Genomic DNA, 57,671 nt, shown 5'->3' with positions numbered 1-57,671 from the left:
TGGGCCGTAATCATGGGCCCGTCATTGGCCACATTGCCGTCGGCATCCAGGGCTTCAATCCTGAAGGTGTACTTGGTACCTATGGACAGATTTCTTACCGTGAACGTCAAATCGTTAACCTCGCCCACCACTGCTCCATCCTGCACAATCCGGTACGTAATCTCACCCGTATCGACAGCCGGAGTCCAGGCCAAAGTGATCTCGGTTTCGCCTGCATCCGTCATCTCAACGCTGCTTCCCATACTCCACACAGGGGCGGCCGGATTCACCCGATCCTTGGAGATCAGCAAATACGGATAATTGACCGCATGTTCTCTGCTTTTATAGGTGGTTGCCCTGCCGGGCGGCGTCACCAACTGCGCAATCCCAAAGCTGGCTGTCTGGTCCTTGGCAATCTGCTGCCGGACAAAGGAGGTCACATCCACAGACTTCCATTCCATGGTCTTGTTCATGTGGAGGGTTCCCAGATAACTGTCCATTCCGGGCTTGTTGTTCCAGAACAGCGATTCCTCCGTCCAGTTGTCATCCTCCACTCCGAACAGGGTGTTGTTAATCTCTGTTCCGTTGGCATCGGTATGGGCTCCATACAAGTAGAGAGTGGCGGAACCGATCTCGCCGTCCAGACCGCTTAAATCAAATTGAAGGAATGTCTCCCGGGTCATATCCGGTGTATCCGTCTTGACAATCAGATCAACAGCTGTTCCATATCTTTCACTGCCATACGTTCCTCCCCGGGCAAAGGTATCCGCCGAAGAAGCCAGCTTTCCCTCGGAAAAGCGGGTGCGGAATTGTGCTTCCGGTCCGTCCGCGGTGATATTTCCCGCCGGGTCCAGCGCCTCTACCTTGACGGTATAGGACGTATTGGGATTTAGACTGGTCAAAGCGCTCTGATACACGCTTCCATGCACAGTATCGATGCCACTGCTGTAAACCGCATTGACCACACTGCCGTTCAGATATACCTTATAACCCGCCACTCCATTCTCATCGGCGGCCAGTGTCCAGGTGACAGCGGCGGAATCCCTCGTGATTTCCGAGGCCCACATGCTGCTTTCTTGCGGCCAGGTTGGCGCCTGGGTGTCGTTCTCCCCGGCAGGAGGAGTAAAACCGATGGCGATTAAATCGGAGGCACTGTAGGCGGCATTCCCGCTGCGAAGCTCATCCCAGGTGTATGTACTCCGTATCGCCGCCTTGACATTCTCCCCCAGGGAGGCAATGTCCAGCCTCACATCCGTCATAAAGCTTTTGTTGAGATAAAAAGCCGGACGGACAAGGGGGCCGCTGCTGCCGCCTTTGGGATCAGAGACCTGGGTTTGCCCTTGATTGGCTGCATCCGTAGCCGTTACCAACACTCTATTGGCGGCGCCGTTGATGCCCCGTCCCGTACGCAGCCACCAGGGGTAGGAGATGCTGTCCTTCACCCCGAATTTTCCGGTGTATTGCAGCCACTCTGTCTGCGACAAAACGACAATTCCTGCCGTAACGCTATAATCCTCCGGACAGTTGCCTGCAGCATGTCCTCCTTCGGTGGGCCATACATGCTGATGATTAATGTGGGCCAGGATACCCGGAGGCAGCTGCTTCCCCGCTCCATTTCCGTTGGCGATAAAGTCATGGTTCAGCCAATAGGCGATATTATTGGCATCCGTCACATCGAATTTTTGGGTGGAATCCGGATCATAGGCGCGGAGCCCGTAATCCTCCTTGGCCAGCACCAAAAACCTCGAATCGTCATCGGAGGCGGCATCCAGCAGAATAAATTCCTTGTCCGAGCCTTGCACCTTGAACACATTCTCAGGAGGCGTGTTCAACTGCCAGCCTTCCGGCGGAGTATTCACTCTGTCAACCGCCCCCAGAGCCGCACCGTTAAAGCCGAGCATCGGGAATATGATGAGGAAAAGCAGCATAAGCCCCTTTGTAAGCCTGCTTCTTTGCAAGGTTATACCCTCCTTTTAACCTTTTATAATAGTAAGCGCTGTCATTTTTAGCTCAAGGGCAGCGCCCAAGACCTTGCCAACGTCTTGGGCACTCGCCGCTTGCATCGCCAAAGCCGTGAAGCTTACTTCTTCAGCTTGGCATATTCCGCATTGTACTCTTCCATCACTTTCTCCCCGCCGGCCTTCATCCACTTGTCCACTTCCTTTTTCCAGCCGGCATCATCAATTTCACCAAGAATATATTTCAATCTGGCGTCATTTCTGATCTTATCCAGCTCGCCGCTCTTCTCGGTCCAGGTGGGGGACTGAATGGATAACACCGGATTGGACACGGCAATGGAAATGTTGTCGGCAAACATCTGCTTAACCTTGCCTGCCAAAGGAGCTTCCTTCGCCTTCAGAGTGGGTATCTCATCGCTTACGGCGGACAGCTGCACAATGGGCAGTCTGTCTGTGGTCCGCAGGGTAAGCTCCTGCTCTGTGGCGGCTACCATCCCGTCCTCCAGATGATAATGTGTTCCTTCAATACCCCATGCCAGCAAATTGGCCGCATCCTTCTCGAACATCTTGTCGAAGAAGCCCAGAATCTGTCTCATCTGGCTCTCGGTTTTGACAGAGCTCTTGGGGAACATGAAGATGCCGTTATAGCCGGGAGAGGCCTGAATCCGCTCGCCCTTGGGACCCTGAATCCGGGAAATAACATCAATTTCCCCGTTGGGATTGGTTTTCTTGACGGCAACGTCAATGCTTGGCGCGTCATCAAGAGCGGTGGAAATCATAACTCCCGCCTTTCCACTCTCCAGCATCGTTCTGGACTGGCTTCCCTCCGTTACCGCAAAGTCCGGATTCACCAGCTTCTCGTCGTACAGCTTCTTGAAGAATTTCAAGGCATTCAGCTGTTCCTCCGTGGTCAAGCTGGCAATCAGCTTGCCGTCCCGCTCCTCATAATCATTGCCCGCTCCGAAGAAACCCGCCAGCATGTGGAAGTCATTGAAGCCCTTGCGGGATACAAGACCATAAGTGTCGTTCTTGCCGTTCTTGTCCGGATCGTTCACGGTAAAGGCCTTCAAGACCTCATACAGCTCATCCAGGGTTTTGGGTTCCTTCAGCCCCAGGTTGTCCAGCCAGTCCTTCCGGTAGATGATCCCGCCGCGGGCCAGCACCCGGGGACGGTACAGGGCATAATTTTTGCCGTCATGGGAGGCGTTGCGCAGCACATCCTTGTTGAGCTTGGTGCTCAGATTGGGGAAATCCTTCAGCATCGGACCAATTTCCCAGAAGGCCCCGGAGCGGACACCGCTTACAACAGCGGGGGCATATTGGCCGCCATCCAGATGGGAAATGACCGTCACCTGCGGCAGATCGCCGGAGGCCAGACTGACAGACAGCTTATCCTTGTACGCCGCATCCGGCACCCAGGTGATGTTCAGCTTGGTGTTGGTCATTTCCTCCAGCTTCTGGATAATGGGATTGTTCTTGGGCGCTTCCGTGGAATAATACGGCATCATCATGGAGATGGTGAGCGGCCCTTTGGCAGGCTCCGAAGCTGCTGCAGTTGCAGAAGCGGCAGCGGAGGGACTGCCCGGCGGCTCGCTTCCCGCTCCTTCGTCCTTCCCGCATCCGGCCAGCATACTTGCAGACATTGCCGCCACACCGATGACAGGCAGAATCTTCTTCCATGTTTTCATACTGACAACCTCTCCCCTTGTTTAAAATAGTGATCTATGTGAAAAGCCGGCAGCCTGGCGGCGGTCAGCCTTTTACCGAACCCAGCAGCACACCCTTGGCGAAGTGCTTCTGCAGAAACGGGTAAACCAGCAGAATCGGCAGGTTGGCGAAGACGATCACCGCCGATTTCAGGGTCTGCTCCGGTGGCAATATGAAGTCCGCTCCCATGTCCGCCGCATCGCCTACGCCTCCTTGGGACAGAATGACAATTTGCCGCATCAGCACCTGCACCGGCCATCGGTCCGGATTGTTCAGATACAGAATCGGAGTCAAAAACGCGTTCCAGTGGCCCACCGCATAAAACAGCGAGAAGGTCGCAATAGCGGGCATGGACAGCGGAATGACGATGCGGGCCAGAATATACAGATCGTTGGCCCCGTCCATCTTGGCCGATTCCTCCAACCCGTCAGGCAGCTGCTGGAAGAAGTTCTTGATGACGATAAGATTAAAGGCGTTGATGGCTCCCGGGATGATCACTGCCCAGTATGTGTTCAGCATGCCCAATTGTTTGACCAAAATAAAAGAGGGGATCATGCCGCCGTTAAACATCATGGTGAACAGCACCAGGAGCATAATGCGATCCCGGCCGATCAGAGTCTTATGAGCCAGGGGATAGGCCATGAGGGTGGTCATGGCAATATTCACGAGGGTTCCCGCCACGGTAATGAGAATTGTCACCCCCATGCTGCGGATGATGGTATTGGTGCTGAGAATGTACGCATAGGAATCCCAGGAAATCACCGTGGGAAACAGAATGAACGATTTCTCCCGAAGCTCCTCCGCCGTGGTCAGGGAAGCGGCGATCAGATGGATAAAGGGGGTAATGGTCACCAGGGCAAATACAGCGATGGCGAGGTAGATGAGCGCGGTAAACATTTTGCCGACCACGTTATGCTCGCGGATCATGGCCATGCTCCTTTCTGCAATGCGGGAAGGACTAATACACGCCTTCTTCGCCGAATTTTTTGGCAAGGGTATTGGAGACGACGATCAGCACAAGCCCCACCAGTGAGTTGAACAGACCGACGGCTGTGGTGTAACTGAACAGGCCGCGCTGAATGCCGTTGGTGTAGATATAAGTGTCGAAGATTTCACCCACATTCCGGTTCATGCCGTTCAGCATTAGATAGATCTGCTCGAAGCCAATGTGGAGAAAATTCCCCAGCCGCAAAATCAGCATAATAATAATGGTGCTGCGGATGGCTGGAAGCGTAATGTGAATGAGCTGCCGGAACCGGCTGGCCCCGTCCATCCGCGCCGCCTCGTACAGGGAAGGGTCCACCCCGGCCAGAGCCGCCAGGAAAATGATTGTGCCCCAGCCTGTTTCCTTCCAGATCACCTGAGTGGTGATCATGGTGCGGAACCATTTTTCACTAAGGAGGAAGTTGATCTTCTCCCCGCCGAAAAACTCAATCACCTGATTGACGATGCCGCCTTCCGTGGTCAGCATGATGTAGGTAATGCCCGAGATGACCACCCAGGAGAAAAAGTGGGGCACATAGATGAAAGTCTGGGCCAGGCGTTTGAACACCTCGTTCTTGATCTCGTTGAGCAGCAGGGCCACAATGATGGGCAGCGGAAAATAAAAAACCAGGTTATAGAAGGCGATAATAAACGTATTGCGGAACAGAAGCCAGAAGGAAGGATCGGTGAAAAACCGTTCAAAATGCTTCAGGCCCACCCAGGGGCTGCCCCAAAAGCCGCTGAAGGGCTGGTAATCCTTAAAGGCCAGCATGATTCCCCACATGGGGATATACTTGAATACCAGAAAATACAATAGTCCCGGTATCAGCATCAGGTAGAGCCAATAGTCCATCCTGACCTGGCGGATGCGATGCCTCCACAGCTCCCGCCTGCCTGTGAGGGGCGCGGGTTTTTCTATGGAAGACGCCATTAAATCCGGTTGCTTCATCTCGTATGCCTCCATTTCGTTTCGCCGTCTCATGAGCAGCTTCAGCATACGGGACAGCCGGCGGTTCCGGCAATAATCCGCTTCGGCTCAAGCTCCGGCTGCGCCGAATAATCCGCCACGGCTCTGTTATGATCAAAAGCGGCTTTGGCCGCCACCGCCAAAAAACGCGGCCGCCGTTATCGGCGGTCCGCGTCATATTGGGCATTGCGGTATTGTCCCGGCGTCATCCCCTCCATTTTGCGGAAGTAGCGGATGAAATTCTGCGGGTTGGTGTATTGCAGCCTCTCGGCAATCTCGGATATTTTCATGGGTGTTTCCGCCAGCCAGGTCTTGGCTACGCCCAGCCTGTGCAGGGCCAGATATTCACCGAAGGGCATGCCGGTTTCGCGGCGGAAAACATGCCGGACATAATCGGGATGGTAATGGATGCGGGCTGCGCACTCCTCCAGGGTCAGGTCCGTATCATATTCCTCCTGAATCATGCGAAGCAGCTCATTGGAGATGCTGCGGTGCTGGGAGTCCTTCATTTCCTCCAGCAGCCCGATGGCGGGGATAATCAGCCGTTCATGAAACCATTGAATCATTTCATCCGGCGTCCGCAGCTCGAATACCTGGTCGAACAGAGATTTCTCCTCTCCGAACAGGGCCTGCGGCAGCTCGCCGAATTCCCGCAGCAGCTTCAACAGATCGGCCAGGAGCACGATCATCATCATCCGGTACTCCCGGTGGGACAGAGGGTTGCTGAAGATTTCCCCGGCGAATTGCCGGAGCAGCCCGCAGGCCCGCTCCCGGTCATACAGCTTGATGGCGTCCATCAGCTCATTCTTCAGCTTTTCCGGATATTCCGGAACCATATGCCGGTTGGGCGACACATCCTCCATGTACAGAACCGATTCATACCCCAGCTTAATCCGGTAATCCAGAGCGTTCAGCGCCTCTTTGTAAGCTCTGCCGGCGCCGGACAGGCTGCGGAACATGCGGCTGATGCCAATGCTGGTCTGCAGGTTCAGGTATGTTTTGATCATCTGCTGAATACTCCCGGTGAGAGTGTCCAGCAGTTGCCCATGCTCTTCCCGGGAGGAGAATGGGCTGCCCACAAGAAGCGCAATGGATTGGTCCGTTACAATGGGCGCAAGCAGCCGATATTCGGGTGCGACCAACTCGGATACAATATTATTGGCGGCAAACAGCAGCAGATTCCGGTCGTTTTCCCCGTAACGGGTCCCCTCCCACGTGTCGATTGCAACCACAACCACATTCATGCCGCTCCACTTCGCCGCATGGGCCTCCAGCTTGTTTTGCGTCTCCTTGGGCCGGTCTTCCCCCAGAAAAAGCTTCAGCATCAGGAAATCGTCCAACTGCCTGCGCTGATTCTCCAATTCGCTGGTCATCCGCTTCTCGCTTAGCAGCACATGCCGGACCTTCTCGCCGATCTCCTCGAATTCGTCCTTGCCTCTGGCTGATTTGCTCCGGGCGTGGGGCGATATCACCTGATCGTACAAGCGTTTCACCGGCGTATAGATGCTCCTGGTGCCCAGAAGGGAGATGGCGACTCCGGCCGCCGCCACCACCAGACAAACCGCCACAGTGAACCACTTGATAGCTTCCGCCTCCTGGGTCATTTCCCGGACAGAGATGAAGGAAGCATAGGTCCAGCCATTGTAATCCGATTTGGTAAAAATAATATTGTAGCTCTCCCCCGCCACCTGAACCGGAATGAAGCCCTGCTTCAGGCCGGTGTCCTCGATTTGTCCGGCGAACCGGGACAGACCGGACAGCTCCTCCGCCGTCAAAGGCAGGCGGTCATAAACGGCATGAAAATCCCGGTCATAAATAAACGGCATCCCCATCTCCTGCCTGGGAGCCAGATAGCGGCTGATGTCCTCATACGGGATTTTTAGAATGACCGCCGCGGCGGGGTCCAGGGAAACCACAGGGAGCAGCTTGATGTAATCGATCGTATTCTCGCCGATGCTCCAGTGGGCGCCCCGCTTGACATCGATCACATTCCGCCAATCCTGCTCCGCTTGATCATACTTGGCAAAGCCGTGATTAGTGGATAAGCTCCAGGAATACCGCAATTGCAGAAATTGCACATCCCCCGGCCCAAGATCATAGATTTTGATCCGGCCCAGTCCCTCCCGCAATTCATTGATCAGTTGAATATTTTCGCTCCGGTTCAATTCCGACACATCATTGGTTAGCACCTTGGAGAGGATGGTGGTGGAAGCGAATTGGGTCAGGGCATTGTCCGCCGTCACCAGGGATTGCTCCACCTGCTGCCGGGTAAGCATCAGCAGCTGCAAGGAGCTGCCGTTCACCTTCTCCTGAATGGTGTCGGAGGACCGGTAATAGGAGAAGCCGCCCACCACTGCAACAGGCAGCGTAATCAGGCATACGGCAAACAGGATCAGCTTGTGGTAGTATCGTGACCGCAACAGTCTCATCTCAAGTCCTCCCGGATTTTCGCCTACTGAGGCGTCCGCCACCAGCTTAGTCGAAAGCGGAGGTTCCGTCAATAATCATGGGCGGCTGTGCCACTTCCCGGGTAGCTTTTTATAATGTTTTTTGGCCAATTAAGAAGACCGGGACGAATATCCCGATCAATCCAATCCCGCCTCCAGCAGTTTATCCAGCAATTGCTCCGCGTGCTCCGGACGGCGAGCATCTGTCCGGATTCCGGCAATAACGTCCCCGACCAATCCTATTCCTTGCAGCAGAGGACTGTCCGTTACGTTAACGCCGAAGGTATGGGAGGTCGGATCTTTGCTTCCTTCGATGTGTCGGATCACCGCTTTTTCCAGCAGCTTGTCAGGAGATGCTGTTTTCCCCTCCAATCCCATGAATAACTCCATGTTCACATAACGGTTGAATTGGGTTTCATCCATCAGATACAAATCCGGGGGTGTCTCGAAAGCTGTTGTCAAAAATTGCTTTTGCTGTACGGCTACATCGTACTCATCCCGGACCTGTGTTTTGGTGTGCATGGACTTGATCCTGATATTTGCCCATTGGGGGAATAAAGCGCCGAGAGACTGCCTGAGCTTTTCTGTCTTGATATTGCCGAATTCACCCATGATTGAAATAATGACATCCGGGTTTCCATAACCCGGCGGTTTAGGCTCCTTAGTGATTTGATCAAATAGGATGTACCCCATCAGTCCGAGAAGCAGCATTACGCCTGCTATATGATACCGGTAATATTCCCATATATAACTTACTTTCTCGCTCAACAGCAATTCCCGGAACATGATGCGATTGGGCTTCGTATCGGCATATCCCATCAGCTGTTTATAAGCTTGATTGATCCGGTGGAATTCCATATTCTGGTGTGCCCAATCCCGTTCCTGATCTCCATCTTGTGTCCATATCCGTTTGGAATTGGCCTTAGCCTTCTTGACCAGAATCAAATACCGCGACTCAATCTGATCCTTCGACGCATCAGAGGGCAAGCCCATGACCTCATATGGATTCTGATTCATCGACTCCGGTCTCCTTTCAGGTCTTCCTGACCTGGCCATCCCATAAATATACGATTCGATCCGCCTGATCCAGAATTGAACGATCATGGGACACAATGAGTACCCCTGACTCCTTGCTTCTCTTTTTTAAAATTTTCATGACTTCATTCGCAGTATCATGGTCCAAGGATGCAGTTGGCTCGTCAGCCATTATATAACGGGGATTGTTGACAAGAGCACGGGCGATTGCTACCCGCTGGCGTTGCCCGCCGGATAAATTCGGAGGCCTTCGATCCCGCAGCGCTCCCATGCCGAGTTCCTCAAGAAGCTCCAGCGCCTGTTCGACTGAGTCATGATCCGAGCGGTTCAGAGGAACAAGAACATTTTCCAGAACCGTCATGTAGTCAATGAGAAAATGTCTCTGGAAAGCAAACCCGGAGCTCTCCAGTCTGCGTTTGGCCAGATCCTTCCTGGGAAATGATTCCAAATCCTGGTTTTCCAGAAACACCGTTCCCGATGTCGGCTTGACCAGGCCAGCCAAAACATACAGGAGGGAGCTCTTCCCACTGCCGGAGGGACCCATAACACCGACCATTTCCCCCGGCTTCAAGGTGAAATCGACGTCCCTCAGAGCATAGGTATGCTCTTCCAGCTTCAAGTCGTACATCAGAGTCAGACCCCGTCCTTCCAGCATTCTAGATCACCCTTTCAATAATGGCTATCGGATCCAATCGCTTCAGCATCCGCCAGATGGGAACCATTCCGGTCACAGCCACGAATAAAGGAATGCAAGCAGCAGACAGCCCGTATTCCACCTGCCATAGGATCAGCGGTTCACCTCTTGGTACGAACAAAACGATGTTCAGAAGAATCCCGCTTAATACCCCGCCGGCCAAGCCCGCCCCGTACCCAATCAGCGCAAGCCCCCCAATTTCAATGAAGGCACGAACCGTAATCTGATGCCGCGAGTAACCGATGGCAGCCAGCAGACCAAATTCGCTTCGCCGTTGGAAAAAGTAGATGTAGCAAAGAAAACCCGCGCTGATCGTCACGATTAGGATGACAATGAAACTGATGGCCGTTAGCAGCAGGGTGATTCCTTCCATTCCTTCCTCGTACTTGAGCTTGGTGGTGTTATAGGTTGTGATGTCATAATTTCCCGGCGGCAACGATGCGAGACAGCGATTCATCTCCGCCAGACGTTCCGGCTGCGGCAGCATAAACGCATAATTGCGGTATTCACTTGAGGGATTAATGCCGTACTGCTTGATTAATGTTTCGAAGGAGGCGTAGGATACCACCGCTTTTCCTTCCAGTAGACCCGATATCACATATCGTCCGGACAGCCGCTCCCGTTTATCAACGAGACTTCCCATCTCCGACCCGAGCTTCAGCTTCTTGTTATGGGCAATGGCCTGATGGACAACAATTTCGTTGGACCCCGGAGCCGGAAGCCTGCCCTCCGCAAGCTTGGTCCCCATCCGCTCCATCATGAGGCTCATATCTGTTTCCTTCAGAAAGTACACCTTCGTATCCGATGCATCTCCCAGCAGTCCTCGAAAATTTGAATATCCATAGGCTCCCGGTAGTACCTGCTGCGTGCCCGGACAAGCATTCAGCTTCTCAATTAACGCCGGTGTCAGGGGACTTTCTCTGGCAAGAACACTGGAATAAAACTTTTTGGGCTCCACGTTGGATACATACGAAAACCGGAAAGCGGACTGAATCAGCATTTGCAGAGTAAATAAAAGAAACACACTTAAGATGATGATGCTCAGCATGGACCAAACTCTTCTGGGATTGTTCCGGTAGTAAGTCCAGTTGGACAAAGGCTTAACCGTTTTCTTCATCCTTCAAGCCTCCTGAAAGTTTTGAGTTGGACACCGTACAGCGCCGATCGCGAAAAGCTGGCATCGGAAGCATAAGCTCATGAACTAAGCATATTCCAATCCAGGCAACTCTTAAAGATCACAACTGTCATCCGGCCGTCATCTTCTCTTATGACACTTGTCATTCCCTCCTTACACGGGCAGGCTTCCAGCAAAACATAAAGAAAGAACCGGTCAAAGACCCAGTTCTTTCAGTCGGAGGATTGCTTTTGAGCGGTCATACACGCCAAGTTTGGCATATATGGCACTGATGTAATTTCGGGATGTTCCCTCACTTAAGAATAACGCCGAAGCAATTTGTTTGGTCGTAAAGCCTTGGGCCAGCATCGCGGCGATTTCCCGTTCCCTGGCCGACAGCGCCTGAAGCTCAGGAGGCGCCGGAGGACGCTGCTGTTTTATGGCTTCCGAAGCTTTCGCCAAACTTTTGGACAACCTCCCGGCGATTGCAGGGGGGAGTGCCATCTTGCCGGAAGCGGCGTCCCGAACCGCTTCCACCAGCTCCTCCATCTCCATATCCTTGAGAAGATAACCGCTGGCTCCGTTAGCCAGAGCATCCAGCAGATAGATGTCGTCATCAAATGTGGTTAGAATCAACACCTTACAGTCCGGCATGAGCTCCTTAATCCGCCTGGTACACTCCACCCCGTCCATCCGGGGCATCCGGATATCGAGAACGGCAACATCCGGATGCAAGCATTGCGCCAGCTCGACCGCCTCCTCGCCATTCTGTGCAGTTCCGGCTACGGTTATATCCGGCTCCAACTCCAGGACCATGCGCAAACCATCCCGGATGAGCGACTGATCATCGGCCAGCAGTACGCGGATTGCCTTATTCAAAGCGAAGCCTCCATTCCTATCGGTAGAATGATGCGAAGCAAGAACCCTTCATTCTTGGACGATTCCATAACCATCCTTCCGCCCAGAAGCCTCACCCGTTCTTCCATGGAGGATAGCCCGAAGCCGGGGAGCAAGGTTGTCATATCTGTACCCGTTCCATTATCCTGCACAAGCAGATCCACTTCTTCTTTCCGGGCGAAGAGATGTACCAGAAACGCTGTGCTGCCGCCGTGCCGGATGCCGTTGGTCAACCCCTCCTGAACCGCCCGGTAGAGCACCTGCTCTTTTATGGCCCCGAGGTAAGGCAACGGACCAATGTCCATTCGCACAGTTACCCCTGCCTGGCGCTCCGTTTCCTGGCCTAACAGTTCCAAAGAAGGAATGAAGCCCATCCGTTCGGTATTGCTCCGCAGCATCCTTACGGAAACCCGAACATCATTCAGACCATTCCGTATTTGCCGTTTGGCCAGGCGAATCTTCTCCACTGCCTCCGCAGAGTCTATTGGGATTAACCGCTCTCCCGCCTCCAAGCCCATGAGCACTGTCGTTAACGTGTGACCGACGGTATCATGAATTTCCCGGGCCATGCGATTGCGTTCCTCCAGTACAGTCAGTTCCTGTATTTGCTCCGAAGCTTCCTTCAATCGGTTGTTCGCGTCCTCCAATTGTTTGGATGTGACCTTAAGATCGAACAATGCCCGCATCAATGATTCCCTTTGGCTGAATTGAATGCGCAGAATGTATAGAAAGGCCAATCTCAATGAGAATGCTAAAGCGCCAAAGGCCAGGTCGGCCAATATCGTGTTGGCCGGTGCGGACTCTCTGAACCAATAAAGATCAGCAGCATACAGCAGAAATGAAACGATACCCACTGCCTTGCTGTAACGCGGCGGGCATGCGATTGCCGTTTCGCCTATCAAGATAAAGTAAAATAATTGTGCCGCGCCGCTCCGGTCCAGAACATTCAGCAGTCCAATGACCGGCAAATCCAGCAAGATCAAAGCATAGCCAATCGGACGGTAATGCTCCGACTCGTATAAAACAGCTTTCCGTACGGTTATCGTAATAAGCAAGACTGCTGAGCATACGGAAACCCCCCACGGGTCGGAGATATTGCCGAGGACTACCGCAACGAGGGCAGCGACCAATACAACATAAAGAATTGATACTGACACACTCTCCGTGTGATCATCCATTGTTATCTCCTCTTGGAAAATGGCGGTAAACAATAGAACTTGCCAGTTCAAGCCGTATAATCATTTCAGTTATTGAATGATCTTATAATAACATATCAATTATGACCAGCGAAGATCATCGCAGGAGTTCGCCAATCATCATCAGCGGCTATGCGGTTTCCATTGATTCACATCGGATTCTTGGGTAGTATATGACATAAAATGAGAAAACTAACTTGGGTGCTGGAGGGATCGGAAATGGCTTCGTGGTTGATTTATGCACTTCTGTCCGCCGTCATGGCGGCGTTGGTGGCGATATTCGGCAAGCTTGGCCTGGCCGGAGTGGATGCCAATACGGCAACGGCCATGCGTTCGGTAATCATGGCTCTTTTTTTGGTAGGCGTTTTGGTCTATGAGGGGAAGCTGGGGCAGATCGCAACTGTTGCCGCCAACAAAAAAGCCATGAGCTTCATTTTGTTAAGCGGTGTGGCCGGGGCGTTGTCATGGCTGTTTTATTTTGTGGCGCTGAAGTACGGCAATGTCTCCCAGGTAGGCCCGGTGGACAAGCTGAGTGTGGTGATTGCAGTCATTCTTTCTGTTATTTTTCTGGGGGAAAAACTATCTCTCTTGAACGCCGCCGGTGTAGTAATGATTGCCGCTGGGGCGCTTCTGGTCGCCATCAAATAGTATACTCATTTCCGCGCAGTCCCTACGGAACTCAGCGACCCTTACAGTGGCAAAACCGGCAATGTGGGGGTTTAGCGGAACTCAGCGACTCTTGCGGAGGCGAAAACGACGAAAATGGGGCGATGTGAGACCGCGGCGGGCTATAAGGGCTCCTCAGTTCCGCTAAAGTACAAATTTACTCTAAAAACCGATTTAAGAGTCGCTGAGTTCCCCAAGGGCTTTCCGAGGGAAAGCCAGCAGCATAAGCATCCGCTTAGCCCATCTGCTACGGAGCTCAGCGACTCTTGTGCCGTCAAGCCCGCAGGGGTTTAACGGCTTTTTTCTCATGTGACAGCCTTTTTACCGATATTCTTTCTCGTCCCCTGGAGCGAGAGCGGAATTAGCCTTGATGTAAGCCACCAATTCGTCCAGTTGGGCATACGCAACAGCCACATAGGAATCCGCCGCGCCATAATAGATGGCGATCCGCCCGGTTGCCGCATCCTGCAGGGTTGCACACGGGAAGACGACATTCGGCACGAAGCCAACTGCTTCATATTGGGTTTCCGGCGTCAGCAAATAATCGCGGGTCCGGTACAGCACCTTGGACGGACACTCCAGATCGAGAAGCGCGGCTCCCATGCTGTAGACCAGGCCGTTGCATGTCCCGACAACCCCGTGATAGAAGATAAGCCAGCCTTCATCCGTCTCAATCGGCACCGGCCCGCCGCCAATCTTCACATCCTGCCACCAACCGGCGGCCGCTTTGGTCATCACCTTCCGGTGTTTGCCCCAATAGACAAGATCCGGGCTTTGGCTTAGGAAAATATCTCCGAAGGGCGTATGACCGCTGTCGCTGGGGCGGCTTAACAGAATATAGTTGCCCCCGACCTTTCTCGGGAAAAGCACACCGTTCCGGTTAAAGGGGATATACGGATTCTCCAGGCGGATGAATTCCTTGAAATCCTTGGTTTTTCCCAATCCCAAAGCCGCTCCGCCAAAATCCGTACACCACACAATGTAATAGGTATCCTCGATTTTGACCAGGCGGGGGTCATAGGCGTAATTCGGCTGGTAATCAGCGCCCGTCTCATCCTTCCAGACGATGGGCTCCTCCTCAATGTCCCAGCTTAAGCCGTCCTTGGAGCGTCCCAGATGGATACAGGGCATTCCCATCTTGTGATCCGCGCGGAAAATACCCACATATCCATCCTCATAAGGAATCACCGCACTGTTGAAAATCCGGGATGCCGCTTTGATCGGGTTCCAGCCGATAATGGGGTTGCGGGTATCTCTCCAGACGACTCCGTTATAGTCCGCCGGCTTATCCTGCCAGGGCATGTTGGGCAAGGCGTTTCCGATAATCGCTGCCATTTTGCCAGGTCTCCTTTACCTTATGAGATTTAATACTTTGTTAGGTTTGTTAGCCAAACCCTGCCTTTTTTCGCCCCCACTCTACCCCCTGCGTCCATCAAAGTCAATGGTTTTTTCTGCCGCGAAAAATTGTCCCGAAGATTGCACATTCCCTTGCGCCGTGCAGCCTGCCGAACTATAATTTCGTTAGGTCCGTTAGGATAATCAGATTTTTCCGGGAGGAGAATCCCCTTGGCCAAAAAAATATCGATGCAGACAATCGCCGACAGGCTTTCCATCTCCAAATATTCAGTGTCACAAGCGTTGGCAGGCAAATCGGGCATCAGTGAGGACACCCGGCGGCGGGTGCTTGAGATGGCGGAACTGCTCGGCTACAAGGTTGGGATGTCTCATGAGGCCAACACCGGGGCCACTGTTCTTCTGTGGATCAGCAAGGAATTTCAGGAGGACCGGGATTATTGGTCAAGAGTCATCGAGGGGGTACATGCTGCCTGCAGAGCGGTGGGCTGGAGCTGCCGGCTGCTGGGAGAATCGGCAGGACATCCGGAGAACCCGGAGCTGCCGGAGGATGCCGCCGGAATCATTGTGCTGGGCATCACTCCGCGCAGCAGGCTTCTGGCCCTGCGGGCCATCGGCCTGCCCATGGTGCTTGTGGATCATGAGGACCCGCTGCTGCCTGCCGATGTTGTCCTGAACGCCAACATGGAGGCGTCACGGCTGGCCTGCGGACATCTGATTTCCAAAGGAAGCCGCCTGCTCGCTTTTGTCGGCCGGGACAAAAACGCTGTCAGCTTCAGAGAAAGATGGTGGGGCTGCAAGCTGATGGCCGATGAATGGCGGAAGGCCCATCCCCAAGCCTCGCTGACACTGGGCAAATGGACGGTTCCGGCCGTCCCCACCGCTTGGGAGGCCTATTTTGAGCGGCGGATTAACGAGCTTTTGCCCGACCGGCTGCCGGATGGTTTCGTATGCGCCAATGACCGGATCGCAATGGCCCTCCTTGATTCGCTCCAGGCAAGAGGAATTCAGGCGCCGGCCGGCTGCCGGGTGATCGGCATCGACGATATTGCCGCCTCCGCCTCCTGCCAGCCTCCGCTGACCACGGTCTGCCTGGCCAAGGAAGAGCTGGGAGCGCGGGCCGTGGAAGCGCTGCGAAGGCGAATCGCCAACAGCCACGCGGCTCCCGAGAAGATCATTCTGTCCGCCCGGCTGGTGATCCGCCAAACGGTATGAGGAATACGCCAAAAGAAGGAAGGAGCATTCCCCAGTTTTTCGCTGGGGACATGCTTCTTCCTTTTGTTTCTCATACGGATCAATGAGGCAGCCACCCCACGCATAAGAATCGGAGCGCAGCACAAAAAATGAAAGCGCATCCCCACAACAAATGAAGGTGTCCACAAAAGAAGCGGATATTTCTTCCGCCATGCGGATGATAAGGTTAGGGGGTGCAATGCCATTTATAACCACAAGGAGGAAAAGTAATGGCAAGAAAAATCACTGTCTGGCTGCTGTCCCTGCTTTTGGTCATTTCCCTGGCGCCGCCCGGCTGGAGGGGGCCGGGACAAGCCCAGGCTTCACCTGGCCTGGATGGAGCAGACCGGATCATCCCTCTATGGAATTTAACCTACTCCGGGCTGCCCGATGTGGACTATGAGGTGGATGCAGCGGAGGCTCATGAGGGAGGCCGCTCGCTGAAAATTGTCTACCGGTCGGCCAGAGCGTCCAATGTGTTTTTGAACCTGTCCCAAACCGTTCAGGCCGAGCCAAGCACCAAGTACGAGCTCAGCATGTGGGTAAAGGGCAACAATGTGAAGGGGGTCAGCTTTGGGGAAAACTGGAACGCCAGAACCTCAACAGGAACGGGAACCTTCGGCTGGAAGCGAGTAACCCGCACCTATACTACCGGAAGCAACGAAAAAAGCTTTATTTTCCGCATTCTCGTAGAGGATGTGACCCAGGCGGTATGGCTGGACGACATATCCATCAAGAAGCAAGGCACCGATACAAACCTGTTGCGGAATGCGGGATTTGACGGTGTGGATGAGGCAATCACGCTGAACGGCTTTGAGGATTTGTCGGGATGGACAACGTCTGACGCCGGCGGAAACACCGTTGCGGAAGCAGTGTACAACACCCGCACGGAAGGCGGGCGCGCTCTGAAGCTCACCTTTGCCCCGGATAGCCTGGAGCAGGATTTCAATCTTGCCTACACATGGAACCCAGCGACATATTTAGATTTGACGAAAATGACAACGGTTACAATGGATGTATATGCCTTGGAGCAAACAGTCTCCGGCAGCGAGGTGATGACTCTGCGGCTGACAGATGCCGCCGGAAAAATTCTTGAGCAGCAGCTTCCCCGCATAATGGCGGGCAAGTGGAGTACCGTCAAGCTTGAACTGGATTCGGCCTCATCTCTGGACAAAAGCCGGATTGCCGCAGTCACCCTCTATGCCAAACGGGGAGACTCTACAGCCAATTGGGGGACGCGGACAGCCGCCAGCTATCTGGTGGATAGGCTCTCCGGCGTAAAGCTGAAGCAAGTCCAGCCCATTACCGCTTCGCCGGAGCCGGGCGGAGTACCGCCGGGAACAACGGTTGCCCTGTCCACCTCCACAGCGGGGGCGCAAGTCTGGTATACCCTTGACGGCAGCGATCCGCTGTCCTCCGCCGCCCGCATCCTGTACGCGGAGCCGATTCCGGTTCAGAGCGGCACCGCCATCAAGGCTTGCGGTGTACTGGCCGGATACGATCCCAGCCCCGTTGCCCTTCTGGCCTACACCTGGGGAACGGGAGTACCGGGAGAAAGCCTGGCGGAATGGTCCAGTTTCCAGGAGAATCTGGGCGCCGGCACACAGCTTCCGGTTTTCTATGCCGCTGGAATTACGGTAGACGGCAGCCTTGACGACTGGGACGGATATGCGGGACTGGCGCTGCCTAACGCCGGAACCACCCAGAACCAGGTTAACGGCTGGACCGGGCCTGAGGATGTGTCGGTGGAAGCCCGGTTCGCTTATGATGCGGAAGCCTTCTATCTGGCGGCCAAGGTGACGGACGATCAGCACGTTGCCATTGCCGATGCGGATATGTGGACGGGAGACAGCCTCCAGTTCGCTTTTGGAGAGAATGGGGTATACGGGGCGGAATACGGCCTTAACCTCAAGGATGGGGAAACCCAGGTGTGGCGCTGGAAGAATGGAACGGCGCTGCTGGATAAAAGCACAGTAACAGCTAAAGTCGCCCAGCAGGGCAACCAGGTTCTGTATGAGGCGCGCATTCCGTGGGAGGCTGCATTTTCCCAAGCCCCCGGCGATGGTCCCGTATCCTTCTCCATGCTTGTCAATGACAATGACGGCAGCGGACGCAAGGGCTGGCTGGAGTGGACCAGCGGCATCGGACGGGTGAAGGACGGCAAGCAGCTGGGCAGCCTGTTCCGCGTCCCCCAAGGCGATTCCTGGAGCTTCTGGGTGAATGTCCCCAAAGAGGCTGTTGCCGGCGCGGACATTCCCTATACCCTGAACCTGGCCAATTACTCCTCCGAACCCAGGCAGTGGACCATTCAGTCGGAATTGCTGGGCATCAATCGGGAAGTGACTGTGCCGGCAGGTATAGTGCTGACCAAGGAAGGCAGCTTCACATTGGCTGAAAAGGGGGAATATACCGCAGCTGTGACCGTATTGGAGCAGGCCACGGGGGCTGTCCGGTCCTTCAGCCAGCAGTTGGAGGTTATTATCGGACAGGCAACGATCGATCAAATGCTGGATGCCGTAGCGGCAAAATTGCCGGCTCTGGAGCAGCTTCTGCTGCAAGCGGAAGGACAGGGACTGGCTACGGATTATGAGCGGGTTGCCTATACGACCATCAAGGACTTTATCGGATACGGACGGGAGGATGCGAAACGGGGGCGCCTGACCCGCTCCTATTATGTAGCGGAAACGCTGGAGCAGCTCTATGGAGAAGCCTTCGCCAGCCTGCAGGCCTATCTGGGCGGCACAGCCGTGCCGCAGGCGGTGCCGCGGTATGTCAGCGGCCCCTTAACCGCTTCGGGAAATGCCTTTACCGGCCTGACCCGGGTCCGCAGCACAGGGGAGGAAGAGGTGCGCCCGGTATTCCTCACCGGGTACGGCCATTTCGGACAAGCGCGGCAGGATATTCCCAAGTTTCAGGACTACGGAGCCAATACCATTCAAATTGAGGTTGGACCCAACAAGATGATTATCGCCAAGGAGGGCTACATTCCCGAATACAGCACAGGGGGAAGCGCCAAGGGTTCCGTCAGCGTGGACACCGAAGTGAAGCGCAGCGGCAATGCCTCTGTGAAAATCGTCAACACCTCGGCCAAGCTGCCCAATGTATACAAGCAGATTTCCCAATCCATCAAGGTCAAGCCCAATACCGCCTATGTGTTCAAGGCCTGGGTGAAGGGCGAGAATGTCAAGAATGCCTGGATGCCCGGCGGGCCCAGCATGACCCTGCGCAAAGCGCTGCCTGCCGGCACATACGACTGGCAGGAGATCACCTACAACTATACCACCGGCGCGGGGGAGACCAGCTTCAGCTTTACCGTTCTGTCGGAGAATGAGCAAATTATATGGGTTGATGATCTTAGCGCCGTCGAGGCGGGCACGGATGTGAACCTGATGCTGAATCCCGGCTTTGAGGAGACAGTGGATCTGGGAGATGACCCGGACAAGGATTATTTCATCTCTACCAAAACGCTGGAAAATGTGTTTGCAAGTGCGTTAGCCAATGCTGAGGAACATGATATCGCCGTCAGCCTGCTGATGTCGCCTCATTATTTTCCCGACTGGATGTTAAGCAAGTACCCGGAATTAAGGAGCAGCAGCACAGGCTTCATCAAGTTCAATATCAATCATCCCAAGGCCAGGGAGGTCATAGAGGACTATCTGCGGGCCATTATTCCCGTGGTCAAAAGCTACGCCTCCCTGCACAACATCACCCTGAGCAATGAGCCTACTTATCAGACCAACCGGGACCCGGCTTTTTATCTGCCGCTGTGGCAGAGCTATCTGGAGGAGATTTACGGCAGCATCGGGGAATTGAACACTGTTTACGGCACTGCGTATGCTTCCTTCGGGCAAGTGCCGATGCCGTCGACGGTTACGGCAACCCCTGCCGCATACGACTGGGTTGCCTTCAATAATGAGCAATTTGGCCAATGGCATGAGTGGATGGCCGACATTATCCACGATGTCGCTCCCGATATCCCTGTGATGTCCAAGGTGATGGTCAACTTCAAAAACAGTCTGACCTGGGGTGTGGATTATGAACGGTTCTCCGAGTTCAGCCAGATTAACGGCAATGATGCGTACAATGTGATCGCATACGGGCCCAACGGCTTTATTTCGGAATTGGGCTTCTACGATCTGCAGCGCTCCATCAATCCGGCTCCGATCTTCAACTCGGAGCATCACGTTATCAAGGACGGAGATGACCAATATACCCCCGAGCAGGCCGAACGGTTCCGGGCAGTGCTGTGGCAGGGGGCCGTTCACGGCAAAAGCGGCTCCACCATCTGGGTATGGGAACGGACCTATGACGTCACCAGCGATTTTGAAGGAAGCGTGCTCCACAGGCCGGATGTGGTGAATGCCATCGGCCGGACCAATCTGGATTTAAACCGCCTGTCGTATGAAATAACCGCCTTGCAGAATAAGAAGCCGCTGGCGGCCATCCTTTATTCGTCAGGCTCGGGCCTTTATAATGATGTCCATTATGATGCCCTGCAAAAAAGCTATGCCGCCCTGGCCTACAGCGGGCAGCGGATCGGCTTCGTCACCGAGAAGCAAATTGCCGCCGGCAAGCTGGCCGATTACAAGCTGCTTGTGGTTCCCGCCGCAGCCCATGTCAATGCGGATGCGCTGCCGGGCATTGAGCAATTTGCCGCCTCAGGCGGGAAAGTGGTGCTCATCGGGGAGGATTCCCTGACCAAGGACGGGCATAACCAGCCGCAAAACGCCGCAGCCTATCAGGCTGTTGCCGGGCAGGCCCTGACCCTTCCCGCCCAATACGGGGCAGGTGTGCTGCAGTCGCCCACCGCCACGGAAATCCGGGCGCAGCTGCTGCCCCTGCTGGAAGAGCTGAACGCGCTGGAGGTTATGGTGACGGATACTGCCACCCAGGCTCCCGCCGTGGAGCTGGGCTGGCAAACCGGAGTCTATAACGGCCGGCTGCTGTTGAATGTGGTGAACTATACCGGCGAAACCCGGCAGCTCCAGATCACCCGGCAGGGCGAGCCTGTTGCGGCGATGAAGGATCTGATCTCGGGCCGTTCGCTTAGCGGAGCGGCATTGGAGCTTCCGCCCTACGCTCCGTATCTGCTGGACCTGGGGGCGGCTGAACCCGGTCCGGGTCCGGGAGGGAATGATCCGGGAGAAACCGGTGGNCCGGGAGGGAATGATCCGGGAGAAACCGGTGGCGGCGAGGACAACGGAGGCTCCACGGAGAGTCCGGAAGGCAACCAGGACCCGGTGAATAATCCGAACAACGGAACGGTTCCTCCGCCGGCAAGCCAGCCGGAACCAGGACCGGGAGCCGGCTCCGGGAACAACGGCCAGCAACAGCCCGGCCCGGGCCAAGGCTCGACGCCGGAGCAGTCGATCCAGCCGGAAGCGCCCCGGGATATTGCCGGGCATTGGGCGGAAGCAACCATCCTGAAGGCGATCCGCCTGGGACTGGCGGAGGGCTACGAGGATGGAACCTTCCGGGCGGAGCGGCCCGTTACCCGGGAGGAGCTGGCGGTGCTGGCGGCCAGATGGCTGAAATCCCAGGGACAGTGGGCAAGTCTGCCGGTTCCCGGCCAAGGGCTGCCGTTCCGGGATGGAGAGGCCATCAGCAGTTGGGCTGAAGAAGCCATCGCCGCCGCGGTGCAGGCCGGATGGCTGGAGGGCTACGAGGACGGCTCCTTCCGGCCGCAGCAGGCGGTGACAAGGGCTGAGTTGGCCGTCTTTTTGCAGCGGATGATGAAGCTTCGGAGCAGCGCGGAGACGGCTCCCGGCTTCGCCGACCAAGGGGACATTCCGGGATGGGCCGCAGATGCAGTGTCAGCCGCCGCCACTGCGGGACTGTTCCAGGGCGATGAGCAGGGCAGATTTCTCCCGGCAGATGCTGCCAGCCGGGCCCAGACCATATCGGTGTTGGTAAGACTTTTGCAGATGCAGCCATAACAGCTGAGCTTTTACGCGGAAAAGACGCCTTCTTCCTTGGCGGAGAAGCGTCTTTTTCCTGTTTCGGCCCTATTTCCGCAGCAAAGCCACAAGAAAGGAAGACTCCCACAAAAGATGAAGCGCCTCCTTGCGGAAAGAATGCGTAGCACCTCAATAAATGAATCTTTTCCATATATATACTCGATGATAGTGTAGGCCTTGCCGGATGAAAGGAGGGGCGCAACAACTGCAGGAAATTGAAAGCGCATACTTAAGCGCTCAAAAATCCACTTTCAAGGAGGTCTATCTATGAAAGCAAGGGCATTAACAGGCCGCATTGCCGTTTTGATTATGGCACTGTCTTTGGCGCTGGGGAATATCGCTGTTATTCCCCGGGCCTTCGCTGCATCCCAGCCCATAACCGATATTCCGCAATGGACTGCCAGCTACAACAATAATGGGGCGGACGGTGAAGCCTACATTGACCATGAACAAACCTACGCCGGATCGGCAGGGTCGCTGAAGCTTGTAAACCGGACGCCCAAAACCAACAATGTCTTTTTGGCCATCCGCCAGCATGTGACGGTAAAGCCAAACACGGTGTACCAGGTATCCCTGCAGGTGAAGGCTGTGGAAGCGAACCGGGTCAATGTGATGCTGAATCCCGAGTGGACAGTCCGCAAGCTGCTTCCCGAAGGCACCTATGACTGGCAGCCTGTGAGCTTCACCATTACCACCAATGCATCCACCACCTCTTTTCCCTTCGTAATTTTGTCCGATGGATTGGCTGAAGCAGTATGGATTGACGATATTGTCATGGCAGAAAAGGGCACTACGCAAAATCTCCTCAAAAACGGCGATTTTGAAACCCTTGCGCCGGTTGCAGGTGTCACCGCGGATGTTCCGCCGGGAGCGGTGGAACCGGGAACGCTGGTTTCTCTATCCACTGCAACTGTATCCGCCTCTGTTTACTACACCCTGGATCTTACAGACCCGACAACCTCCCCCACCCGGCAATGGTATACGGGGCCGATTGCCATTGACCGCCCCCTTGCCATCAAGGCATATGCCGAGAAGCGGGGACTGGCGTCCAGCCCGGTCTCCACCTTCCAGTACACATTAGCTTTGGCAGCCGGAGTTACCCATACAGATGCGGAGCTGTTCCTCGCCAATCTTGCCTACGGCAAAGCGGTTCCCGTCTATTATAAGGATGGCTTCACCATTGACGGCAGCCTGGAGGAATGGAGCGGGGAAAGCTATATCACCCTCCCGCTTGCAAGCGGCAGTCTTCCGGCCAATCTGGCCAGCTGGGAAGGACCCCAGGATCTTTCGGCCAAGGTTAGGTTTGCCTACGATGAGGACAATCTGTATCTGGGAGTGCAAGTGACGGATAACGTCCATTATGCTTTGTCGGGCGCTTCCATGTGGTCTGGGGACAGCATCCAGCTTGCCGCGGGAACGGATGCCATGTTTGGTCCCGAATACGGCTTTGCCCATGTGAACGGCCAAGCCCAGGTCTGGTCCTGGAGTGCGGGAACCGCCGTTCTTGGCAAAGACGCCATTCAGCTGCAAACCAGCCGCACCGGAGAGACAACCACCTATGAAGCGGCGATACCCTGGAAGGCGCTGCGTCAGGAGAAGCCGGAGCAGGCGCTCCCCTTCAATATTCTGTTCAATGACAACGACGGTACCGGACGGAAAAATTGGGTGGAATGGACGCCGGGCATCGGCAAATATAAGGACCAAAACATCTTCGGAAATCTGTTCCTGATTCCGCAGAATGCCGGCTGGGGCGCTTGGCTGGACCGGGATTATGCCACTGCGGAGGAGAACCGGATCACTGCGGAGAAGGGCCAACTGGTGGATTACTCCCTTTATGTGCTGAACCCGTCTTCGGAAGAAAAGGAGTACCAGATCACCGTTCCTGCCATCAATCAAACCTGGGATTCGGCAAAGGTACCGGCTCATACGGTTTGGCGCAAGCAATTCCAGGCTTCCTTCTCCCAGGTTGGGCCGCAGAAGCTGATTGCAGAGGTAAGGGATGCTTCTTCGGAGGGCGCAGGCCGGTCCCTGGAATGGAATGTTCTTGTGTTGGCCAATGGCAATGAAATAGCGGAGGAATTGGATCGGTTGGCAGCGGCTCTTCCGGAGCTGAAGGCGCTGCGGGATGCGGCCTCCGCGCAAGGGCTGCCCATGGATTACGATGATGTGGATATTGCCGTTATCGAGAGATTCATTCCCTACGGCAAGGAGGATGTGCAGAAGGGGCGGCTGGATCAGGCCCAGTATGTGGCAGAGCAGCTGGACCGGCTGTACCGGGAAACCAAGAGCCGTCTGGAAAGCTATTTAAGCGGGGCGGCCACTCCCCTCACCGCTCCCCGTTATGTGACAGGGCAGGTGCTGCTGGACGGCTATTCCTTCATCGGCCAGACTGTGGATGCCCAAGGGAACCAACAAACAGGGCCGGTATTTTTTACAGGCTACGGCCATTTCGCCCAGGTCCGCAAGGATGTTCCCCAAATGTCCTCCTTCGGAGCCAATATGATTCAGATTGAAACCGGCCCCAATAAGGTGCTGCTGGCGGCAGATTCCCTGATCGGCTGGAGCAAGGGGGTATGGGGCGGCGCAGAGGCGACTTTCCGGTATGATGGGGATATTTTCCAGGAGGGCAACCGTTCTCTCAAGATTACCAACCACTCGCCCAAAAGCCCCAATGTTTATGGAACCGTATGGCAGCGGATTGTCCTTAAGCCCAACACGGAATACACCATCCGTCTATGGGCAAAGGGGGAGAATGTCAATAACGCCTGGTTCGGCACCTTCGACAAACGGCAGCCGATTCCCAACGGCACCTATGACTGGCAGCAGCTTACCCTGGCATACAAAAGCGGCAGCGCCGAAACCGGCATGGACCTGCGCATTCTTTCGGAAAATGTCACCGATGCCCTGTATATTGACAACATCAGCGTAGAAGAGAGCGGAACCTCCGTCAATCTGGCGGCGTATCCCGGCTTTGAAACCGAAGGCATCACCGTGAAGGAGGATTATCTCATCTCCACCGCCTCCATCCGCAACGATATCCAGAAGGTGCTGCAGGATGCCGCCGATCACAATCAGGCGGTGAGCCTTCTCTTGTCGCCCCATTATTTTCCGGCTTTCCTGCTGGAGAAATATCCGGAGCTGAAATCCAACAATACCGGGTTTGTCAAATATCATTTCGACCATCCCAAAGCCAGGGAGGTTGTGGAGGATTTCCTCCGGACCATTATTCCCATGGTGAAGGATTATCCCTCTTTGCACAACCTGGTGCTGTCCAATGAGCCTGTGTTTATGTCTTATAAGGACCCGGTATATTTGGCGGATTGGCAGCAGTATTTAACTGGGCTGTACGGAAGCATCGGTCAGTTGAATGAAGTGTACGGAACCGCCTTCACCGATTTCACCCAGGTGATGCTTCCCACGGCTGTAGAGAGAACACCGCTTTATTATGATTGGGTGAATTTCAATGACCAGTTATTTGGCGGCTGGCATCAATGGATGGCGGACCTCGTTCACGAAATGGCGCCGGATATTCCCCTGAACGTGAAAATTATGGCCGGCGCCCTGTCCAAGGAACAGTTGGCCAAGTCCCCCCTGTCCTGGGGAGTGGACCCGGAGCAGATTTCCGGGCTAAGCCAGCTGAACGGCCTGGACGCCTGGAACTTCTTGTACAGCGAGGGGGCCACCATCACCGAGAAGCTGAAATTCTATGATCTTCTGGCCTCGTTCAAGGAGGCTCCGGTGATCAATACCGAAGACCATATTATTCCCGATAAGGACACGCGGCTTGTACCCGAGCAGGTTCCCCATGTCCGCAACGATCTCTGGCAAGGGGCCATTCACGGGCGCAGCGGCTCCATTATCTGGGTGTGGGAAAGAACCGATGACGCCGCAAGCGATTTGGCCGGCAGCGTGCTAATCCGCCCGGATGTGGTTTCGGCCATTGGCAGAACCGCTCTGGATTTGAACCGGCTGGCCGCTCAGGTGACTGCTTTCCAGAAGGCTCCTTACGAAACAGCTATTCTATATTCCAAGGCTTCCAATCTGTACCGTCCCGCTTATCTGGACGCAGTGGACCGGGCCTATACTGCTTTAAGCCATTCCGGGCAAAAGATCGGTTTTATCAGCGAAAAGCAAATCCTTGAAGGCAAGCTTACCGGCCTGAAGCTGCTGGTGGTGCCGGACAGCCGGTATGTGGATGCCGAAACTCTAAGCGCCATCCAATCCTACCTGGACCATGGCGGCACTGTAGTGGTAATGGGCGAACAAGCGCTTCAGTACAACGCCCATCAGCAAGCGCTGGATGTTCAGGTTCGCAATGATGTCATGTCCCGGTCTACGGTCATTCCCGTAACTGGAACCGCCGACACCATGAGCTCGCCTTCCGCGGCCAGCCTGAAGCAGGAGCTGCTTCCCATCCTATCCGGCTTGAATCTGCTGCAGGCGGAAATTGTGGATGCGGCCACCAAACAGCCGGTGATGAATGTGGAATGGCGGCTGGCGGAGCATGACGGGCGGGTGCTGCTCAATGCCGCCAATTACAGCTGGACGCCGAAAACTGTTGAAGTCCGGCTGAAGGGCCAGCCGGTGGCAGCTGCCGAGGACTTGATCGGAATGAAGCCGATGCAGATTGCCCAGCTGGAGCTGGCGCCGTTCACCCCTATGCTGCTGGACCTGGGGGCGGCTGAAGCTGAACCGGGTCCGGGAGGGAATGACCCGGGAGAAATCGATGACGGCGAGGACAACGGAGGCTCCACGGAGAGTCCGGAAGGCAACCAGGACCCGGTGAATAATCCGAACAATGGAACGGTTCCTCCGCCGGCAGGCCAGCCGGGAGTAGGAGCGGGAACAGGCTCTGGGAACAACGGCCAGCAGCCCGAACCGGGCCAAGGCCAAGGCTCGACGCCGGAGCAGCCGACTCAGCCGGAAGCGCCCCGGGATATTGCCGGGCATTGGGCGGAAGCAATCATCCTGAAGGCGATCCGCCTGGGACTGGCGGAGGGCTACGAGGATGGAACCTTCCGGGCGGAGCGGCCCGTTACCCGGGAGGAGCTGGCGGTGCTGGCGGCCAGATGGCTGAAATCCCAGGGACAATGGCCAACCCTGCCGGGCTCCGGCCAAGGGCTGCCGTTCCGGGATGGAGAGGACATCAGCAGTTGGGCTGAAGAAGCCATCGCCGCCGCGGTAAAGGCCGGATGGCTGGAGGGCTACGAGGATGGCTCCTTCCGGCCCCAGCAGGAGGTCACAAGAGCTGAGCTGGCGGTCTTCATGCAGCGGGTATTGGCGCTGAAGGCTGATGACAGCGAAGCGGCGCTGCCCTTTGCCGATGCGGCGGAGATCCCTTCCTGGGCCGCTCAAGGAATTGCGGCGGCAGCTGCCGCCGGATTATTCCAGGGGAATGAGCAGGGCCGGTTTCTACCGGCAGCCTCCGCTACCCGCGCCGAAACCGTGTCTATATTCCTGCGGGCGATCAAATAGGTATCGCCTGCCCCGTTACAGGGCCGCACTTCGCGCAGAAGCATCTGCCGGAGTGCGGCTTTTCCAACAGGCAGCGTCCGGCTAACGAATCTATGGCACGCTATTTCGCGAAAAACGGGCGCTAAAAAAATCTAACGAATCTGTACCACGCTATTTGTCTGTTTAAAAGCGTTTCGGCACAAATTTGGACAAATAACGATCCTACGATTCGTTAGATCTAAAAAATGCCTACCTGCAGTCAAATAGCGATCCATAGTTTCGTTAGAGCTTCTCCCCCGCTTCCGTGTCTTGGCCTCCGGGCTGATTTTAACGTAAAGCCCCAAAAAATAGAGCCAAACACAAAAAAAGAAGGGGTTGCTTCCGCCAATATCGTGTAGCAGAAGAAAAGATGAAGCTTTCGGCCCCTCTTTGCCCTGTGTTACCTTGAGGGCACAGACGAACCCCACTATTTGATCTGACAGACAGAAAGGAGAACTGCCATGGCTCAGTCAGCCGCCAAGGGAAAACCGGCAGCAGCGCCGGTCCTGCCCTCAACTAAACTTAAACGCTCATTACGGAAGGTTCTGAATCGGGACAAATATTTGTACCTGATGCTGATTCCGGTAGCCGTTTATTTCATTCTATTCAAATACGCCCCCCTGTTCGGAGAAATGATCGCCTTCAAAAATTACCGGCTGGCAGACGGAATTTGGGGCAGCGATTGGGTTGGCCTCGAGCAGTTCCGCAAGCTGTTTTCCAGCAGGGAGTTTTTCACGGTGCTGCGCAATACCCTGCTGCTGAATCTCTACAATCTGGTCTTTGCCTTTCCCGTCCCGATTGTATTGGCCGTGCTGCTCAATGAAGTGACCAAGAGCGGCTACAAGCGGGTGCTGCAAAATCTGCTCTACATTCCCCACTTTATCTCTTGGGTGGTGTTAGGCTCTATTGTCATTGCCCTGTTGTCCCCCTCCACCGGCGTGGTCAACCATATCCTGGGCTGGTTCGGCATTGAGCCGATTTACTTCATGGCCAGCACCTTCTGGTGGCCCGTCTCCTTCGTCATGTCGGGAATCTGGAAGGAGGCCGGCTTCGGCACCATCCTCTACATGGCCGCCATGGCGGGAATCGATCCCACCCTGTATGAGGCGGCCCGGATGGACGGCGCCAGCAAGCTGCGGCAGATTTGGCATGTGACGCTGCCGGGCATCCGCAGCACCGCGGCGATTCTCCTCATCCTGCAGGTAGGCAGAATGATGGATGTGGGCTTTGAGCAGGTCTATACCATGAAGAATCCGGCCGTCACCAAGGTAGCGGAGGTTATCAGCACCTTTGTGTACACCCGCGGCATCGAGAACCTGCAATACAGCTACACGACGGCTCTGGGCTTATTCCAGTCGGTGGTTGCCCTCATCCTGGTGGTATCCGTCAACAAAATCATCAAAGCCATGGGAGAAAACGGATTATGGTAAATGGAGGCGGCTCGTTATGAAAAATAAAACCACCCTGACCTCGGGTTTATTCCGGTGGCTGAACTATCTGTTTTTGGCGCTGTGCGCCTGCGCAACCGTGTTTCCCTTCATCAATATTATTGCCACCTCGTTCAGCAGCAGCAGAGCCATCTCATCCGGAGAGGTTTTTCTGTGGCCGGTGGATTTCAATGTTTCGGCGTACCGGAATCTAATTGATGACGGACAGCTCATTGTGGCCATGAAAAACACGATCCTGATTACAGTAGTCGGCACTGCTCTGAACATGCTGTTTACCATGCTGGCTGCTTATCCCCTGTCCAAAAGACGGCTCAAGGGACGCAATGCCATGCTGATGGCGGTGCTGTTCACCATGCTGTTCGGCGGAGGAATGATTCCCCACTTCCTCCTGGTCAACGCCCTTGGCCTGGTCAACACCTATTGGGCCATCTGGCTGCCCGCTTTGATCAGCGTATACAACATGTTCGTCATGAAATCCTTCTTCGAGGGCCTTCCGGAGGAAGTCGAGGAGTCGGCCTCCATGGATGGAGCCAATGAGCTGTACATCCTCTGGAAGATCATTATCCCGCTGTCCATGCCCGTCATCGCCGCCCTTACCCTGTTTTATGCGGTGGGCTGGTGGAACTCCTATATGAATGTGCTGATCTATATCCGCAGCGGCGACAAGATGTCCCTGATGGTGAAGCTGTACCAAATGATCCAGTTGGTCAGCCCCGAGCTGCTCAAGAGCGGAGAAGGCGTTCAGCAGCAGACGATTACGCCGGAGGGTATCCGGGCCGCATCCATTGTCTTCTCCATCACCCCGATTTTGTGCGTGTACCCTTTCCTGCAAAAGCATTTCGTCAAGGGCGTGATGCTGGGATCGGTCAAAGGCTGATATCTTTGGCGTTTCATACCGCCATGATATAATAAATAAAGATTCTAGGAGGTCAACACATGGTAAACAAGAAAAAGCAATGGGCGATTTCCGCCTTGGCGTTCTGTCTCGGCGCCGGAACTCTGCTGGCCGGGTGCTCAGGCAAGGATGAGCAAGCGGCTTCCAGTCCCGCCGCAAGCGCGGCGGCAGGCCAAGCCTCGGCCTCGGCCGACCCGTATGACAAGCTGCCCAAGAATGTCAGCATCTCCACCTTCGACAGAGGCGCTGTCTCCAGCGACCAGGGCACTTACGAGAACAACAAATGGGTCAAGTGGATCAATGAAAACTCCGGCATCAACGTGAAAATTATCCCCGTGCCGCGCAACCAGGCCCAGGATAAGCTCAATGTGCTGATCGCCTCCAATCAGGCTCCGGATCTGATCTGGGAATTTGACCGCTCCTATATCGGCAAGCTGGTATCGCAGGGCGCCATCCAGCCGATTGACGAGTATATCGAGAAATACAGCACCTCGTACAAGAAATATTTGAACGACAACCCGGACCTCAAGCCCTTTCTTACCTTTAACGGCAAAATGTATGCCGTCGCCACCAAACGGGATACTGTAGCCAACCATGGCATGTGGATTCGCCAGGACTGGCTGGATAAGCTGGGTCTGAAGATGCCCACCACCGTCGAGGAACTGATTGAAGTGGCCAAGGCCTTCAAGGACAAGGACCCTGACGGCAACGGCAAGGCGGACACCACGCCGCTGGTCGGCTCCACCACCTTTGATATCTACTCCGCCATGTTTGCCGCCTTCAACAACCAGTGGTATCTGGAGAACGACAAAATGGTTTACGGCGCCCTTACAGACCGTTTCGGAGACACCATGGCTCTGGAAAAGCAAATGTATGAGCTGGGTCTTGTGGACAAGGAATATATGACGGACAAGAACTTCCAACGTGCCATTCAGCTGTGGACCACAGGCAAAGCGGGCATTTACGCAGGCAACTGGAACCTCGCCGCCGTTATGACCGATTTTCTGACCAATAACCCGGATGCCAATCCGGTTCCCCTGGGGCCTGTCACCACCAAGTACGGCAAGTTCGGCCTGTATCAGGAATCCGCTCCGTTTATATTCGTTGCCTTTAACAAGGACATGAAAAACCCGAAGGCTGCCGTCGAATATCTGGACTGGATGATGGACAAAGGCTGGAAGCCTCTGGTGTACGGCGAGGAAGGCGTGCACTATAAGGATGTGAATGGCGTAGCCCAAACCATTGACGCCGATAAGCAGAAGAAGGAAGTCAGCTACGCCAATGAATATGCCGTTCTGCGCCAAGTCACTCTGAAGCCTTCCGATCTTCTGATAAAGGCCGCTCCGGATGCGCTGTCCCAACGGATCGCCAAGCTGAATCAGCTTTCCCTGGAGACAGTCACGAAGGATACGTTCAGACGGGACATTCCCTATCAGCCCAATTTCACCGAATTCAACGAGATCCAAACCTCGATGAAGCCTTTTCTGGATGAGCTGCGGGCCAAGGTCACCATGCAAGGCTCCCAATATACGGCAGCCTGGGGTCTGGAGGAAATCCGCAAGGAATGGAAGCGGCTGGGCGGCGATAAAGTAACCGAGCTGGCCCAACAATGGTATGACAGCAATAAGGCCAGCTTCAAATGAGCAATGGCCTGAATAAATAAGCCATTCATTCGCAGCATGGGGGGACAGGAGATGAGCGCAATTCGCAATAACTGGATGAAAAAAACGTTAACCGGACTGCTGCTGCTCCTGATCCTCACCGTCGCTGTATCGGCGGTCAGCTTCTATCTGATTTTTACCGGCAGCTTGAAGGAACAGTTAAACCGGACCAATATGGAATTGGTCAAGCAGGTGGAGCATAAGCTGGAGCTGGTTCTGCAAAGCATCGACAATGAGGCGGTGCAGCTGGTCCAGTACGAGGAAACAAAAAAGTTTTTCGATGAAAATTTATCGCCGGGAGAACGGACCGGCAATGACTTCCGGGTGGGCAACCACATTGACAGGATGATTCGCAGCGACAGCTATATTTTTTCCATAGATGTGTATTCCTACAGGCAGAACCGGCTGGTATCGGGAGATATTCTGACGGATGAACGGAAGCTGGAGGACTATTCATGGATCTCCCAGTTTGAGCGGTACAAGGGATACTCCAGTTGGCTTCCCGCCCGGCGGCTGTATATTACACAAGGCAATTCCCCCACCTACCGGAACGTGGTGACTCTGGTGCGGACATACCCGCTGATTCACTCGGAGGGAGCGCGCCAAGGAGCCATCGCCTTCAATATTAAGGAGGAAATGCTGCACACCCTGATCCAGAACACGGACGGGGTTTCCGGCGGCGAACGGGGCTTGACCTTTGTGGTGGACAGAAGCGGCCAGGTTGTGCTGCATACGGATAAATCGAAGCTGGGCAAGGACATCAGCCAATATTCGCATATTGCCAAAGCGCTGTCTCCGGATTCACCGGAGGGCTTTTTTGCGGAGCAGGTAGACGGACAGCCGTCCCAGGTATTTTATACGGAGGTGCCCTACGCGGGCTGGCGGATTATCCGGATTGTCTCCGATGTCCAGGTGAATAAACAGTTGACCACCGTCAGAAACACCTTCTTCGCCATAGCGGGCGGCATTCTGCTGTTGTCGGCGGCGCTGGCCCTGATTCTCGGCCGCTGGACCTTCCAGCCGCTGAACCGGTTCCTTCAATCGGTCTCCGCCAAGCTCAGCTCCAACCCCCATTATGCGCCGGCCGATCCCGGCAAGGATGATCTGCAGTTTTTGGAGGCCACCTTCGAAAATCTGATGGCCAACAGCGAAACCCTGCGCAAGCAGATGCGGGAAAGCCAGCCGATTCTGAAATGGCAACTGATTATGGAGCTTCTGTCGGACTACAAAATGAATTTCTCCAACGCGCGGCAGTACATGGATATGCTGGGCATCGACCTTTATCCTGACCGCTTCATCGCTATGGCGGCGGATTATGACGGCAAGAAGGAGTCCATGTCCGGGCGGGATTTGCATCTTTACAATTATGCGCTGTGCAATGTGGCCGAGGAGCTGATGCAAGCGGAGGGAAAAGGCGTAGCCATTGAGCTGGAGAATGGAACCTGCGCTCTCCTCATCAGCTTCGAGGAGGGGGACAAGGATGCGGAGGTGCGGGCCGTTGCCGTGGCGGAGCTGATTAAGAGCTACGTGGAGGAAAATTTCAAACGGACCGTGACCATCGGCATCGGCGGGCTGGTGGACTCCATGAAGGATATTCACCACTCCTACAAGCAGGCTCTGGAATCCATTGCCTACCGGCTTGCCCTGGGGGGCAATATGGTGATTACGCTGGAGGATGTCCAGCATGATCAATCCCCCCACTACTACAAGCTGATGTCCATGACCGACAGCTTCATGGATTCCATGAAGCTGCTGGAAGCGGAGAAGCTGCAGGCCCAGATTCAGCGTTGGTTCGACGCGCTTGCGCAGTACAATATATCGCCGGAAATGATCCGCCAGTTGAATTTGCAATGCCTGATGAAGGCGGCCATGGTCCTGAATGAGGCAGGTGTCGATCCCGACAAAATCCGTCTTCCCGAGGAAGTGCGGGAAACCCTGAATCAATACGACAGTCTGGAAGGGCTGCAGCACTATCTGGTTCAAGTATTGTCCGCCTATATGGAGCAAATCAGGACCAAACGGAGCAACCGGGAAAAAAGTGATTTGATCCTCCGTGTGCTGGATTATATTCAAGCCAATTACAGCAGGGCCGATTTGTCCCTTAATCTGCTGGCCGAGGAATTCGGCGTCAGCGTCTCCCATTTGAGCAAGGTGTTCAAGGAGCAGGCGGAGAGCAACTTCATCGATTATCTTATGGAGCTGCGGTTGACCAAGGCCAAGCAGCTGCTGGAGGAAACAGACGGCAAGGTGCGGGATATTGCCGAAGCGGTGGGCTACAGCAATGTCAACAGCTTTGTCCGGATATTCAAGAAGCTGACCGCCCTGACCCCGTCTGAGTACAGGGAAAGAAAGGTCCAAAAGGACTAAGCCGCGAGAAGCGAGAGGATGAGACGAAGAGATGAACGAACTGTGTGAGCTGGAGCTTCTGAAGACGGCGGTGGAGGAAAAGAACAAGCGGTATAACCCTTCCCTTTCCATGTTGACCGCCCCCTATCACACCAACGGATACCATACCATCTTGAAGAATGTGGATTGGGTGCATCCCTGCCGGGAAAGCATCGAATATGCGCTGGCGCTGCTGGATACAGGGGGAGCGGAGTGCGAGGAGCGGGCCTTCGCCATTATCCGCCAGGTGATCTCCCTCCAGGATCAGCATCCGGCCCATGATACCTACGGGCTGTGGTCCTACTATTATGAAGAGCCGCTGGAGATGATGGCTCCTCCCGACTGGAATTGGGCCGACTTTATCGGCAAGGTGCTTGTGATGATTGCCAAGCGCCACCGGGCACGTCTCCCCGAGGCGTTGCTGGCGGAGCTGGAGCAGGCGGTTTGCCATGCCTGCGAATCCATTATCCGGCGCAATATGGGCCCCCATTATACCAACATTGCCATTATGGGCTCCTTGGTTACCATTGGCGCCGGAGAGGTCTTCGGACATCAGCGCTATCTGGACTACGGGCTGAAGCGCTTTGAGGCATTTTGCCAATATACGCAGCAGTTGAACACCTTCCAGGAGTACAACAGCCCCACCTATACCATCATTGCCATTATCGAGCTGTCCAAAATCAGGCAGATAACCGGCCATCCCATGGCCTTGGAGATTTGCGAGACGATGCTGGACCTGGCCTGGAGCATGGTGGGCGCCCATTTCCATGCCGCCACCCGGCAATGGGCCGGCCCTCACAGCCGCTCTTACAGCACCTTGCTGACCAAGGGAACTCTTGCATTCCTGTCCCTGGCCGCGGGTATCCCCTGGCGGGAAGCCGAGGATGGCCCCATGCCGTATAATCTGGAATGGTTCAAAAGCGGGGTGAACTGTCCGGAGAAGTACAGAGGGCTGTTTGCAGAGCGGACCATCCGGGATATTCAGGAAATTTACTACCGGAGCCAGGACGGATATGAAAAAGTGGCAACCACCTATATGACGCCTTCCTTCACCATAGCATCGGCCAGCAAGGAGGTTATGTGGAACCAACGCCGGAATCTGCTGGCCTATGTGGCCGACAATGAAGGAAAGACTGCCTACGCAGCGCTGCGGATGCTGCATGACGGCCATGATTTCTCCGCTCCGGTTTTCTCCTCGCAGCAGGATCAGGGGCATATCCTGTGCGGGCTCCAATTATCCGTCAACGGCGGCGATACCCATATCGGGTTAGACCGGATTGACGGGGCCGTGGAAGCTTCGGACCTGCGGCTACGGCTGGAAATCGGCGGAGCGGCGGAGAATGTGGGGGCTGTGCCGGAGGAGGGCGGAGCGGTGCTGCGCATCGGCTCGGTCCGGCTGGAGCTGTATCAGTTGGCGGCAGTGTTTGAGGGCGGGGACGGACTGCTGAACCCGTCTCCGGAATGGACGATTGGTCGCGAGGACGGCAAGCTGAATCTGGACCTGGTGCTGTACCATGGTCCCCGGAAGAAAATTGACATTGCCGGGCTCCACCGGGCAGGCCTGATCTTCGCCTTGTCCATGGAGGAGGAGCAATCCTGCGGTGGACAGGCGGGGCTTTCCCCTGCGAAGCGGGAAGCCATGCGCGTATCCGCCGACGGGCAAACCCTGGAGGCCCGGTGGCAGCCCGCGGATAAGCCGCTGGCCCTGTCCCTTACCCTGAAGCCGGACAAGGTGGAAACGCTCCGGGGCCAGGCTTAATTATCTCCACAAAATGAAAAAAGGGGCTGTCCGAAAAGTACCCCAAGGTGGATACATATTCGGCAGCCGAATCTGGCTAACGAATCTCTATCACGCTATTTCGCAAAAACGGGTATGATAAAAAATCTAACGAATCTATATCGCGTTATTCGTCTGTTTGAACGCATTTCGGCGCAAATTCGGACAAATAGCGATACTATGATTCGTTAGATTTCAAACATGCTCGCATATAGTCAAATAGCGATACATAGATTCGTTAGCGTCTCTACCATTTTTGAAGCTTTCAAGACAGTCTTTTTCCGGGAGAGATTGTAGCTTGCTGAATATTTATTCATCCCATTTGACTTTTCGGACAGCCTCTTTTTTGTTCTATTTATTATTATAATACCTTGGATAAAAACTCCTGAGTGCGCTCCTGGCGGGGGCTGCCGAAAATCTGCTCCGGCGGACCTTCTTCCACAATATGCCCCTGCTCCATAAAGATCACCCGGTCTCCCACCTCACGGGCGAAGCCCATCTCATGAGTGACCACCACCATGGTCATGCCTTCCTTGGCCAGATCCTTCATAACCGCCAGCACCTCGCCTACCATCTCCGGGTCCAGAGCGGAGGTGGGCTCATCGAACAGCATCACCTTGGGCTCCATCGCCAAGGCCCGGGCAATGGCCACCCGCTGGGATTGGCCGCCGGACAGGGAGGCCGGATAAGCATCCGCTTTTTCCAGCAGCCCCACCTTTTCCAGAAGCTCCATGGCCTTCTTCCTGGCCCGCTCCAACGGCCACTTGCGGATCTGCACGGGAGCCAGGGTAATGTTCTCCAGCACCGTCTTGTGCGGAAACAGGTTGAACTGCTGGAAGACCATGCCGACTTCTTGGCGTATTTCGGTTATTTTGGTGTTTTTGTCCATCAGGGACACACCTTCGATGCGGATTTCGCCCCCGGTGGGCTCCTCCAGCAGGTTCAGGCAGCGCAGGAAGGTGGATTTGCCGGAGCCGGAGGGCCCGATGACCACCACTACCTCCCGGGTTTTGATGTCCACATTAATATTGTCCAGAACCCGGTTGTCTCCGAAAGACTTAGCCAGTTGGCTCACTTCAATAATCGTATCCCTCATGTGCCGCTACACCTTCCTTTCGATGTATACGAGCAGCTTGTTCAAGCTGTAGGTAAGAATGAAGTAGATGGCGGCGGCAGTCAGGTACGGCTCCCATACCCGCATGTATTGGCCGCGCATGGCGTTGGACCAATACATCACTTCCGGGGCGGCCACCAGCGCCACCAGGGAGGAGTCCTTGACCAGGACGATGAATTCGTTGCCGAAGGCGGGGATCATCCGTTTAATGGCTTGGGGAAGAATAATATGGCGCATGGTCTCCCAGTGGCTCATTCCCAGAGAATAGGCCGCTTCCCGTTGGCCTTTGTCGATGGACTGGATGCCTGCCCGGAAGATCTCCGCACAATAGGCGGCAGAGTTCAGGGACAAGGCGGTTATGGCGGCGGCCCACGCATTGGTGGTGCCGATCATCGCCGGAATCAGACCGAAGTGAACGATTAGCACCTGCACATACAGGGGAGTTCCGCGAAAAAAGTTAATATAAGCCTGGGAAGGCCAGGTAAGAAACCAGAACCGGGACATTTTGCTGAAGCTGAGAATAAGTCCGCCCAAGGAGCCCAGCAGAATGGACGCCAGTGAGATGATAATGGTAAAGCCCGTCCCTTTCAACAGGAGACTCCCATATTCATAAATAATGTCAAATCGGAAATCCATCCAACTCTTCCCTTCCGCACATCGAGGAAATTTTCCTGACAACCTGCCGGCCCTTTTCACACAGAGACCCATGCGCCGGAAAAAGCACTGCACATGGGCCGGTCCAATCTGGCTTTCGTGTCCTTACGGCTCTTACTTCGCCTTCAGGATGACATCCACATTGGGCTCCTCGCCGAACCATTTCTTATATACCTTGGCATAGGTTCCGTTTTCCAACACGGTTTTGATGGCCGGGTCAAGCTTGGCTTTCAGGTCGCTGCCCTTGGGGAAAGCAAGGCCGTAGAACTCTGCGCCGAAGTTGGTTTTATCCTCGATGGTGACAAATTTCTTGTTGGGATTGTTCTTGGCATACTCCCGCACAATGGCGATGTCGGCAACGGCAGCATCCACGCCGCCCTTGTCCAGCTCCAGGAATGCAAGCACATTGCTTTCATACTTCTTCAGATTGGAGTTGCCGTTGCCCATGATCTTGGTCATCAGATCGTCGGCGGTAGTGGCGCCTTGTACGGCAACCTTCTTGTCCTTCAGGTCAAGTGCGGTCTTGATGGTGCTGCCTTCCTTCACGAGAATCATATTGGTAGATTCAAAGTAAGGAATGGAGAAATCGTAGCTTGCCTTGCGCTCATCGGTAATGGAAATAGCTGAAATGCCCATTTGGTATTCGGTGCCTTGCTTCACGCTTTCCAGCATGGTATCCCAGCCGGTGTTTTTCACTTCATAATCCAGCTTCGCTTCCTTCATGACTTCGGCCAGGAAATCAATATCGAAGCCTACGATCTTGTCCTTGTCCATGCTCTCCATGGGAGCGTAGGATGCATCCGTGGCCACCATAATCTTCTTGCCGCCGCTGGCGGATGTTTCTTTCTTCTCACCGCAAGCCGCCAGGGAAAAAGCCAATACCAAAGATAAACCCGCTACCAGCATCTTCTTCATCCGTTTCGTACCCTCCCGTTTTGAACATTTGACCATTGTTTTTATGTTTGAAATTTTAGCAGTTTAATAGGCAAAAGACAATGGAATTTTTGATTTTCATGTCAGAAAAGATAACACAATTTCGTAAAAAGTTATGAGATTGCCATAAAATCGCCAGATTTTTCCGGAACCCCTGACGAAAACCTCTCAAACCGCCCCTGCATCCTCCCGCCATTTCACCGCATGCTGGCGGGCGAGACACATAAACTCACGCATAACCGGCGTGATAACTCTCTTCTTGTGGGAGGCCATCTGCGTAACCAGGCGCTGGGGGCGGTCATCCCAGGCCAGAGCGGACAGTCTTCCCTGCCGGATTTCGCCCTCCACGGTAATAAGCGGGAGAAAGGACAGCCCCAGACCGGAAATCACGCAGTTCTTAATGGCTTCAATACTCCAAAACTCCAGCCCCTGGCTGGGATAAACGCCGCAGGCATTGAGAGAATGCTCGAAGAGGGCACGATAGGTGCAGCCGGGTTCGGTGTACAGCATGACCTCCTCCTTCAAGTCCGCAGGTGTCACCGGATCAACCCTCTCCAGGGGATGGCCGGGCGGGGCGATCAGGGCCATTCTTTCCTCTACCAGGGATTCAATCAGCAAATCCTTGTCCTCCGCCGGATGCTGGAGCATAAAAACCAGATCCATTTCGCCGCTTTTGACCCGGTCTCCCATCTCCCAGCATAGTCCGGGCTTCAGGATAATCTGCACGGCCCCGTACCTGCTCTTGAACTCCCGGATCACCGCGGGCAGGCGGAAGGCGGTCAGGGACTCCGGCGCCCCGATCACCAGCGTTCCGGTAACCTCCTCATTGAAGCGGATGGCGTCCTTGGCCAAGGCGTGCAGCTTCGTAATCTCCTGAGCGTAGGGCAGGAACTTCTGCCCTGCAGAGGTAAGGGTGGTTTTTTTGCCAAGTCGGTCAAAAAGGGCTGTGCCCAGCTCCGATTCCAGGGCTTGAATCTGCGCCGTAACACTGGACTGCACATACCCGAGGGCGGCCGCAGCCTTGGTGAAGCTGCCCGCTTCCACAACTGCAATAAAAGTAAGCAGATGTCTCAATTCCATGTGATCAGCTCTCCCATCGACAATATCGATATATGCCATCAATACATTCCGTTATTCGATGGAAATATTATCTGGTAGGATATAAGAAATTTCAAGCATTCTAAATTAGGAAGGATGTGTTTCGGAATGATCGAAGGATTTATGCTGGTTATGGCTGCCGGTCTGGCTGTGCTTGTGTATGGGGAGGGAAGCATCAAACACCCGGCGAAAGCAGGCGGCGCCCGGATCAAGCTTCAGCGGGCATTCCTGATTCATGCCCTTCCCCTGCTTATCTACGCCTTCACTATGGCCATTCTATGGATGACAGGGGACGGCGCCCTGGCCCGCTATCCCGTGGCCGGGGCCGCAGCCATCTTCTATGCCATTCTCATTATCGCCACCCGCCGTCTGGCCCTGAGCCTGGCGCTTAGTCTGGGCATTGTGGTTCTGGCCTCCCTGCCCTCCCCGCTGCTGTAAGCCGCAGGAGCGGCGCGTTGCATTTCCTCCCTCTCTGGGCTAAGCTAAAACAGTATGGAGGGAGGACAAATACATGAAGAAAATTCTGATCAGCTCCTGCCTTCTCGGCGAGAAGGTCCGTTATAACGGCGAAGCCAAGCCTTGCCCCGATCCCCGGCTGGCCCGCTGGCAGGAGGAAGGGCGGCTCATCCTGGTGTGCCCCGAAATAGAAGGCGGACTGCCGGTCCCCCGTCCGCCGGCGCAGCGCCGCGGGGGGCGTGTGGCGACAGAGGACGGCGGCGATGTGACGGATGCCTTCCGGCATGGGGCGGAAGCCGCTCTGGCGCTGGCCCGGCAGCATGGGGTTTGCCTGGCTATCCTGAAGCAGAACAGCCCCTCCTGCGGCAGCCACTTTATTCATGACGGCTCCTTCCAGGGTGTGCTGATCCCCGGCGAAGGCGTCGCAACGGAGCTTCTCCGCCAGCATGGTATTCCCGTCTTCGGCGAGGACCAGTTGGATGAAGCCGAGCGGGCGCTGGCAGCCTGCTCAGCGGATTGAAGGAGGCGTCTATGGAACGGTTGCAGCATCTGCTTGCCGCATTGGGCATCACCGAGTATTGGGCCGCTATCCTGGGCAATATCATCCTAATCGTCTGCATCACCCTGCTCAGCATCCTGGCCAATTGGATCACCAAGAAGGTTGTGCTCCAGGTCATCAGCCGCTACATTCAAAAAACCCGCTACCAGTGGGACAACATTCTCCTGGAGCGGAAGGTCTTCCACAAGCTGTCCCATGTGGTTCCCGCCATTATCATTTACTTCTTTTCCTTCATGTTTCCCGCCTACCACGGGGAGATCGTGAAAGGCGTCAGCATCTACATGAATCTGGTGGGTATTTTGGTTGTAAATGCTTTTCTCAATGCCGTCAACGACATCTACTGCACCTATGAAATATCCAAAGCCCGTCCGATCCGCGGCTATATCCAGATGCTGCAGATTTTTGTGTGGATCATCGGCGGCATTCTGGCCATTTCCACCCTGGCCGGCAAAAGCCCCATTCTCCTACTAAGCGGGGTCGGCGCTTTATCCGCCGTACTGCTGCTGGTATTCAAGGATTCTCTGCTGGGGCTTGTGGCGGGTGTCCAACTGGCCTCCAACGATATGGTACAGGTAGGCGATTGGATTGAGATGCCCAAGTACGGGGCGGATGGAAGTGTTATTGACATTTCCCTGAATACGGTGAAGGTGCAAAACTGGGACAAAACCATTACCACCATTCCCGCCTATGCCCTGATTTCCGATTCCTTCAAGAACTGGCGGGGCATGATTTCCTCCGGCGGACGGCGGATCAAACGGGCGGTGTATGTGGATACCGGCAGCATCGGATTTTGCACCCCCGAGATGATTGCTTCCTTCCGCAGCATCCAGTATCTGCGGGATTATATAGACCGGAAGTCGGCGGAAATCGAGGCCTACAACCGGCAAAACGGCATCGACCGGACCCATAAGGTAAACGGCCGGGCCATGACCAACATCGGCGTGTTCCGGGCCTATATCCAGCACTACCTGGAGCGCCACCCCAATATACACGCCGGGATGGTGCGGATGGTCAGGCAGCTGGAGCCGGGGCCAAACGGCTTGCCCATCGAGATTTATGCTTTTGTCAACACCACGGAGTGGACGGCATATGAGGGTGTGCAATCGGATATATTTGACCACATTCTGGCTGTTGCCCCGGAATTCGGCCTCCGGGTTTTCCAGAATCCCTCCGGCCATGATTTTAAGAGTCTGGCGGAGCTGAGTTCCTCCCCATCCCAATCGGACCAACCAAGCCAAAAAGAAGAACCCCGTCATTTGCTGCAAGGCGCGGAATAAGTATTTTTACCAAAGGAAAGAGCCTGTCTTCCGGATGCGGAAGCAGGCTCTTTTAGTGTGAGCGGAATATTCAGGTGCAGCTTATTGCAGGTCCCGCAGCGGATACATGATAATATCCACCGGCAGATTGGAGGCGCCGGGCGGGGAAAATTCAATATCCAGCGTTTCCTCTGTGCCTGTCGTGCGGCCCAGCATAATCACTCCGTCAAAGGCGCTCAGCACGCCGGATTGGGGAACCAGCACAATCTCTCCGTTGATCTTGACGGGCCCCTTGAAGATGCCGCCTTTGGCCATGAGCATGATGGCCATTTTGGGCGGATTTTTAATATGGATATCGTACTTGACGCCCCAGTTGCCGTAGTTGGTGCTGGGGGTTTTGGAAACCGCATCATACCCCACCAGGAACGGATCGCTCTTATTATTGCCGATCTGCAGCTTCATCGGGTTCTCCATCTGGCGGTTCAGGTCCAAGTCCCAGGTCTGGTCGGCGGAGGAATAGGTGCCCCGCACATGGTCCAGCTCCATCCGGTACTGCAATTCCTTCAAAGGCCGCTGATTGGCTGTATCCTGGGCGACAAAGCTGATCTTCAGCGGGCCGTCGCTCTCCACATCATAGATCACATTGGCGCCTTGTCCCGGCAGAAATACCGGCATTTGGGAATAGACATAGGTCTTGCCCGCAGGAATCACCAGCTTGCTTTCGGGAGAACGGTCGTTCAGAAACTCGGTTGTAGCCTCATTGCCCATAATGTTGGCATAAATAGTAGGCCATACCTCTCCCTTATTGGTGGTGGTCAACGTAACCGGCTTATCCGACAGGTTGGTGGCGTAAACCATAAAGGTGACACTTTGGCCGGACAGGTTGATGTGATGGGCATACAGACGGGACTTGCCGTTGATGGTGTCCTCATACAGAATGCCCGGCTGGCGGATTTCCTCCGGCGAATCACTGACCAGCAGGGTGCGGGACGAGTCATAGGAGACAGTTTTGTCCAGCTCCGGAATCTGGTCGAAATACCGGTAATACGAATCCCAGCCTACCTTAATGAAGCTGCCAACCGGCTTGTTGTAAATGGGAAATTCGAACTCGGACAAATATTCCGGACCTTCCACCAGGATGGAATCGGTATAGACGGCGCTTTTGTTGCCGTGGGCATCCGCCACCTGCAGGGAAATGGTGTATTTGCCGGAAGCGAAGAAGGTATCCTGCTTGCCCTTCCAGTTAAACTCCACCAGCCCTTCGGCATCGGGATCATAGCTCAGGTCAATATATTTCACCGGTTCCCCCGGGCGGTACACTTTCTTGGAGGTGGTGAACTTGGCCACCGGCTTGGAATTCTGCTGGTCGATGATGTAGATGCCCTCCGGGCTGTTGAGCACCAGCATCTCCACTCTGCGCAGCTCATTATTATAGGTATAAGGAACACCTGTCAGATCGGCCAGCCAGGTCAGCTTGACCAGAAGCGTGCCGTCCACAATCCGGGCTACGGACGAGAAGGGAAGATTGATCCCGTCCTGGACAATGGTCTGATTATCGGCAGAAAGAACGATATCATGGCCTCTCGGCTTCATTTCGATGGTCCGGGTCTCACCGTTCCATTCCACGGAAAAGCCCAGAGTTTCCCCGACAAACCGCGCAGGCACATATGTACTGCCGTCAAAAATAGTCGGAGCCACATCCAGCATAACCGTTTCACTGCCTACAACCGCTTCCTTATGATCCAGATACAACAACACATAGTGCGAGGTAGCGGATACAGCCTTGGCTCCCGCCGTCCCCAACACCTGACTGACAACCAGCACAAACGCCAGCAGCAGCCATTTGACCGCCGCGTTTCTTCTAAGCATGCACACTCTCTCCCTCTTGGTCGATACTCTCTTTTCCAATTGACGAAGATTTATACGCTGCAAGCCGGGGATTTGTTGCACCCGGGGGAGAAATTTATCCTGCCTGCGCAAAATGTTTCCATTCTGCCAGTTCCATGGTTACCTTCTCAATTGCTGAATGAACCCGTCAAAAAATGGGATACTAAGAAAAAAACGCCCTATTGAAGCCGCGCAGTTATGCCGATTCCCGGATGGCTCCTGCGCCGGGCTTTCAAAGCGGCCTGTGAAAGGATTACGCTTATGGACCGCATCCCGCTTCCCAAATTAACCGCTTCCGAGATCTCCAGCATTTGGGCTTCCTACATGGCTGACTCCATGTCCATATGCGGAATGCGGCACTTTCTGGCGCATTTAAAGGATGACCGCATCCAGACGATTGTGGAATATGCCCTGCAGCTGGCTTTGGATCATATGCAAAAGCTGTCTGCTCTGATGAAGCTGGAGGGATATCCCCTCCCCACCGGATTTACGGAGCAGGACGTGAATCTGGAGGCACCTCCGCTTTTTTCCGACAATCTGATTCTCATGTATATCGGGCATATGGCCAAGCTCGGGCTGACCTCCTATACCCTGGCCCTTACAACCTCCGTCCGGCAGGATGTGGTGGATTATTATACGGATGCCATCACCACCTCTCTGGAACTGCATAACCGTTCCCAGGCATTGGGACTGGAAATGGGGATTTATGTCCGTCCCCCGGTCATCGCCGTCCCGGACCAGGCGGAATCCGTCCATGACAAAGCCTTTTTGGGGTCGGTTCTGGGGCATAAGCGGCCGCTTTTGGGTGTGGAAATCAATCACTTGTTCCACAATCTGAAGCGCAATGCCCTTGGCAAAGCGCTGATTCTGGCGTTTTGCCAGGTGAGCAAATCCGAGGACGTCAAGAAATTTTTTAAAAAGGGCGTCCGGCTAAGCCAGAAGCAAATTGATGTGTTCACCAAAACCCTCCAGGAGGACAGCCAGCCTGCTCCCATGCTGTGGGACGGGGAAATTTCCTCCTCCGTCATCTCCCCTTTTTCCGAAAAGCTGATGATGTTTCATGTATCCGCTTTGATCGCATCGGCAATTGGCCAATACGGAGCCTCCATTGCCGGGAGCCCCCGGAAGGACCTGGTTCTGGAATATACCCGGCTAGGGGCGGAAATTATGCAGTATGCAGAGGAAGGCGCCCTGCTCATGATCCGAAAGGGCTGGATGGAATATCCCCCTCAATCTGTCGACCGGAGAAAGCTGACGCACACATGAGCCGGCAGCACAACAAATTGAACAGGCCTCAGCAGCTCCCGCCTTGTCCGCGGGAAGCCTGCCGGGGCCTGTTTCTTGTCCGGTTTATTCCCCGTTCCGCATCCGGCAGGCGGTAATTTCATCGATATTTTGCGGCAGCAGGCTGTCCGAAGATGAAAGAGGCAACCGCCTGTAGTTGGGATTTCCTCCGGGGGTATGGATTGATGCGGATGCAGACATATTAACAAGACGATATTCGTTCCAATTTGATAGCCCCTAAACTGTCACATCGCCCGGAAAGGAAGCTGGACCTGTGAGAATGTGGAGCCATACCGCCTTGACCGTCGCCATCAGTATCAACTTGGGCGTGCTGCCCGCGTTCGGGAATAGAATTGATGGTCCCCGCCACGACAGACGCTACTACGAATCCACCGGAGAAGTTCTTTGGGAGGTGCCCACAGAGCAAAAAATTGTGGCCCTTACCTTTGACGACGGGCCTGACCCGGACAATACCGCCGACATTTTGGATCTGCTGAAGCAGTATAACGCCAAAGCCACTTTTTTTGCCGTCGGTGAAAAAGTCAGCCGCAACCCGGAGCTGGCCAAACGGGAGGCGGAGGAAGGCCATGAGCTGGCCAACCATACGTACCATCACCTGTTTTTGAGCAACCAGTCCATCGGTAAGCTGGAGAAGGAAATTCTGGACACCGAGAAGGTAATCCGGGAGGCCACTGGCCAGAGGCCCACATTGTTCCGCCCGCCCGGGGGCATCTACAACGACAGGCTGATCGCCCTGGCGCGGCAGCACGGTTATCTGGTTGTGATGTGGTCCTGGCAGCATGATACAAAGGACTGGAGCCGACCTGGAGTGGGAAAAATCGTAAGCAGGGTGCTGAATCAACTGGAAAACGGAAATATCGTGCTTATGCATGAATATGTGGAGGGCGGCTCACAAACAGTTGAAGCGCTCAAAACCATTCTCCCTGAGCTGAATAAACGCGGCTACCAGATGGTTACCGTCTCGGAGCTAATCAAGTATAAGCAGGCCAACCCTATGCTTCAGGACAAGTGACCGCAGACTGCGCCGTTAAGGACCTGAAGCAAAGCCTCCCTTGGCTGTGAAAAAGAAGCTGCAGCCTTAAAGCCCCTGCGGGCAACGGATGCAGCTTCTTTTTGAGAATACGCTTTGTAATCAGGCCCCCTTAACAAAAAGGACTGCCGGATCAGTTTAAGCCGATCCAACTGCCGCATTGAATTTTACATCCGCCTCACCGACTCCCGCACCACAAGGGAGGGGGTGATCCGCTCCCCCTGTGACGGTCCGCCGTTCAGCAGATTGGCCAGCAATTCCACTGCCCGGACGGCGATGCGCGCCGTGTTATGGCAGACGGTGGTCAAGGGAGGATTCATATAGGCCGTAAAAAAAGCACCGTCATAACCCACCACCGAAATATCCTCCGGAACCCGGCGCCCTTCCTTCTCCAGGGCGGTAATGGCCCCCATGGCCATCAGGTCATTGGCGCAGCAAACGGCGGTTATCCCGGGGCATTCCTCCAGAAGTCCCAGGGCAGCCTGCGCTCCGCTTGTCCCGCTGAAATCGCCTTGGGCCAGCAGCAGTGCTGCCTCACTTGCCAATGCTTCCCGGAAACCTGCCGCCCGCTCCTGGCAAATGGACAAATGGGACGGCCCGTCAATGTAGCCGATGATCCGGTGGCCGTATTCCGTAAGCAGCCTGCCGGCAAGACGTCCTCCCTCCCGGTCGTCGGAGCGAACCAGGGAGCATTGCGGCCCCAGGGCATCGCTGAGATTGACACTGGGGAGCTTCAGCTTCAACGCCTCCTTCACCAGCGGATGGTTCCTCCAAAAAGGCGGCATAAAGATGCCTCCCTCCAGATTCCGCTGCTGCACCCACTCTGTCAGACTGCCCTGCCGGTACCGGGCATGGGGGACGGGAAAAATAACCGCATCCTTGCCCAGCTCCCGCACCGCCTTACAGATGGGAGGAAAAAACTCATGATGCTCCGGAGTGGCCTCCATATCGAACTCGGGCATAAAGATGCCGATCAGGCCGCTTTTTTTGCCAACCAGCTGCTTGGCCCCCAGGTTAGGCACATAACCCAGCTCGGCAGCTTTCCGCTCCACCAGGGAAATGGTATCGGGATGGACGCCATAATTATGATTTAACGCCCGGGATACGGTGCTGATCCCCAAATCCAGCTCGCGGGCAATATCCTTAATGGTCACTCGCATAAAGCATCTTCCTTCTTTAACCAGTATTCACTTATTATCCGCCAATAGCTTGCCTGCTTCAAGCTTCGTTAACGTTTTGCCCGCTGCCGGCCCGATGCCCTTCGAATTAAGCTCCTCCAGCTGCGTTCTCGTAGCCGGAGCCCGGCTGATCAACGTATCGAAATTGTCGTGCGCCAGCTTTTTGACCAATGCAGGGTCCTCCACAAGCTCCAACACCCGGTACATCGCCTCGATGGCAGCTATTTCCCCATTGGAAAGCCCGTATCCCGAATCTGTGCTCAGGAGTACCCGATCCGGAAACCTGCGGATAAGCGGAAGAAAATCCTCCAGCTTGTTGCTGCTTTCAGGATTGAAGACCGTGAAGCCCGCGAAGAAATCCGCATACAGGTTGGGATGCTTCTCCATAAGCGCTTCAATGGCTTGGGGAGAATTGTATGCATTGATGTGGCCGAAAATAAATGCCGTCTCCGGGTATGCCAACATGGCCTCCTCCAGCTTCTCCACCGGCCATCCGCTGGGCGGATCAATATGAAGCAGAATCGGCGCCTTGTACTCTGCGCACAGGGCGTAAATCTGCGGCAGGTAACCATCCATGGGATGGTCCGCCTTCCACAGCACTCTGGACACCACCGGCGAATGGGTGGAGGCGGCGGCAATTTCACCAAGTCCCATGAAGCCTTTTTCCAGATTGGCCCGCACCGTGTCCAGACTGGAGGGACTGTGCAGATCGAACCCGGAGAAAAAAGGAATGATCTGCTCGGGATGCGTCTGATACGCTTCCCAGGCAACGGCATCCGTCTGTATGGCGCTGGGTTCGGACACGTCCCCGAAAAGGACCACCCGCTTCACTCCCAACTGCTGCCAGACTCCGGTCATCGATTCATAGGGGCCGCTTGCATCATGATTATGCACATCGGTAAGGCCCAGACCGCTATATTTCTCCACCAGTTCATTTAACGTTTTTTTCGCAGGGGCGGGACTGCCGGCAGCAAGGGCGGTCTCCGTTCCCGGCCGCGCCGTAGCGGAGCTCCCGTAATCCGCGGGTAAATCCCGCTCTTTTGATCTCGCCGCGTACCATAACCCCGTACCCGCCAGAATAACCAGCAGAATCAAAACGGCTATGAATTGGCCTTTGGCAGAGTGAAGCATGTGCACATCCCCCTTCATGTTTCAGGTTTTCGAAAACGTTTCCTAACATTACAGATTCATTATATCCCATTAAGATATAGTGTCAACAAATATTTAGGAAACGTTTCCCATTCTCTAAACAGGCGACAGATCCTCCCGGTAAAGAGTATAATAATGGCAAAAAGCTTCACCGGAGGGATTGCCCATAAGCGGCTGATTGAAGGCGTTGAGGTGCCGCAAGCCCGAATGACCATGGGCGTTCAGTGGCATCCTGAGTTAATGGATGAGAAGATGCTTCCCGCCGTCTGTTTCCCCTGCTGGTGGACAACTGCCGGCATAGCGGACAAGGGCTTGTCATATGATTCCCTTAAAGGGGAGAGTGAGCGGATATGTCTCAGAATGCCATGAGCTTTAAGGCGTTTGCCGTAGCCAATGAAATTGACCTCAACAAAATCGCCAATGATTGCGGCATTCCCAAAAAATACACCTGGGAGGAGCCCTTGATTTTGAAGGGAACAATCCTGGGACGGATTCTCGGAGCAAGCGCAGAGACGGACCAGCAGGTTTTGGTGTTCTCCTTCGGCAGCATCGTGTTCATCAATCATGTCCGGCGGGAGGACATCTCCGTCTTTCTTTGCTACGTGCAGCGCTTCGAGGCGGATGTAAACACGGTGGCCCCGGAGCGGTATTCCGATGATTACAGCCTGCATATCGGTGGTACGGATTCATTGGTGCTGACAGATGAGTTCGTTATGGTCCCGGAGTACGCCATGTTCTACCCCGAGCTGATTTCGACGGTGATTGCCAAATCGGTGGCTCTGGAAAAAACCGAGGAGGAGTTGGGCCGGATTCTGGACCGGCTGGAGGTGATGATCGACCGGCTGGAGAAGGGGAAGCTGCGTGTCAGCGACAAAGAGCTGGCCCGCACGACGGCGCGGATTGTCCGGCATGAATACAATACTATTGCCTACATTATGATTTTGGACAAGCCGGATATCACCTGGACCAACAGCGGAGCGGCGGAGCTGTATGACCGGATGTCGGAATTCTTCGAATTGAATGACCGCTACTCCATCCTGAAGAACAAAACGGAAATTTTATCTAATATGATGGAAGGTTTTTCGGCCATCAGCCACTCCATCCGGGGCATGTTCGTGGAATGGGTAATTGTGCTGTTGATCGTGGCGGAAGTGATCCTCATGTGCGTGGAAATTGTGAAGTAGGTGAAGCCGATGGAACGGATTCATATGCGGAGTCTGAAAATATGCCAGACCATTCCCCTGGACCGGCTGGCGGCGTTTTTCGGCAGCGGGTGGCCCACTTCCTGGCGGGATTATGTGGTCCTGCAGCCCTTTCATCTGGAAACCGTACTGAAGAAGCCCTCTCCCGGACGGCTGGTATTTGTGTTCAGCTTCGGCTGTATGGTGTTTGTCCATTTGGAGGAGGAGGAAATCCAGACCTTCTTGACCTTTATGGGCGGGCTGGTGGATGCGGTTGATTATGAAATGGCGGCCCAATTTTCCGAAAGCTTCACCCTTCACATAGACGAAGAAGGCCGGTTTCTGCCGGTACCGGAAGATCCCCGCAGCTTCCTGTGGGGTGAACCGGCGGCCCAGGTGATCGCGTTGGTTCTGGCGAAATCCTCGGCTCTCAGCAAAATTGAGTCGGATGTGGGGCAGAATGTGGATGAATCCGGCGCATATATCGATTATCTGTGGCACGGCCGGCTGCGGATGAGCAAAAAGGGAATGACCGTGATGATCTCGAAGTTTATCAAATTTGAATTCGAAAGCATCCGGGCCGTCCATATCTTCGACCGCTCCGCGGCGGGCGAAAAGCTGGAGGCCCGCGGGCTTTACGATCTCATGGCAGAGCATTATGAGCTGAACGACCGCTTCCTGGCGCTGCAAAGCAAAATCGACAGCCTGCGGGCCGCCATGCGGGCGTATAATTCCTTAAGCTTCCGCCGCGATGAAAACCGGCTGTATTGGTTTGAGGTATTTTTGCTGGGGCTATTCCCCGTGGTCAGCATTCTGCGGCTGTTCTTCTCCTTCTAGCGGACAAGCGGGCTGCAACTCCAGCCTCCCCAAATAGGTGAATGAACAAGCAGCGTTTGCCCTCCCGGCATATATCGGTAGTGTAATCCCAATATCCGATAAGGGAGTGAACACCATGTCCTGCCCGAAGTGTCCGGCAAGCCAGATCGTGGACCCGCCTCAGGTGGTCTACCGGGATATTTATCTGCCCCAAGTGGTAGAAGTCATCCATCCTATCGAGGTTGTCAACCGGTACCATTGCGTCCCCGTTCCGCAGCATTGTTACACTGTAACCGTCCGGGACGAATTCTGCCCTCCCGCCGTCGGCGGCGTAGCCGAGGTCAGCCAGGCCCGCAATGCCAAACGCCGCAGAAAGAAATAAGCAGCAAAAGAAGCCCGGACTCGAAAGAGCCCGGGCTTTTGTGGCTTTGCGGAAAGAGGACGGCCGTCAAAGCCCCTCTTTATTGCCTAACTGAAGAATATCCTCTAAGGGAAATCCTGTAGCTTGGGCGATTTTGTCTGCCGGAATTCCCAAAGCCAGCAGATTGCGGGCAGTTTCAAGCTTCCCTTGTTCCATGCCCTTTTCTAGGCCCTTTTCTAGGCCCTTTTCTAGGCCTTTTTCTAGACCCTTTTCCAGGCCTTTTTCCATGCCCTCTGCCATGCCTTTCTCCATACCCTCTGCCATGCCTTTTTCCATACCCATGATCTCCGCATACTTCATGCTGGATATCTTGTCAATCCGCGCCTTCTCCTGCGCGTAGTAGCGCTGCCGCATCAGTTCATCCGCGCTGATTTTGCCCAACATTTCCTTAGCCATTAGCAATTCCTCCTTTCGGCGCCCCAGTTCATTAAGCAATTCCTCCGCGTCTTCCTTGCCGGCATTCTTGAGGAATGTCAGCCATAGCTCCGTCGCTTCCATAAGGCCCACATCGGTTACCGGGTGAAACTTGGTCAGCTCTACATAATGAATCTCCAAATCATCAATGAGCAGAAACCGCTCCGCCGTCTCATAAAGCTTGTAAGTAGTATGATAACGTTCCGTTTCCGAAATCAAATTGTAGTCCATGATGTTGATGACAATGCTTTTCTTCAAAGTCACATAAGCCTCGGATTCATGCAAACCTTCGCTGTACAGCTTGCTCCAGTAATATAAGCTGCGCTTGCGGAAATCATCCACATTGTTCAACTGGACCTCAATGTTGATGCGCTCTCCCTGACCTGTGCTGACCTTGATATCCAGACTGGATTCCTTATCCCCGGCATATTCCCGGTATGAGATCGGGTTCAAGTGCTGAATCTCGCAAATGGCCTCGGCGCCCTTCAAGTTTAGAATCGAGTTGAGAAAGTCAATCAGAAGCAGCTTGCTGGCCTGCTCCTCCATTCCAAACAAAGCTTTGAACACCATATCGTTAAGCGGACTTAATAGGGGGGATGATTGGTTCATGGAGAGATCCCTTCTTAACCAGCAGCGGATATTTTTCTTCGGCATACTTTTCTTTTATTTTACCATATTTTCTGACCAATCTCACCTTCCAATGATCGGCCAAATCAGCAAAAATTTATTTTCTCCTCCCGCCGCCGCTGGTGTATGATGGTGCTTTAGAGACCACGGAACCATATTGACGAAAGGAAGCTCCGAACATGCAGCTCATCCATCACACAGTCAGCCCCCACCAGGAGCTGTTCGTATACGAAACCTACCGGCTCTACGGGCAAAATGGCCGATTCCGCCTGCTCCAATTTTCCGAAACCGCCGTTCAGGGGGCCATGGACCTGAACCGGCCAGAGCGGATTCTGTTTGAGTATCCGCAAGCCATGATCCACCTAATGGAGCACCATCTTCCTGAGTTCCGCTCTGCCTTTATGATCGGGCTGGGCATCGGCACCATTCCCCGTCATTTCCCTGCGAACACCTTCAAGATTGCGGAGCTGGATGAAGAGGTGATCCGGATCAGCCGCGAATACTTCGGGTATACGGCAGATAATGTAGCCGCGGGGGACGGGAGAAACCTGCTGGCGGCGGAGCCTCCCGCCTCTCTGGATTTCATTCTGGTGGATGCCTTCAATCCCGCGGGAACTCCCCGGCATCTCACCTCCCTGGAATTTTTCCGGCTGGCGGACTCCAGGCTTGCCTCCAAGGGAGCCGTCATTCTGAACCTGGCCGGCAAGGAATCCAACGACCGGCATATCAACGCCATCCATACTACCCTCGCCCGGGTGTTCAAGCATACCGCCGCGTATGTGCTGCCGTCCTCCGGCAGGCAGTGCAATATTCTGTTGGCCGGAAGCCACATGCCGGTAGCAGGCAGGCCGAGCCAAATGGCAGGCTTCCGCGAAGCCGTCCTGGAGGAGGGGCATTGCGTTCGGGACCCGCGTTCCTGGCGGGATTAACCTTATTTTCATAAAAACCGCTCATAAAAATCTCCATATCGTGGAATGGTAATGAAGTGACTTTATGCCATTCTTGTCGTTGGAGGTTTTGTATGGGTTGGAATGAGGATAAGCTAAGGGACCATGCACATAAGCTTGCACTTGAGCACGACCCGCACGAACGCCGCATTTCGCCAAAGGCCTTGTGGAGCCGGGTGGAAGGGGACATCACGGAGCTGAGGGCTTTTGTCAGGGAGCTTCATGAGAACCTGGGCGCCTGCGAACAGCCAGCCGAGGAATGGCTTTTGGACCATTCGGAATTTATTGAGGCGGAGATTCTGGGCTTAAAAGAAGAAACCCTCAATCTGCCGGTGAAAACCCTGCCTGCCGTGGGCAAAACGGCCGTCCGCCGGGTATCCGCCATCTGCGCGGCCTATTTGTCTGAAACCGACGGGCTTTTTGAGGAGGATACCCTGGTTGCCTACTTGGAGGCGTACCAGGAGGTTTCCGTGCTGACTATCGCCGAAGCCTGGTCCCTGCCCGTATTTATGAAAATGGAGCTGATCCGCCGGTTGGCGGCCCTGATGGAGCCGGTGAAGGAGCGGCGCAGCATATGCGCCCGGGTGGAGCGGATGCTGGCGGACATTCCGCCGTCGGAGCTGACGCCGGAACGCCTGAAGCAAACGCTGGAGGAAGCCGGGCTGGAGCTGCCCTTGTCCGGCGCCGTGATCGTTCAGTTGGTCCGCCATTTGCGGGAGCATGCGGAGGATTCGGCGCATTTGGGCGAATGGCTGGTATGCAAGCTGGACAACGGACCGGAAAGCCTGGACTCCATTCTTTCTTATGATTATCAGCTGCAGGCGCAATATCAGGTGAGCACAGGCAATGCCATCGGAAGTCTGCGGAGTCTGTCCCGGACCCAGTGGAGTCCCTTGTTCGAGCGGATCAGCATGGTGGAAAATACCCTGCGCCAGGAGTTGGCCGGGGATTACCCCCGGCTGGACAACGCCAGCCGCCACACCCTGCGCAGCCGCACCGCCACATTGGCCAAGCGGATGCGGGTGCCGGAGAATCTGGTGGCCACCAAAGCGGTGGAGCTGGCCGACGGGCGGCTGCGGAGCCGGGAGGCGGAAGCCCGGGCGGCAGGGGCGGCGGAGGCAACAGCAGCGTCCGGCGGAAGCCTGCCCACCCGGGACAGCTGCGCCGCCTATTATCTGCTGGAGGGCCGGGGGTTGAAGGCCCTGCAGAAGGCCTTGCGCCAATGCGGCAAAGCCGGAGCTCTGCCGGAGGCCGGGATCAAAACCCGGGCCGCCGTGCTGTATATGCAGCTCCTGGCGCTGGCTTTTGTGGCGGCGCTGGCTGCCGCCTCCCTCTGGATCGGCCGCAGCGCCGGAAATCTGTCGGTTGGCGGCTGGGTGGCGATTGTGCTGCTGGCTGTCCTGCCCGCCAGCGAATATGCCGTCACCGTCCTGCATTGGCTGATCGAACGGGTGAAAACCCCTACCCGGCTTTTGCGCTATGACTTCTCCAAGGGAGTACCGGAGGAGGCCGCTACCATGGTGGTCATACCCGTCATCTGGTCCACCCCCGAGGACGCCGCCGCTACGGCGGAACGGCTGGAGCTGCATTATTTGGCCAACCGGGACCCGAATATCCACTTCGCTATTCTCAGCGACTTCCGGGATGCGGACAAGGAACGGCTGCCCCAGGATGAAAAGGTTCTGAAGCAGGCCATCGGAGAAGTGGAGAAGCTGAACGGCCGTTACCCCGAAACCAGCTTCCACCTGTTCCACCGCAGCCGCCAATGGAATGAAGCGGAGCAAGTCTGGATGGGCTGGGAGCGCAAACGCGGCAAGCTGGTAGAATTTGTCCGGCTGTTGAAGGGCGATGCCTCCACCAGCTTCAGCACCATCGCCGGAGACCGCTCCGTGCTTCCCCGCATCCGCTATTGTATTACGCTGGATGCGGACACCCGCCTGCCGTTGGAGTCGGGACAACGGATGATCGGAGCCATCCACCTGCCGTACAACCGCCCCCGGCTGAACGCCAGCGGGACGCGGGTGGCGGAGGGGCATGGCGTGCTCCAGCCAAGGATCGGCATGACCTACGAAAGCGCCCGGAAATCCCGGCTGGCCTCCATTTGGTCGTCCGAGCCGGGGCTGGACCCGTATGCCTTTGCCGTATCCGATCCCTACCAGGACGCCATGGGTCAGGGAATTTTCACCGGCAAGGGAATCTTCGATGTGGATGCTTTCCATACCGTCCTGGGAAACCTCTTCCCGGAGAACAGCGTGCTGAGCCACGATCTGCTGGAGGGCGGCTTCCTGCGGGCAGGCTTTCTGTCGGATATTGAGCTCATCGACGATTGCCCGTCCACCTTCCTGTCCCACCAAAAACGGCTGCACCGGTGGACCCGGGGAGACTGGCAGCTGCTTCCTTGGCTGAAGCGGCATACGCGCAACGGGGACGGAGAGCGGATTCCCGCCGATCTGACGCCCCTGACCCGCTGGCAGATCGTGGACAACCTGCGGCGCAGCCTGCTGTCGCCAATGCTCCTGGCCATTGCCATTCTGGCGGTGCCGGTGCTGCCCGGCTCCCCGTGGCGCTGGTACGGGCTGGTGCTGCTGACGCTGTGCGCACCTTTTGTCCGCCAGCTGCTGACGCTGCATACCCTGATCTACCGGCCCAAGGGACTGCTGAATACTTTGGCCCAATGCGCCATTGCCTTCATCACCCTGCCTTTTCAAAGTCTCATGCTGCTGGATGCAGTGGTGCGGACCCTGTACCGGATCACGGTCTCCAAACGCAGGCTGCTGGAATGGGTCAGCCAATCCGAGGTGGAGCGCCAAAGCGGCAAAAAGGGCCGCCCTGTGATGACGAACCTGTCAGGAGGCTATATCGCGATTGCGCTGCTGGCTGCCGGCTTGCTTCTGGGCCGGGCGGTGCCGGAGGCTGGAGATTGGGGCCCCGGAGGTTTTGCCGGACAAGGCAGGCGCTGGGCTCTTTTCCCCGCTGACGGAAGCTGGGGGAGTCTCGATACGCTGCGGCTGGCCGGTTTGGCTGTTGTGATCCTATGGGCCTTGGCGCCTCTTGTAGTGCGCTGGCTGGACCGCGAGGCGGATTCCGGTCAGGCGGTTTTCAGCAAGGATGAGGAGCAGGAGCTCCGCAAGCTGTCCGCAGACATTTGGGCCTTTTATGAAGCGTATGTAACAGAGGAGGATTCCTACCTGCCCCCGGACAATGTCCAGATGGAGGGGGACAAAGGGGTGGCCCACCGCACCTCCCCCACCAATATTGGGCTGTATCTGACCTGCGTGCTGGCGGCCCGGGACTTCGGGTTTATCGATACGCCGGGGATGATCGAACGGCTGGAGCGGACAATCGGGACCGTTGAGAGTATGGAAAAATGGGAGGGGCATCTGTACAACTGGTACGATACCGCAACCCTGGCTCCGCTTAACCCGGTATATGTGTCCACCGTGGATTCGGGCAACCTGGCTGTATGCCTGATTGCCGCACGTGAAGGACTCCTGGAATGGGTGGAAACCGACGGGCATCTGGGTATGAACGACCTGGTGACGGACAGAAGAAAGCCCCGGTCCAAGGGGGAGTTCCAGGTGGCATTTGCCCAGGAGCTGACGCCTCATATCGGCAAACGCTCCACCGTCCGCAACCGGGGCACACGACTGGCGGCGCGAATGGAATCGCTGGCGCGGGAAACCAATTTCCGCCCGCTTCTGGACGAGAAGACCAATCTCTTCTCCCTTGGTTACCATGTAAAGGAAGGCAAACGGGACAATGTGCTCTACGACCTTCTGGCCTCTGAAGCCAGGCAGGCCAGCTTTGTGGCCATTGCCATGGGCCAGGCCCCTGTCTCCCACTGGAATGTGCTGGGCCGGACGCTGACCAAGTCGGGCAGCCATCCGCTTCTGCTTTCCTGGTCGGGAACCATGTTTGAATATCTGATGCCGTGGCTCTTTATGAAAACCTACCGGGATACCCTCTGGGACAGCACCTACCAGGCCGTGGTGGACCGGCAGATTGAATACGCCCGGCAGCGGAAGGTGCCCTTCGGCATATCGGAATCCGGCTATTACGCCTTCGATTACCAGATGAATTACCAGTACCGGGCCTTCGGGGTTCCGGGGCTGGGCTTCAAGCGCGGTCTGGAGCAGGATCTGGTGCTGGCGCCGTATGCCACCATCATGTCTCTGCCCTACTCCCGGGACCGGGGGATTGCCGCCCTGCACGAGATGGAGGAATGGGGCGCCCGGGGCAAATACGGCTTCTATGAAGCCATCGACTGCACACCCCGCCGGATGCCGGGAGGCAGCCGCCACATGGTGGTCAAGAGCTTCATGGCCCACCATCAGGGCATGAGCCTGCTGACCCTGGGCAACCTGCTGCTGCCCCGGACCATGTACGACCGGTTTCACAAAAGCATGGAGGTGCAGGCGGCCGAGCTGCTTCTCCAGGAACGGATTCCGGCGCGGCCCAAATGGATTCGCCATCCGGAGATGTACCGGTCCAACCCGCGGCATGAGAAACAACCGGTGGATACCGCCTCTGTCCGGGAATTCCGTTCCCCTCATACGGCTGTGCCGGAGGTATGCCTCCTGTCCAACGGCCGCTTCATGACCATGGTCACTGCCAGCGGCGCAGGCCACAGCAGCTGGGACGGCTTGTCCGTCACCCGCTGGCGGGAGGACCCGGTCCGGGATTCCTGGGTCAGCGGGGTTTACATTTGGGATGTAGGCGAAGACAAGCTGTGGTCACCGTCCTTCCAGCCGGCCCGGGTAGAGCCGGATGAGGGCCTGATCCGGTTTGAGCTGGATAAGG

Annotated in this window: 39 protein-coding genes (2 of these 39 cut by a window edge); 20 read left to right on the top strand and 19 right to left on the bottom strand. The window is 55.3% G+C overall.

Annotated features, from left to right (window positions below):
* The 10 genes from DQG13_RS17960 to DQG13_RS17915 all read right to left on the bottom strand — a co-directional run.
* On the bottom strand, positions 1–1,937 hold the beginning of the coding sequence (locus DQG13_RS17960; RefSeq protein WP_113021160.1) for a CBM96 family carbohydrate-binding protein. 3,976 nt of this gene lie to the left of the window's left edge; only the first 1,937 of its 5,913 coding nucleotides appear in the window; the start codon lies at positions 1,935–1,937; the stop codon falls past the left edge of the window.
* Positions 1,938–2,059: 122 nt separating this feature from the next.
* Positions 2,060–3,625: an extracellular solute-binding protein gene (locus DQG13_RS17955; protein WP_113021159.1), complete on the bottom strand. Its 1,566-nt coding sequence runs from the start codon at positions 3,623–3,625 to the stop codon at positions 2,060–2,062.
* A gap of 64 nt (positions 3,626–3,689) precedes the next feature.
* Positions 3,690–4,571, bottom strand: a complete 882-nt coding sequence (locus DQG13_RS17950) for a carbohydrate ABC transporter permease (protein ID WP_113021158.1) — start codon at positions 4,569–4,571, stop codon at positions 3,690–3,692.
* Between the two features lie 31 nt (positions 4,572–4,602).
* On the bottom strand, positions 4,603–5,481 hold the full coding sequence (locus DQG13_RS17945) for an ABC transporter permease (RefSeq protein ID WP_397333992.1): 879 nt from the start codon (positions 5,479–5,481) through the stop codon (positions 4,603–4,605).
* A gap of 272 nt (positions 5,482–5,753) precedes the next feature.
* Complete coding sequence (locus tag DQG13_RS17940; protein WP_113021157.1) at positions 5,754–8,024, bottom strand: helix-turn-helix domain-containing protein; 2,271 nt, start codon at positions 8,022–8,024, stop codon at positions 5,754–5,756.
* A 156-nt stretch (positions 8,025–8,180) separates the two neighbouring features.
* Positions 8,181–9,059, bottom strand: coding sequence for a J domain-containing protein (locus tag DQG13_RS17935; protein ID WP_113021156.1), 879 nt, complete (start codon positions 9,057–9,059; stop codon positions 8,181–8,183).
* A 16-nt stretch (positions 9,060–9,075) separates the two neighbouring features.
* The gene (locus DQG13_RS17930) at positions 9,076–9,705 is read right to left on the bottom strand and encodes an ABC transporter ATP-binding protein (RefSeq protein ID WP_220094406.1); all 630 of its coding nucleotides are present in this window, start codon (positions 9,703–9,705) and stop codon (positions 9,076–9,078) included.
* A 28-nt stretch (positions 9,706–9,733) separates the two neighbouring features.
* Positions 9,734–10,888, bottom strand: a complete 1,155-nt coding sequence (locus tag DQG13_RS17925) for an ABC transporter permease (protein ID WP_113021154.1) — start codon at positions 10,886–10,888, stop codon at positions 9,734–9,736.
* 213 nt (positions 10,889–11,101) lie between these two features.
* The gene (locus DQG13_RS17920) at positions 11,102–11,764 is read right to left on the bottom strand and encodes a response regulator (RefSeq protein WP_220094405.1); all 663 of its coding nucleotides are present in this window, start codon (positions 11,762–11,764) and stop codon (positions 11,102–11,104) included.
* Complete coding sequence (locus tag DQG13_RS17915; protein ID WP_146767169.1) at positions 11,761–13,011, bottom strand: sensor histidine kinase; 1,251 nt, start codon at positions 13,009–13,011, stop codon at positions 11,761–11,763. Before DQG13_RS17915 ends, DQG13_RS17920 begins: the two co-directional genes overlap by 4 nt.
* Before the next feature lie 186 nt (positions 13,012–13,197).
* Between DQG13_RS17915 and DQG13_RS17910 the strand changes: the two genes are divergently transcribed.
* Complete coding sequence (locus DQG13_RS17910) at positions 13,198–13,626, top strand: EamA family transporter (RefSeq protein WP_113021152.1); 429 nt, start codon at positions 13,198–13,200, stop codon at positions 13,624–13,626.
* A gap of 339 nt (positions 13,627–13,965) precedes the next feature.
* Here DQG13_RS17910 and DQG13_RS17905 read toward each other — a convergent pair whose 3' ends face one another.
* Entirely contained in the window at positions 13,966–14,979 is a 1,014-nt protein-coding gene (locus DQG13_RS17905; RefSeq protein ID WP_113021151.1) for a glycoside hydrolase family 130 protein, read from the bottom strand.
* 231 nt (positions 14,980–15,210) lie between these two features.
* Between DQG13_RS17905 and DQG13_RS17900 the strand changes: the two genes are divergently transcribed.
* The 8 genes from DQG13_RS17900 (at position 15,211) to DQG13_RS17865 (ending at position 35,828) form a co-directional block, all read left to right on the top strand.
* A complete protein-coding gene (locus DQG13_RS17900) occupies positions 15,211–16,212 on the top strand; it encodes a LacI family DNA-binding transcriptional regulator (protein WP_113021150.1) in 1,002 nt (333 codons plus the stop codon).
* Between the two features lie 248 nt (positions 16,213–16,460).
* Positions 16,461–22,166: an S-layer homology domain-containing protein gene (locus tag DQG13_RS17895; RefSeq protein WP_113021149.1), complete on the top strand. Its 5,706-nt coding sequence runs from the start codon at positions 16,461–16,463 to the stop codon at positions 22,164–22,166.
* 288 nt (positions 22,167–22,454) lie between these two features.
* Positions 22,455–27,662, top strand: a complete 5,208-nt coding sequence (locus DQG13_RS17890) for an S-layer homology domain-containing protein (protein WP_113021148.1) — start codon at positions 22,455–22,457, stop codon at positions 27,660–27,662.
* A 479-nt stretch (positions 27,663–28,141) separates the two neighbouring features.
* On the top strand, positions 28,142–29,110 hold the full coding sequence (locus tag DQG13_RS17885; protein ID WP_113021147.1) for an ABC transporter permease: 969 nt from the start codon (positions 28,142–28,144) through the stop codon (positions 29,108–29,110).
* 16 nt (positions 29,111–29,126) lie between these two features.
* Entirely contained in the window at positions 29,127–30,005 is an 879-nt protein-coding gene (locus DQG13_RS17880) for a carbohydrate ABC transporter permease (protein ID WP_113021146.1), read from the top strand.
* A gap of 59 nt (positions 30,006–30,064) precedes the next feature.
* Positions 30,065–31,666, top strand: coding sequence for an extracellular solute-binding protein (locus tag DQG13_RS17875; protein ID WP_113021145.1), 1,602 nt, complete (start codon positions 30,065–30,067; stop codon positions 31,664–31,666).
* 51 nt (positions 31,667–31,717) lie between these two features.
* Positions 31,718–34,051: a helix-turn-helix domain-containing protein gene (locus tag DQG13_RS17870; protein WP_181592829.1), complete on the top strand. Its 2,334-nt coding sequence runs from the start codon at positions 31,718–31,720 to the stop codon at positions 34,049–34,051.
* Between the two features lie 31 nt (positions 34,052–34,082).
* Positions 34,083–35,828: a hypothetical protein gene (locus DQG13_RS17865; protein ID WP_113021143.1), complete on the top strand. Its 1,746-nt coding sequence runs from the start codon at positions 34,083–34,085 to the stop codon at positions 35,826–35,828.
* Positions 35,829–36,207: 379 nt separating this feature from the next.
* Here the strand turns inward: DQG13_RS17865 and DQG13_RS17860 are convergent, their stop codons facing one another.
* The 4 genes from DQG13_RS17860 to DQG13_RS17845 form a co-directional block, all read right to left on the bottom strand.
* Positions 36,208–36,930: an amino acid ABC transporter ATP-binding protein gene (locus DQG13_RS17860; RefSeq protein ID WP_113021166.1), complete on the bottom strand. Its 723-nt coding sequence runs from the start codon at positions 36,928–36,930 to the stop codon at positions 36,208–36,210.
* 18 nt (positions 36,931–36,948) lie between these two features.
* Positions 36,949–37,596: an amino acid ABC transporter permease gene (locus tag DQG13_RS17855; protein WP_113021142.1), complete on the bottom strand. Its 648-nt coding sequence runs from the start codon at positions 37,594–37,596 to the stop codon at positions 36,949–36,951.
* Between the two features lie 132 nt (positions 37,597–37,728).
* Positions 37,729–38,529, bottom strand: a complete 801-nt coding sequence (locus DQG13_RS17850) for a basic amino acid ABC transporter substrate-binding protein (RefSeq protein WP_113021141.1) — start codon at positions 38,527–38,529, stop codon at positions 37,729–37,731.
* Positions 38,530–38,715: 186 nt separating this feature from the next.
* Positions 38,716–39,627 (bottom strand): LysR family transcriptional regulator, encoded by a 912-nt coding sequence (locus tag DQG13_RS17845; RefSeq protein WP_113021140.1) that lies wholly within the window; start codon positions 39,625–39,627, stop codon positions 38,716–38,718.
* 126 nt (positions 39,628–39,753) lie between these two features.
* Between DQG13_RS17845 and DQG13_RS17840 the strand changes: the two genes are divergently transcribed.
* From DQG13_RS17840 to DQG13_RS17830, 3 genes are all read left to right on the top strand, one after another.
* A complete protein-coding gene (locus DQG13_RS17840; protein WP_113021139.1) occupies positions 39,754–40,083 on the top strand; it encodes a hypothetical protein in 330 nt (109 codons plus the stop codon).
* Between the two features lie 73 nt (positions 40,084–40,156).
* Positions 40,157–40,621, top strand: a complete 465-nt coding sequence (locus tag DQG13_RS17835; protein WP_113021138.1) for a 2-thiouracil desulfurase family protein — start codon at positions 40,157–40,159, stop codon at positions 40,619–40,621.
* An 11-nt stretch (positions 40,622–40,632) separates the two neighbouring features.
* Positions 40,633–41,937, top strand: coding sequence for a mechanosensitive ion channel family protein (locus DQG13_RS17830; protein WP_113021137.1), 1,305 nt, complete (start codon positions 40,633–40,635; stop codon positions 41,935–41,937).
* 81 nt (positions 41,938–42,018) lie between these two features.
* On the opposite strand, the gene DQG13_RS17825 is transcribed toward DQG13_RS17830, so the two are convergent.
* A complete protein-coding gene (locus DQG13_RS17825; protein WP_113021136.1) occupies positions 42,019–43,785 on the bottom strand; it encodes a copper amine oxidase N-terminal domain-containing protein in 1,767 nt (588 codons plus the stop codon).
* A 279-nt stretch (positions 43,786–44,064) separates the two neighbouring features.
* Between DQG13_RS17825 and DQG13_RS17820 the strand changes: the two genes are divergently transcribed.
* Both DQG13_RS17820 and DQG13_RS17815 read left to right on the top strand, forming a co-directional pair.
* Positions 44,065–45,069, top strand: coding sequence for a DUF3231 family protein (locus DQG13_RS17820; protein ID WP_181592828.1), 1,005 nt, complete (start codon positions 44,065–44,067; stop codon positions 45,067–45,069).
* 298 nt (positions 45,070–45,367) lie between these two features.
* Positions 45,368–46,120: a polysaccharide deacetylase family protein gene (locus DQG13_RS17815; protein ID WP_113021134.1), complete on the top strand. Its 753-nt coding sequence runs from the start codon at positions 45,368–45,370 to the stop codon at positions 46,118–46,120.
* 185 nt (positions 46,121–46,305) lie between these two features.
* Here DQG13_RS17815 and DQG13_RS17810 read toward each other — a convergent pair whose 3' ends face one another.
* Together DQG13_RS17810 and DQG13_RS17805 are read right to left on the bottom strand one after the other, a co-directional pair.
* Positions 46,306–47,298, bottom strand: coding sequence for a LacI family DNA-binding transcriptional regulator (locus DQG13_RS17810; RefSeq protein WP_113021133.1), 993 nt, complete (start codon positions 47,296–47,298; stop codon positions 46,306–46,308).
* 27 nt (positions 47,299–47,325) lie between these two features.
* A complete protein-coding gene (locus DQG13_RS17805; RefSeq protein ID WP_181592827.1) occupies positions 47,326–48,447 on the bottom strand; it encodes an amidohydrolase family protein in 1,122 nt (373 codons plus the stop codon).
* 153 nt (positions 48,448–48,600) lie between these two features.
* Here DQG13_RS17805 and DQG13_RS17800 point away from each other — a divergent pair, with 153 nt between their 5' ends.
* The 4 genes from DQG13_RS17800 (at position 48,601) to DQG13_RS17785 (ending at position 50,844) form a co-directional block, all read left to right on the top strand.
* Positions 48,601–48,834, top strand: a complete 234-nt coding sequence (locus tag DQG13_RS17800; RefSeq protein WP_113021131.1) for a hypothetical protein — start codon at positions 48,601–48,603, stop codon at positions 48,832–48,834.
* Positions 48,816–49,649: an RMD1 family protein gene (locus DQG13_RS17795; RefSeq protein ID WP_220094404.1), complete on the top strand. Its 834-nt coding sequence runs from the start codon at positions 48,816–48,818 to the stop codon at positions 49,647–49,649. The genes DQG13_RS17800 and DQG13_RS17795 overlap by 19 nt, the downstream gene beginning before the upstream one ends.
* Before the next feature lie 9 nt (positions 49,650–49,658).
* The gene (locus DQG13_RS17790) at positions 49,659–50,483 is read left to right on the top strand and encodes an RMD1 family protein (RefSeq protein WP_113021130.1); all 825 of its coding nucleotides are present in this window, start codon (positions 49,659–49,661) and stop codon (positions 50,481–50,483) included.
* 115 nt (positions 50,484–50,598) lie between these two features.
* On the top strand, positions 50,599–50,844 hold the full coding sequence (locus DQG13_RS17785; RefSeq protein WP_113021129.1) for a hypothetical protein: 246 nt from the start codon (positions 50,599–50,601) through the stop codon (positions 50,842–50,844).
* A 66-nt stretch (positions 50,845–50,910) separates the two neighbouring features.
* Here DQG13_RS17785 and DQG13_RS17780 read toward each other — a convergent pair whose 3' ends face one another.
* Positions 50,911–51,906 carry an Rpn family recombination-promoting nuclease/putative transposase gene (locus tag DQG13_RS17780; RefSeq protein WP_181592826.1) on the bottom strand — a complete coding sequence of 332 codons (996 nt, stop codon included), beginning with the start codon at positions 51,904–51,906 and terminating at the stop codon, positions 50,911–50,913.
* Between the two features lie 197 nt (positions 51,907–52,103).
* Here DQG13_RS17780 and DQG13_RS17775 point away from each other — a divergent pair, with 197 nt between their 5' ends.
* Both DQG13_RS17775 and DQG13_RS17770 read left to right on the top strand, forming a co-directional pair.
* On the top strand, positions 52,104–52,853 hold the full coding sequence (locus DQG13_RS17775) for a spermidine synthase (RefSeq protein ID WP_113021127.1): 750 nt from the start codon (positions 52,104–52,106) through the stop codon (positions 52,851–52,853).
* A gap of 92 nt (positions 52,854–52,945) precedes the next feature.
* Positions 52,946–57,671: the 5' portion of a glycoside hydrolase family 94 protein gene (locus DQG13_RS17770; RefSeq protein ID WP_113021126.1), read on the top strand. It continues 3,677 nt past the right edge of the window; 4,726 of the gene's 8,403 nt are visible here — the first part of the coding sequence; it begins with the start codon at positions 52,946–52,948; its stop codon lies beyond the right edge, outside the window.

Source organism: Paenibacillus sp. YN15, assembly GCF_003285005.1.
Classification (GTDB): domain Bacteria; phylum Bacillota; class Bacilli; order Paenibacillales; family NBRC-103111; genus Paenibacillus_AR.
The sequence above is the reverse complement of the archived record's forward strand: the minus strand, read 5'-3'. Positions and strand labels throughout refer to the sequence as shown.

Excerpts from the sequence above, each read along its gene's own strand:
- DQG13_RS17825 (WP_113021136.1), bottom strand. The coding sequence starts at position 43,785 with ATGCTTAGAAGAAACGCGGCGGTCAAATGGCTGCTGCTGGCGTTTGTG.
- DQG13_RS17775 (WP_113021127.1), top strand. The coding sequence starts at position 52,104 with ATGCAGCTCATCCATCACACAGTCAGCCCCCACCAGGAGCTGTTCGTA.
- DQG13_RS17950 (WP_113021158.1), bottom strand. The coding sequence starts at position 4,571 with ATGATCCGCGAGCATAACGTGGTCGGCAAAATGTTTACCGCGCTCATC.
- DQG13_RS17940 (WP_113021157.1), bottom strand. The coding sequence starts at position 8,024 with ATGAGACTGTTGCGGTCACGATACTACCACAAGCTGATCCTGTTTGCC.
- DQG13_RS17810 (WP_113021133.1), bottom strand. The coding sequence starts at position 47,298 with ATGCGAGTGACCATTAAGGATATTGCCCGCGAGCTGGATTTGGGGATC.
- DQG13_RS17815 (WP_113021134.1), top strand. The coding sequence starts at position 45,368 with ATGTGGAGCCATACCGCCTTGACCGTCGCCATCAGTATCAACTTGGGC.
- DQG13_RS17855 (WP_113021142.1), bottom strand. The coding sequence starts at position 37,596 with ATGGATTTCCGATTTGACATTATTTATGAATATGGGAGTCTCCTGTTG.
- DQG13_RS17875 (WP_113021145.1), top strand. The coding sequence starts at position 30,065 with ATGGTAAACAAGAAAAAGCAATGGGCGATTTCCGCCTTGGCGTTCTGT.
- DQG13_RS17935 (WP_113021156.1), bottom strand. The coding sequence starts at position 9,059 with ATGAATCAGAATCCATATGAGGTCATGGGCTTGCCCTCTGATGCGTCG.
- DQG13_RS17880 (WP_113021146.1), top strand. The coding sequence starts at position 29,127 with ATGAAAAATAAAACCACCCTGACCTCGGGTTTATTCCGGTGGCTGAAC.
- DQG13_RS17785 (WP_113021129.1), top strand. The coding sequence starts at position 50,599 with ATGTCCTGCCCGAAGTGTCCGGCAAGCCAGATCGTGGACCCGCCTCAG.
- DQG13_RS17835 (WP_113021138.1), top strand. The coding sequence starts at position 40,157 with ATGAAGAAAATTCTGATCAGCTCCTGCCTTCTCGGCGAGAAGGTCCGT.
- DQG13_RS17925 (WP_113021154.1), bottom strand. The coding sequence starts at position 10,888 with ATGAAGAAAACGGTTAAGCCTTTGTCCAACTGGACTTACTACCGGAAC.
- DQG13_RS17945 (WP_397333992.1), bottom strand. The coding sequence starts at position 5,481 with ATGGACTATTGGCTCTACCTGATGCTGATACCGGGACTATTGTATTTT.
- DQG13_RS17795 (WP_220094404.1), top strand. The coding sequence starts at position 48,816 with ATGTCTCAGAATGCCATGAGCTTTAAGGCGTTTGCCGTAGCCAATGAA.
- DQG13_RS17885 (WP_113021147.1), top strand. The coding sequence starts at position 28,142 with ATGGCTCAGTCAGCCGCCAAGGGAAAACCGGCAGCAGCGCCGGTCCTG.
- DQG13_RS17790 (WP_113021130.1), top strand. The coding sequence starts at position 49,659 with ATGGAACGGATTCATATGCGGAGTCTGAAAATATGCCAGACCATTCCC.
- DQG13_RS17910 (WP_113021152.1), top strand. The coding sequence starts at position 13,198 with ATGGCTTCGTGGTTGATTTATGCACTTCTGTCCGCCGTCATGGCGGCG.
- DQG13_RS17870 (WP_181592829.1), top strand. The coding sequence starts at position 31,718 with ATGAGCGCAATTCGCAATAACTGGATGAAAAAAACGTTAACCGGACTG.
- DQG13_RS17930 (WP_220094406.1), bottom strand. The coding sequence starts at position 9,705 with ATGTACGACTTGAAGCTGGAAGAGCATACCTATGCTCTGAGGGACGTC.
- DQG13_RS17955 (WP_113021159.1), bottom strand. The coding sequence starts at position 3,625 with ATGAAAACATGGAAGAAGATTCTGCCTGTCATCGGTGTGGCGGCAATG.
- DQG13_RS17805 (WP_181592827.1), bottom strand. The coding sequence starts at position 48,447 with ATGCTTCACTCTGCCAAAGGCCAATTCATAGCCGTTTTGATTCTGCTG.
- DQG13_RS17890 (WP_113021148.1), top strand. The coding sequence starts at position 22,455 with ATGAAAGCAAGGGCATTAACAGGCCGCATTGCCGTTTTGATTATGGCA.
- DQG13_RS17820 (WP_181592828.1), top strand. The coding sequence starts at position 44,065 with ATGGACCGCATCCCGCTTCCCAAATTAACCGCTTCCGAGATCTCCAGC.
- DQG13_RS17850 (WP_113021141.1), bottom strand. The coding sequence starts at position 38,529 with ATGAAGAAGATGCTGGTAGCGGGTTTATCTTTGGTATTGGCTTTTTCC.
- DQG13_RS17780 (WP_181592826.1), bottom strand. The coding sequence starts at position 51,906 with ATGAACCAATCATCCCCCCTATTAAGTCCGCTTAACGATATGGTGTTC.
- DQG13_RS17840 (WP_113021139.1), top strand. The coding sequence starts at position 39,754 with ATGATCGAAGGATTTATGCTGGTTATGGCTGCCGGTCTGGCTGTGCTT.
- DQG13_RS17845 (WP_113021140.1), bottom strand. The coding sequence starts at position 39,627 with ATGGAATTGAGACATCTGCTTACTTTTATTGCAGTTGTGGAAGCGGGC.
- DQG13_RS17800 (WP_113021131.1), top strand. The coding sequence starts at position 48,601 with ATGGCAAAAAGCTTCACCGGAGGGATTGCCCATAAGCGGCTGATTGAA.
- DQG13_RS17865 (WP_113021143.1), top strand. The coding sequence starts at position 34,083 with ATGAACGAACTGTGTGAGCTGGAGCTTCTGAAGACGGCGGTGGAGGAA.
- DQG13_RS17830 (WP_113021137.1), top strand. The coding sequence starts at position 40,633 with ATGGAACGGTTGCAGCATCTGCTTGCCGCATTGGGCATCACCGAGTAT.
- DQG13_RS17905 (WP_113021151.1), bottom strand. The coding sequence starts at position 14,979 with ATGGCAGCGATTATCGGAAACGCCTTGCCCAACATGCCCTGGCAGGAT.